We start from the raw sequence: 43,725 nt of genomic DNA, 5'->3' as shown, positions 1-43,725 counted from the left end.
CTTCAGCTAAGGTCCCTAAATCTATACTAAGTTGAACTAAGGCGGTTCAGTTGCTTAGACAGCCAGGATGTTGGCTTGGAAGCAGCCATTCATTTAAAGAGTGCGTAACAGCTCACTGGTCGAGCGACAGAGCATCGATGATGATCGGGCATCAAGTATAGTACCGAAGCTAAGGCAGTATTTAATACTGGGTAGGGGAGCATTCTATCTGCGGAGAAGCAGCCTGGTAATGGGCTGTGGAGCGTATAGAAAAGCAAATGTAGGCATAAGTAACGATAAGGCGGGTGAGAAACCCGCCCACCGATAGACTAAGGTTTCCTGATCAACGCTAATCGGATCAGGGTTAGTCGGGACCTAAGGCGAACCCGAAGGGGGTAGTCGATGGACAATTGGTTAATATTCCAATACTACCGTATACAGCGATGGGGTGACGGAGTAGTGAAAGGCCCGCGAACTGACGGAATAGTTCGTTAAAGGGAGTAGGTATTGGTTTGGTAGGCAAATCCGCCAGACTAGCTGAACCTGATAGTACCACAATGCTTCGGCAGCGTGGATAGTGGCCCTAATCAGACTTCCAAGAAAAACCTCTAAGTAATGTATATGGTACCCGTACCGTAAACCGACACAGGTAGTCAAGGAGAGAATCCTAAGGTGCTCGAGTGATCCGTGGCTAAGGAACTAGGCAAAATGGCCCTGTAACTTCGGGAGAAGGGGCGCCTCCTCATTTTCGGATGAGAGGCCGCAGTGAAAAGGCCCAGGCGACTGTTTAGCAAAAACACATGGCTTTGCGAAATCGAAAGATAAAGTATAAGGCCTGACACCTGCCCGGTGCTGGAAGGTTAAGGGGGGGCGTTATCGTAAGAGAAGCGCTGAACTGAAGCCCCAGTAAACGGCGGCCGTAACTATAACGGTCCTAAGGTAGCGAAATTCCTTGTCGGGTAAGTTCCGACCTGCACGAATGGTGTAACGATCTGGGCACTGTCTCAGCCACGAGCTCGGTGAAATTGTAGTAGCGGTGAAGATGCCGCTTACCCGCAACGGGACGAAAAGACCCCATGAACCTTTACTATAGCTTCACATTGGTATTGGGTAAATGATGTGTAGGATAGGCGGGAGACTATGAAGGCGTGTCGCTAGGCATGTTGGAGTCGTTGGTGAAATACCGCCCTTTATTTATCTGATGCCTAATCCCTGAATTGGGAGACAGTGTGTGGTGGGTAGTTTGACTGGGGTGGTCGCCTCCAAAAGAGTAACGGAGGCTTTCAAAGGTACCCTCAGCACGCTTGGTAACCGTGCGCAGAGTGCAATAGCATAAGGGTGCTTGACTGTGAGGCCTACAAGCCGATCAGGGTCGAAAGACGGATATAGTGATCCGGTGGTTCCGCATGGAAGGGCCATCGCTCAAAGGATAAAAGGTACTCTGGGGATAACAGGCTGATCTCCCCCAAGAGCTCACATCGACGGGGAGGTTTGGCACCTCGATGTCGGCTCGTCACATCCTGGGGCTGGAGAAGGTCCCAAGGGTTGGGCTGTTCGCCCATTAAAGTGGCACGCGAGCTGGGTTCAGAACGTCGTGAGACAGTTCGGTCTCTATCTGTTGTGGGCGTTGGAAGTTTGCGAGGACCTGACTTTAGTACGAGAGGACCGAGTTGGACTAACCGCTGGTGTACCAGTTGTGCCGCCAGGTGCATTGCTGGGTAGCTACGTTAGGAAGAGATAAGCGCTGAAAGCATCTAAGTGCGAAACTCACCTCAAGATGAGACTTCCTTTAAGGGGCGTTATAGATGATGACGTTGATAGGCTGCAGGTGTAAAGGCAGAAATGTCATAGCTGAGCAGTACTAATTACCCGAATACTTTCCGTTAGAGCCCCGGGTTTAATACCTGGGGCCCGTAAACCCTCTTGTGTGATACTCTTACAATTAATATGTCATAAAATATTTAAGATTTTATGGTGATTATAGCGGTGGGGTCCACCTCTTTCCATTCCGAACAGAGAAGTTAAGCCCACTGGCGCTGATGGTACTGCCTTTACCGGTGGGAGAGTAAGTAGTCGCCAACCTTATTTAACCAAAGGTCATCCCTCATAAGATGACCTTTTTGCGTTTATAATGGTTGATATTTCCCAATAGACCTAACTATTTGATAAGCGGAGTAATTTATTCCCTATTAGTGAAAAGAAATTTTTTAGCTTTCGTATTCACTTGGAGAACATATCCATGAGAGCTATTCTGAACATCATCACTTTCGCTAATCCTCAGATTCTATTTGGCCTATTGGCCATTTCAATTCCAGTAATTATTCACCTGTTTAATCTTAGAAGGGTTAAACGTGTTCAGTTCTCTAATACGGCATTGTTGAGGAGAATTAAAGAAGAAAGTTCGGCTAAAAGGAAACCGGTAGAATTGTTGATTCTGGCCTGCCGCATACTGGGAATCTCCCTATTAGTGTTGGCATTCGCCCAACCCCTGTTTAAAGATGAGGATAATAACCTTGAGTTGGGGAGTGAAGTATTGATCTACCTTGATAATTCTGAAAGTCTTTCTGCGCTGAGTGCTAATGGAGCTACTGGTTTTGATCAGTTAGTGAATGATGCCAATTCAATTGTTAACTCATATCCGGATGGCACTGTATTCCACTTTATTGAAAACGCATACTCCAATTCTGTTTCAGCCGATTATACCAAAGCATCTCTTCAGGAGTTACTAACCGAGATACAACAAGTAGGTGTAGACCGTAGTATGGAAGAGATTTCTAGTCGCATTAAAGGAAGTGGCTTTGAAGGTGATATCTACTACCTGTCAGATTTTCAGAATAAACGAGACTTTGGAGCTATCACGTCTGATTCGTTGAGTACACACTATATAGTTCCAGTAACTTCAGAGGATATATCGAATGTTTTTGTCGACACAGTCTATTTAGAGAACACCTTTTTATCAGGCACATTTGCTAACCTTTTAAAGGTCAGACTAAGAAGAAACTTCAGAGATAACGAAGTATTGAACCTCAAATTGATGGTAGACGACCAGCTTTTCTCAACAGCAGAATTGGATTTCGGAAATCAATTGGTGGCTGAACATCAATTTGAACTACAGGCGAATACCCCTGGCTTAGACCGTTTGGAACTTCAATTGGAAGATCCAACTCTGTCATTCGACAACAGTTTTTATGCATCGGTTAACCAACTCGATAGAGTCAGGGTTGTGGAAGTGTTTGAGGCCGGTACACCAACGTTTGTTAGAGCGCTGTTCGATGATAATGAGGTTTTTCAGTTCAATCGATTAGATTCAAGGTTTTTGGACAATGAAGTGATCACTTCGGCTAATTTTCTGGTCATTAACCAGGTGGCAGAACTTTCTAATCAGCTGGTGAATGTAGCCAGGAACCTGCTGGAGTCTGGCGGGACAGTAATGGTTATTCCGAATCAGTCCAGTAGCAATGCCGATTTGGCTAAGTTGGGTATTGTAACATCTTCCGGAGTAAATGAAAGGCTGGAACTGTCTCAGCCGAATTTTGAAAACCCTTTGTTTCAGGGGGTCTTTGAAGATGAAAATGAAAACATAGAAATGCCTGAGGCCACTATCAGTTTTAGATTGCTGAATAGTGAGTTGGATTATCTTCAATTCAGGAATGGGAGAAGCTTTCTTTCCAAAGTCAATACGCCCGGAAACCTGCTGTTTTATTCTTCAGCATTTGATGAAGCTTATACCTCATATACCAACCATGCTCTTTTTGTGCCAGTGATGTACAAACTAGCACTAGGCAGCAAAGCAAACCTGTCAAATCTATATTATTATACAGACAGTGAAACGCTCTTTTACCCCGTTGATAATTTGCAGGCTAATAGTATTTTTAGGTTGAGTGCCCCCTCTGGAGATTTAACACCCGACCAACGAATGGATGCTGATCAGCTGATTCTGGAAATTCCGAAGGATGTTATTCAACAAGGACAATATAGTCTGATGTCTGAAGACCGCGAGTTGGGTACACTATCATTCAATATTCCAAAGGCAGAATCCGATCTGAAACAGCTAGATCAGCAAGTGCTTCAAGACTTAAATAATCTCAACCATGTAGCTGTTATTCAGCCGGAAACCCAGGGTGATGTAGCCAGATTTTTGGAAGCAGGTGTAGCAGGTATCCCACTTTGGAAATATGCTTTGTTGGCGGCACTGTTTTTTCTTTTTGTGGAAATAATTTTAATCCGATATTTGTAGCATGGAGTTTCTAATCCGATCTGCTCAAATCATAGACCAATCATCTCCCCTTCACTTATCAAAAAAAGACATATTAATCTCTAACGGAATCATCGCTAAAATTGATGATCAGATTGATTTTGATGGTGAAGTAGTCAGTGCCAACAACCTGATGGTGTCAGTAGGTTGGTTCGATATGAGAGCCCTTTATCAGGACCCTGGTAATGAACATAAGGAAGATCTTGAGTCAGGTTGTGCAGTGGCCGCTGCAGGTGGATTTACTGATGTGGTTTTACTACCCAATACACAACCAGTAAACAGTACCAAAAATGCTATTTCATATTATCTGAAATGGAATAAGGGATCTACAGTTCAACTGCACCCAATGGCTGCGGTGACTTTGGGCTGTGAAGGAAAGGAACTTACAGAGATGATTGATCTTCATACCGCAGGAGCAGTAGCGTTTGGTGATGGATTAAAGCCTATATGGCATACAGATATTATGCTAAAAGGGCTTCAGTACCTGCAAAAGTTCGATGGCCTGCTAATCAACAAACCCGAAGATGAAATGCTGACGGCCTTTGGTCACATGAATGAAGGAAAGGCCAGTACATTGATGGGCTTAAAGGGTATGCCCACTTTGGCAGAGTCTGTTATGATTGAAAGAGATTTGAAACTGCTGGAATATGCTGGTGGTAAACTCCACTTTTCAATGGTCTCTTCAAAGGAAAGTATTGAACTGATCAGAGCTGCAAAGGAAAGAGGACTGAAGGTTACTTGCGATACAGGAATTAACTACCTCAGGTTTGTAGATGAAGATTTGTCAGACTACGACACTAACCTAAAAGTAAACCCGCCCTACAGAACAGAATCAGATAGAGCTGCTTTAATAGCCGCTGTTGAAGATGGTACGATAGATTGCCTGGTTTCAGACCATATTCCTCACGATGAAGAGAGTAAGAAACTGGAGTTTGATTTGGCTGATTTCGGTTCCAGCAATCAACAAACTTTCTATAGTGTGTTATTTGAAGTGTTTGGAGAGAAAGCAATTGATTATCTGCCATTGGTCACTTCTCATCCAAGAAACTTACTGAAACAAGAAACTCCTGCAATTCAGGAAGGAGCTGAAGCTTGTATCACTATTTTTAATCATGAGGAGTGGACGTTTGGACCAAAAGCGAATTTATCTAAGTCAGTAGCTTCCCCTTTACTGGGTAAAAAACTAAGTGGAAAAGTGATTGGTATTGTAAACCAGGGACAGCTTATTTTAAATCGATATGAAGATTAGGCCTGTTATTCCACGTATTGGGATGCAATACGGTGCAGTAGGAGGCGTCATGCTAATGCTGGCCTTCGTTGTTTTTCATTACATAGGTATCCCCGGATGGAGCTTAATTACGCTGATCATATCTGTAGTTGTTGTTGGCTTCTTTTCGTTTCTTCCAATCAAAGAATTCAAGAAGTATCATAATGGAGGTGAACTGAGATTCTATCATGGTATGTCTATCGCCTTTATGAGCTTTGTAACAATGGCACTGGTATTCACGCTGCTTTATATACTGTTTATCAATGTCATTGAACCATCATATCTTCAGGATAAACTAGAATTCCAGAGAGAGTTGGTCATTTCTCAAAAGCAACAATGGATCGATCAGTTTGGAGAGGAGAGTTACAATTCCCGAATTGAAGGGCTCAAAGAGATTTCTATGTTCGATGATATCTGGAGCGAATTTGTCAAGAGGGTGCTCATTGGGTTCTTTCTGGCCCCTATCTTCTCTATCATTCTTAGAACTCACAAGGGCTGATTTCTACGCTGATCGGCCATATATTTCGCTCAAGTAAAAGTCTGCTGTTTTTGAGGTCGAATAGGTAAACTTGTTAGAAATAAGTATTTTTCAAGTATTCAACCTTAATTAGAAACAATGGAAGAGCAAATAACCACCGGCCAGGTTGCCAAAAAATGGGGCCTCATTTATGGATTAATCACAACAGTAGCAGCTTTAGTACCTCTTTTTCTCGAAAAGCAGTTCAGCTGGATGATGCTTGTATTTATTGCTGTAGCAATTTTCTGTTATGCTATGGCAACAAAGGAATTCAAAACCGCCAATGGAGGCTACATGAGTTTTGGAGAAGGATTTAGAATTTCCATGATTGCTGCACTCATTGCAGGTGTAGTGAGAAATGTAATTAACTATGTATATGTGAAATTCATTGATCCTGAAGTAGTTGATAGAATGCAACAAGCCATGCAGGATACATGGAGGCAACAAGGAATGTCGGAGCAAGAAATAGAACAGGCTCAAAGATTTACTGCAGGTTTTACAAACCCAGAGTTTGGTTTAATAGTTGGGATCATTGTAGTTTTGCTCGGTGGCTTGATCTGGGGATCAATTGTTTCAGCCATCAACAAAAATGAACAAGAAGAATTCTAGTTTGATCAACATTTCAATTGTTATACCACTCTTCAATGAAGAAGAGTCACTTCCGGAATTAATAGAATGGATAAGCCGTGTGAATAACTCACATGGCTTTTCTTATGAAATCATCCTGGTAGATGATGGCAGTACAGATAACTCCTGGAAGGTTATAGAAGAACTACAGGCTCAACACCCCATAAAGGGTATTCGTTTCAGTCGTAACTACGGCAAGTCTGCAGCATTAAATACAGGTTTCAGACATACACAGGGGGAAGTGGTCATTACTATGGATGCCGACTTACAGGATAGCCCTGATGAAATCCCTGAGCTATATCGAATGATTAAAGAGGGGAACCATATGGTATCAGGTTGGAAAAAGACAAGACATGATCCAATTACTAAAACCATCCCATCTAAGTTTTTCAATAGAGTCACACGCATTATTTCCGGAATTAAGCTGCATGATTTCAATTGTGGCTTAAAGGCATATGATCAAAAGCTGGTTAAAACGCTTGAGATTTATGGTGAGATGCATCGGTATATTCCGGTCATAGCCAAAAGAAACGGGTTTACTAAAATTAGTGAAAAGGTAGTGGAGCACAGAGCCAGAAAATATGGCAAGACCAAGTTTGGACTGGAACGCTTCATTTATGGCTTCCTCGATTTACTCTCTATCTCCTTTGTCAGCAAATATAAGAAGCGCCCTATGCACTTCTTTGGCAGCCTCGGCTCACTTTCATTTCTTGCCGGGTTTGTCATGGTACTTTGGATCATCTGGGAAAAGATGAGAGCCATCTATATTCTCAAATCATCAGAGTATAGAGATGTTGTAGAGCAGCCTTTGTTCTTTTTAGCGTTGACGGCTATTATTATCGGAGTTCAATTGTTTTTGGCCGGATTTATCGGGGAGATGATGGTTATGAATAATTCCCGTAAGAATGATTACATCATTGAGCAAACTGTAGGAATTGAATAATGCGGTTCTATTCAGTAGTTGTACCGGTATACAACAGACCTCAGGAAGTAGAAGAGTTACTTCAGTCTCTTACATTACAGACATTTACCGGGTTTGAAGTCATTATTGTTGAAGATGGCTCTACCAATACCTGCGCTGATATTGTAGGCAAATACAAAGCTTTGCTGGACATCAGTTATTATTTCAAGGAGAATTCCGGGCAGGGATTTACCCGTAACTATGGATTTGAAAGGGCGAAGGGCGACTATATACTGGTCTTCGATTCCGATTGTATTATACCATCACATTACTTTCAAAGTGTAGATGATTTTTTAAAGGAGCATACTGTAGATGCTTTTGGAGGTCCGGATAGGGCACACCCCGATTTTAATTCCTTACAAAAGGCCATCAGCTATTCCATGACCTCACCACTAACTACCGGTGGTATTAGGGGGAATAAAAAGCACGTGGGTAAGTTTCACCCCAGGAGTTTCAATATGGGGATATCAAAAAAGGTATTTGAGCAAACGAAAGGTTACAAGATTACCCGCATGGGAGAAGATATCGAATTCAGTATACGGATACTGAAGGAAGGTTTTAAAACAGCTCTTATTCCTGATGCCTTTGTTTATCATAAAAGGCGAACGAGCCTCAGCCAACTCTACAAACAGCTGCACTTTTTTGGACGTGCCCGTATCAATGTGAACAGATTTTGGCCGGGAGAAATCAAGTTAGTGCATTTACTTCCCCTCTTTTTCGTTTTAGGCCTGGTTGTTTGGTTTGCTTTCTATTGGTTATACCTACCCGTTTTCAAACTGGGAGCAGTTCTTCTGATTGCCTATTTTGTCAGCATACTCTTTCACAGTACAGTAAAGAATAAAAGCCTGAGAGTAGGTGTGTTAAGCATTGTCAGCTCTTTTATGCAGCTTTTTGGCTACGGTGTAGGAATGATTGCTGAAGTGATTAAACCACGTGGGAATCAGTTTTTCGCACAGAAATAAATGATCTCATTAGCCGGTAAGGCATAGCGCTTTACCGTAGCTTCCGGTAACTCCATTACATAACGATCTTCAGTCACTGTAAAACCAGCCTTTTCCAAGCGCTTGCCATAGTCCATACCAAACAATCGAACATGGTCCGACTGCCAGTAAACCCTTTCCCTTTCTTTGGGGTCGGTAATGCTTGGGTCTTCTAAAGTTTCCTCACGGCTGTAATCCTGCGGAGATTGAATGATAGCCCATCCGCCAGGTTTAAGTACTCTGTGAATCTCCGACATGGCCTTAATGTCATTATCTACATGTTCCATTACATGATTGCAGAAAACCACATCGAAAGTCTCGTCCTCAAAGGGAATTTCATGCACGTCCATTTTTACATCAGCCAGAGGAGATTCGAGGTCAGCTGTGGTATAGTCGAGATTCTCCATAGACTTGAACTTCTTAATGAAGCATAGTTCAGGGGCAATGTGTAACAGCTTGTGTGGCTCAGTGAAGAAATTGGTCTTATCCTTAAGGTACAGCCACATCAGTCTGTGTCTCTCCAGTGATAGTGAATCAGGACAAAGCGCATTAGGCCTTGGGTTCAGGCGACCATAGGGTAGGAACTTCCTGTAGCTGATTTCACAGATAGGGCACTCCACATTGTTGCCTCTCATGAAAATGCTGATAACCCGCAAAAAATAATGGCTTACATACTGTAAATATTTACGGGGAACGTACCGAAGTGCTAAACTTATGATTCTCTTCATTGTCTAAGTTTCGACAAAGATAGAAATCAATATAGATCAGGGAGTGCCATCCAAACAGAGATGAACCGAATTATGAGGAATATTTACCGCTCTTATAAATGGAAACTTTTTCATTAAACCATTAAACCCTCTCAATCATCTAAAAAACAAAGGTTTAAGACACCAGGGCTTACGAACAAATAATATCCAGACAGGTTAAAAGATAAGTCCGTTAAACAGATAAAAACCTCATTAACTAATTATTTCAGAGGTACTAAAGTTTTTTAGGTGGATTAAATCGAACTAAGAATAAACATAATTTCGCGAACGAATTTAGAATAGGCAAAAAGTCATGAAGAAAAAATTGATCATTTTCGGTGTTGTTGTCACCGTTGTTATTGTAGCGGCCATGTTCCTGAATCCTTCAACTGTTGAAGAAGGCCCTGCATTGTTTACCACTGCAGAGCGTGGTGAGTTTACCGTAGAGGTTACTACTACCGGTGAGCTTTCAGCAGAAAGGTCTACAAAAATTATGGGACCGGTTAACGCCAGAGAATATGGTATCAGACAAATTACTGTTCAGAGACTGGTAGAAGAAGGTACTCAGGTAAAAGAAGGTGATTTCGTAGCCCAGCTAGACCCAAGTGAGCTTTATGATAAGATCCAGCAGGAAAAAGATCAGTTGGATGCTCAGATCGCTGAATATGAGAACGCTAAGATTGATACAGCGCTTACCTTAAGAGGAGAAAGAGATAAACTAATCAACCTCGATTATCAGATTGAAGAAAAGAACCTTCAATTGGAGCAGTCTCAGTATGAGCCACCAGCCACCATCAAGAAATACCAGAATGAACTTGAGAAGCTGAAGAGAGATAAGGAAAGAGCTATTGAAGAATATCAGCTGAAAATCGAGCAGGCTAAAGCTAAAATGATCGAAGAGACTTCTGATTTAAGAAGAAGACAAAGCAGATATGACAACATGCAGGAAGTTTTAGAAGACTTCACGATCATGGCACCCCAGGCGGGAATGGTAATTTACACCAAGTCTGGAAGCGAGAGAATCGTTGAAGGTTCTCAGATTCAGGTTTGGATGCCGGAAGTAGCCGAGTTACCAGACCTTTCAAGCATGATTTCTACTACCTACATCAACGAGGTAGATATCAGAAAAGTAAAAGTAGGTCAGCCTGTAGAAATCGGTTTGGATGCTTTCCCTGAGAAAAAATTAACTGGTAGAGTTACGCGTGTAGCTCGCGTAGGTCAGCAGAACCCGAACTCAGATGCTAAGGTATTCGAAGTAATTGCCAGAGTAAATGAAAGAGATGGTGATTTAAGACCTGCGATGACAACCAGTAACGTAATCATCACTCAAAAGCTGGAAGACGTAGTTTATGTTCCATTGGAGTGTTTGAATGTTTACAACGATTCAATCAACTATGTCATCAAGAAGAACGGAACACTTCAGGAAGTACTGGTAGGTATGACTAACAGTAATGAAGCCGTAATTGAATCTGGTGTTGAAGAAGGAGATATTTTGTATCTGTCAAGACCTGAGAGTGCTGAAGGAAAAGAGCCTAAATTGTTGCCTGAACTGGATGGTAAGAGAAATCAGAAATACGAGATAGCACCAGAAACTCCATTGAATGATGATTCTAAGTGGGTTTTACCTAATGGAGAGCCAATGTCGCCAGAAATGATTCAAAGACTGAAAGACAGAGGTATCACTGATCCTTCTCAGCTTCAGAATATGATGAATGGCCGTGGTGGCAGAAGTGGTGGTCAGAGACCTTCAACTGAAAGAAGTGGAGCCGAAAGGTCAGGTCAACCAAGCAGCAAATAATCGTAAGAACCTCTGATTATGAAAATCAATAAGAAGAGCTTAATGTCCAATTTCTATATTGCCCTGGAGGCGGTATTGGCGAATCAGGTGAGATCATTGCTCACTGCGCTCGGTATCATCTTCGGTGTGGCGGCTGTAATCGCCATGTTGGCCATAGGAAATGGGGCGCAGAATGAAATTCTGGAGCAGATCGAGCTGGTTGGTGTGAACAATATCATTGTTCAGCCTAACATTGAGCAGGTGGAGCAAACAATTGGAGGCGATAGCGAGGAAGAGGAAGGTAAAAAATTCTCTCCCGGGCTGAAGCTTCTCGATGTTGAGAATATCAAAAGTACTATTCCAGGCGTTCAGCGTATCAGTCCTGAGATTTTGCTTGAGACCTATATCATCAAAAATGGTATCAGAAGAAGTTCCAAGCTGGTTGGTGTTGAACCTGCCTATTTCGAAGTAGCCAACTTTGAATTGTTAGATGGCGAAATGTTCAACGATAAGCAGCTTGAGCTGGGAATGCCGGTTTGTATCATTGGAAAAGGTATTGCCTCTAAATTTTTCCCTCGTGAAAACCCGATTGGTCAGAAAATTAAAGTAGGTAACCAGTGGTTGGAAGTAATTGGTGTCTTGAAAGAAAGGTATATCTCAGAGAAAGCAATTTCTAACCTGGGAATCCGTGACTATAACATGGATGTTTACACACCAATCCAATCAGTACTTATTCGCTATGTAAACCGGGATTTGGTAACTGGTTCTGGTTTGAGAAAGAGCTTTGGTGGTGGTATCAGCATCTTTGGTGGCTTTAGAGGTATGATTTCTTTCTCTGGTGCTCAGCAGGAAGAAAGTAAACCAACAAACTACCACCAGATTGACCGGTTGGTGGTTCAGGTGGCAGAGTCTGATAAATTGAGCCCCACAGCAGATGTGATGGCCAGAATGCTGGAAAGAAGACACTATGGAGTGGTAGACTTCGAGATTACCATTCCGGAACTACTTTTGAAACAACAACAAAGAACTCAGAATATATTCAATATAGTACTTGCCGCTATCGCAGCCATCTCTCTATTGGTTGGTGGCATTGGTATCATGAATATTATGCTGGCTTCGGTAATGGAACGTATCAAAGAGATTGGTCTAAGACTATCAATTGGTGCAAAATCTTCAGATATTGTTATGCAATTTTTGTTTGAAGCTGTAATGATTTCAATTACCGGAGGTATAGTAGGTGTAATATTGGGAATAGGACTCGCCTATGCTGTCTCTAGTCTTGCTGATTTCCCTACATCCATTAGCCCGGTGTCTATCGTGATATCATTTGGAGTAGCTGCAACAGTAGGATTAATCTTTGGAATTACACCGGCAAGAAGAGCAGCCAGTCAGGATCCTATTACCTCATTAAGACACGAATAAACAACTTTTAAGATATGAAGAAGGTCATCTATTTAATTCTAGCACTTTGTTGCTTAACGGGAGTGTCATTATCCCAAGAAGTAAAAGTACTTACGCTGGAAGAAACTATCCGTTTGGCTAAAGCCAACTCAAGAAGTGCCAAGAGAGCCGAAACCTTTAGAACATTGGGGTACTGGAGTTATCAGGTATACAAGTCGCAGCTGAGGCCTCAATTGTTGCTAGATGGTACATTACCAGATTACTTTGACAGGTCGACTCCCATTACTCAGCCTGATGGTACGGTACAATTTAGAAATGTAAACCAGAATTCGGCTCAGTTGAGCTTGGGTTTACAACAGGTATTACCATGGACTAATACCACGGTCTCATTCCAGACAAATCTTGCACGTTTTGATAATTATGCCATACCGAAGGATGATCTTGATAGAACATTATATCAAGGAGACCCGGTTAGCATTTCCTTAAGACAACCTTTGTTCAATGTAAACCCTTTCAAATGGGATAGACAGACCCAACCGATAGAGTATGAGCAGTCTAAAAGAAACTATGTTCAAAACATGGAGCAGACTGCTCAAACAGCATCAAGACTTTTCTTTGAACTACTTGTACAGCAGAAGAACCTTGAGATTGAATTGCAAAACGAGCAGTCAAACGATACAATCTACAGAATTGAGCAAGGTCGTTACAATATTGGAACCTCTACCGAAGACCAGTTACTTCAAACTGAATTAAACCTTTTGACTGCAACAAGTAATGCTCAACAGGCCAGACTTGATGTTCAATCAAAATCACTTGAATTAAGAACTTTTATCGGTTTAACTGACGATGTAACTCTGGAACTGGTTCCTCCATCTGAAGTACCCAATTTCAATATTGAGGCAAGTGAGGCACTGAGGTATGCAAAGGAGAACAGAGCCGAGTACCTTGACTTTCAGTTGGATAGATTAAATGCCGAAAGACAAGTAGCAGAGGCAAGGGCCAGAAGATTTAGTGCTGACTTAATAGCAACATTTGGTTACAATAGTGCTCAGGTTACGGATATCGGAGGTATTTATGATAACAACAATGTGGCAGCAGGTTCAAGGGTTAACCTTAGTTTTACTCTTCCAATTCTGGATGGTAGTAGAAACAAGGCACGTATGAACCAGGCAAGAGAAAACCTGAAATTAACTCAGTTCCAGATAGATCAGGATATGGTGAATTTTGAGCAGGAAATATCTAACGCTGTAAGGAATTTCGATCAGATCAGAAGCCAGATTGATATTGCAGCGAAGAGACAGGAGATTGCGCTCAAGGGTTTTGAAATTACCAATGGTAGATACCTGGCAGGTAAAGTGGGTATTCTTGAGTTGAACAACGCTCGTGAAACAAAGGATGCTGCCGTGAGAAACTACATCAGTGCGCTGCAGCAGTATTGGGTAGCATACTATGAATTAAGAACATTGACATTGTATGACTTTGAGAACAGAGAGTTACTTTACAATCCATTGTTGGAGTATGATCCGAAAACCGACTCTGTTATAGAAGTTCAGCAAAAATAACTCGCGAAGTAGACTTATGTCTATTCAAAAGCCTCTCGGTTTATCCGGGAGGCTTTTTCATTACATGCCTGTATAGTTGAATGGAGTGATCTGGCTTAACTCTGCTTTGATCTCATCACTTACATTAAGAGTTTGAATAAACTCTCTGATCGTATCTTCAGTAATCTTGGAATTGGTTCTGGTAAGACCTTTCAGTGCCTCATAAGGCTTTGGATAGGCTTCTCTTCTCAAGATAGTCTGAATGGCTTCAGCCACTACTGCCCAGTTATCTTCCAGGTCCGCATTAATAGCTTGTTGGTTAAGCTCTAACTTATTGATTCCCTTGATAAGAGACTTAAGACCAATTAAAGTATGTCCCAATGGTACACCAATGTTTCTTAATACTGTTGAATCAGTTAGGTCTCTTTGAAGTCTTGAGATGGGTAGTTTAGCAGAAAGGTGCTCAAAGATAGCATTAGCAATTCCAAAGTTACCTTCAGCATTTTCGAAATCTATCGGGTTCACTTTGTGAGGCATCGCTGATGATCCTACTTCTCCGTCTTTTATTTTCTGCTTGAAATAATTCATGGACACATACTGCCAGATGTCTCTTGAGAAGTCTATAAGTATGGTATTGATCCTCTTTAATGCATCGAATAAAGCGGCAAGATGATCATAGTGCTCTATCTGAGTAGTGGGGTGACTACGGTGAAGTCCCAGATAGTCTTTCACGAAATCATTACCGAACTCTATCCAGTCATTGTCAGGATAGGCTACGTGGTGAGCATTGAAGTTACCTGTGGCACCACCAAATTTGGCAGCGAATGGAATATCTCCTAAATAGACCAATTGCTCATCTACCCGTGTGGAGAATACTTCCATCTCTTTACCCAGACGGGTAGGAGAGGCGGGTTGCCCATGTGTTTTGGCTAACATGGAAATGTCTTTCCATTGATCCGCCATTTGCTTGATGAGGTTGTTTACCTCAAGAAAAGCAGGCTCAATCACTTCATGAAGTCCTCTTTTCAGTGAAAGTGGTACAGAGGTATTGTTAATATCCTGAGAAGTCAGTCCAAAGTGGATGAACTCTTTTACATCTTCTAAGCCCAACTGATCAAACTTTTCTTTCAAAAAGTACTCAACTGCCTTCACATCATGGTTGGTCGTTTTTTCGATTTCCTTGATGCCCTGAGCATCTTCCAGAGAAAAATTGCGATAGATATCTCTCAGACCTTCGAAAACAGATGTCTCTACTGAGCTTAATTGCGGCAATGGCATTTCGCACAATGCTATAAAGTATTCTACCTCTACTTCTACTCTGTATTTGATCAGGGCAAACTCAGAATAGTAGGCTGCTAAATCAGCGGTTACTCTTCTGTATCTGCCGTCTACCGGTGAAATGCCTGTTAAGCTGCTTAATTCCATGAAAAGCGATTGTTTTTTGGGAAAGCGCAAAGATAAGAAATCCCGATTCCACCACCTCAACATTCATGGTCAATGTGTTGGTAATTACTTCGTTTCTAAGACGATTGTCCTTACTTTTGCCTGCTCTGATGAAACCCTTTCTAAATCATTTGGTTGGAAAGAAGAAATAAAGAAAGTTATGGCATTTGGGTTATTCAAAAAGAAGAAAAAGGTAGAGAAGCAGAATACAGGCATAATAAGCCTTAAAGTGAAGGAGGTAGTGAGGGAAACCACAGACGCTGTGTCTATTCATTTTGAGCATCCTGAATCAGAAAGGATTGAATATAAAGCAGGTCAATTCTTTACCTTGATAGTGAACGTTGATGGAAAGGAAGAAAGAAGGGCTTATTCCGTTTGTTCATCCCCATTTACAGATTCCAATCCTACAGTCGCTGTGAAGCGGGTTGAAGGGGGGAAAGTTTCCAACTATCTCAATAATCAGTTGAAGGCAGGTGATGAAATCAAAGTCATTCCACCACTGGGTAATTTTACCACAGAGTTTTCATCAGCCAATGCAAGAAACATAGTTCTGATTGGTGGAGGTAGTGGTATTACACCTATGATGTCTATCGCTAAATCAGCATTGGACCAGGAGCCAGACTCTAAGGTGACCTTGCTATATGCCAACAGAGATGCTGACTCGATTATCTTCAAGAAGCAGTTAGAGATGCTGGCATCAGAGTATAGCAATTTTGAGATAGTTCATGTGCTGGAAAATAATAACCAAAGCTATGGCCAGTTCGAAGGATACCTGACTCAATCAATTGTTCAGCAGGTTAAGGAAAAGATCAACGATGCCTCGGCTGAGTACTTTATCTGTGGTCCGGGCCCTATGATGGATATCGCTATTAATTCCCTTAAAAATCTTGGGGTAGCTGAAAATCTGATCAGAAAGGAAAGCTTTACTACTGACTCAGCCGCTTCTGCTCCTGCAGAGGGAGAGGAAGAAATTATTACCAGAGAAGTAACTGTGATTCTCGATGGTGAAGAACATAAGTATGAGGTAGAGCCCAATGAGAGCATTCTTGAAAAAGGGCTTGATCAAATGATTGATTTACCATTTTCTTGTCAAAGTGGGCTTTGTACAGCATGTCGGGGAAAGTGTCTGTCAGGAAAAGTGAAGATGGATGAGAGCGAAGGACTTTCTCAGGCTGAGCTCGATGAAGGCTATGTTTTGCCATGTGTTAGTCACCCGTTGACTGATGATGTGGTGATTGAGATTGGCTAATGTCAGCTGGATTTCCAAAGCCTAAGTCTTCGGAATAATTTGAGAAAAGGCGAAACTATTGATTTTGCGATTGTGTTGAACATTCGTTAAATCACATTATGGATATTTCCACGGTCGCCATCAATCAATCCCAGCAAAAACTCATTGAGCGGTTTACAGAAGTAAGAAATCTCACCCTCGAGATCTGCGAACCCCTTCAGCCAGAAGACTTTGTAGTGCAGCCGGTGGTTGATGTGAGCCCACCCAAATGGCACCTGGCCCATACCACCTGGTTTTTCGAAACTTTTATTCTTAAGCAGGATGTGGCAGACTACCGTCTCTTCGATGATGACTATCCATTTCTTTTCAATAGCTATTATGAAAATGAAGGGGAAAGATGGATCAGGGCCGAGAGAGGAGTGTTGAGTCGTCCATGGGTGAAAGAAATTATGGCTTATCGGAATTATGTGGATGAACACATGATTCAGTTCCTCAAAAACAATGAGCTCTCGGAAGAGCAACTTAATGTATTTGAAATTGGCCTTAATCATGAACAGCAGCATCAGGAGCTGTTGGTTTATGATATTAAGCACATTCTGGGCATCAATCCACTTTATCCGGTTTATAAGAGCGCTAAGGTTATGGATTATCAGCCTGATTTGGAAACAAGGTGGCTTGATGTAAAAGCCGGTCTTTATGAGGTAGGCTTTAGAGGACCTGAGTTTCACTTCGATAATGAAGAAGGTCAGCATAAGGTATATGTGGAGGCTTTTCAGATTCAGGACAGAATGGTGACTAATGGTGAGTTTCTGGAGTTTGTTGAAGATGGAGGATACCAAAACTTTAACCACTGGCTGATGGAAGGCCATGAATGGGTAAAGAAGGAAAATATCAGAGCACCGTTTTACTGGATTAAGGAACAAGGAGAGTGGTATTACTTTACACTGGCAGGAAAGGAGAAGTTGAATCCGGACGAACCTGTTACGCATATTAGTTTCTATGAGGCCGATGCTTTTGCCAAGTGGAAAGGCATGAGACTACCCACTGAGTTTGAATGGGAAGTGGCTTGCAAACAATTCGTGCCAGAGATTCCGTTGTCTGCCAACCTGATGGACAAGCGAAATTTCAGAACCATGCCACGTCAGGAAGGTAATCTTCAGTTTTATGGTGATGGATGGGAATGGACCAATTCTGCTTATTTGCCTTATCCTCATTATCAGAAGGTAGATGGTGCCTTAGGCGAATACAATGGGAAGTTCATGATTAACCAGATGGTGTTGCGGGGAGGGTCGTTCGCAACTATGTCGGACCATATCAGGCCTACTTACAGGAATTTTTTCCACCCGAATTTGCGTTGGCACTTTACGGGTTTCAGATTAGCACAATTCACCTAACATGACACAACAACTTTTGGAAGTCCAGAAAGACTTTGCCAGAGAAATATTAAAAGGATTGGAGAGAACACCCAAGTGCCTCCCTTCCAAATACTTTTACAATGCTGAGGGAGATGCACTCTTTCAGAAAATTATGGAGCTCGATGAGTATTATCTCACAAGAGCTGAGCACCAGATTATTAGTGAGCATAAGGCAGAGATTTTAAAATCCTTTCTGGGTACTGATAACAATTTCAGATTGGTAGAACTTGGCGCTGGAGATGGCACAAAAACCAGAACATTACTTGAGCATTTTGTTCAGGTGGGTGCTGACTTTGTCTATAGTCCCATCGATATATCGGAAAATGTACTTCAGCAGCTCGAAGAGCGCATGGTGGAGGCTATTCCCGATTTACAGATTGAATATATACAGGGAGAATACTTCAATGCATTGTCAGAACTAAATGAAAATCATCTGACAAAAGAAGTGGTACTGTTCCTGGGATCAACCATCGGTAATTTTGGAATTGAACCAGGTACAGCTTTCCTTAAAAAGCTTTCGGAGAACCTTAGTCCAGGAGATCTGTTGTTTATCGGTTTCGATCTGATGAAAGACCCCAGAACCGTATTGTCGGCTTATGATGACAAATCGGGAGTCACCAGAGACTTTAACTTTAATCTGCTGAATCGCATTAATGATGAGCTTGGTGCCGACTTTGACATCGACAAATTTCAGCATTACCCTACTTACGATCCAGTGAGTGGAGAGACCCGCAGCTATCTCATTAGTAGAGAAAAGCAACAGGTGAAATTTGAAGCATTGGATTATGTGCTTGAGTTAAATCAATGGGAAGCTATACATACTGAAGTATCTCAGAAGTATTCTTATCAGATGATTGAGAAGCTGGCCAAAGAATCAGGCTTCAGAATCAAGCAACACTTTACAGATGAACAAGAGCTATTCGTAGATAGCTTGTGGGAGAAAATATAGGCTTACTTCTTAAGGCCGTTCAGGATCAGGTTAGCGAGTTTCTTGCCAATTTCTTCAGGTCTGAGGTTACCTGTAGGCTTGTACCAGTTATGAGTCCAGTTGAGAGAAGAGAGTATGGTGAGCATCATAAACTTTTCATCGGCCTTATGGAATTCTCCATTGTCCATTCCTTCTTTCAGAATTTTGATGAACCTGCCTTCATAGTCATCCTTCATAGAGAGGAATTTAGAGAGATGAGGTTCACTTAAGTGTCTCCACTCATTAAAGAATACGGCCGATGCATCTGTATCTTTGGTAATGACTTTAATGTAGGCTATAGCGGCCTTTTCCATACGCGCAGCCTGACTTCCTTTTTCCTGTTCTACCTCTTTCCATCCTTCGAAAAATTCATCTGCCATACGAAAGCATATTTTTTGAAGGATTTCTTCTTTAGATTTGATGTGTGAATAGAGACTGGCGGCTTCTATGCCCAATACCTGAGCAAGGTCACGCATAGATGTAGCGGCATAGCCTTTTTGGCGAAACAGTTTGGTAGCTTTTTCTTCGATCTGTTGCTTGCGCGATTTCTTCACCATTACTTCCATTCACTCCTAATTTATGTAGGCTAACGTTCGTTAGCAAATTGTTGAATTTTACAAATATATGGACACAGTGCATTTAAGCGACCCCGAATTCGATAAAAACAGTTATTTCAAGCGTTTAGAGTCTACCGTTTACCTTTTTCTGGCGCTACCCATGCTTGCTTTTGGCTGGGTGTTTCTGGAAAAGGAAAAGGCGGGAGAGCTCAGGTCAGTCTTCTATGAGAACCCTGACCTGATGTTTCATGGGGTAATGGCTATTGGTGCGGCTTACATTATCATGAGAACTACGGCCACCTGGGCAAGAGATATGCGAAAGGCAACAGAGCCATTCAAAGAATTAGACATCAAGTTGAAAATGCTAAGGAAGCCTATTATTTACAGGAATATTCTCTGGGCCATCGGAGCAGGTATTGGTGCCTATGGTCTTTATGAAAAAGGAGATATGATGTATGCTCTTGTTTTCTCTATCTTCCTTATTCTCATGACTGCTAATAGACCTTCAGGCCGCTATTTCGCCAGGCTACTCAAGCTTAAAGGTGAGGAAAGAAAGTGGATGGAAGCGAGATAAAAAAAGGCTGTCCAAAACACTAAGTTCTGAGACAGCCTTCTGATATTTTGAGTTGTAATTTCTCTTAGAAGGAGATACCGACAGTGATTGGGTTTAATGCAGGACCTTTTCCTTCTTCAAACAATTCATTGAAGTCGTAGGTCATGAACATGTCGAAACCATTGATTCCGATTTGAGCCCTGAGCCCGTATCTGAAGTCATTCACAAAGAAGCCACCTTTCTCTTTGTCTTTCTGACGTCCATCATCGTTGCGATAGATGTATTTAGCCTTGTTGTTAAGTCTGAGGCCTACATATGGACCAACACCAATTCTGAAACCTCTTCTGGAGCTAAAGCCTACGCGAACATCGTCTTCAACAAACCTTCTGACAATACGTTTTCCACGACCAAAGTCGAACATAGGGATGGCCTGAAAAGTGAGGTAGGTCACCTTCAGCTTGCTCTTGAGTACACTGTTAAGCCCCTGGGCTTCGATAAAGTTTAACTGACCTCCGTTTGGGTCGAGTCTTGTGGCGGCATTTTCGAACTTGTAATTGTACCAGCTGAAACCAGCTCCCCAGTCCAGGTAAAGTGGACCTGAAACGTATGTCGTATGATTCCATACTAAGCCAACATACGTTGAGGTAAGTGGCTTCACCTGATAAAGATCACTTGATGAAGGGAATTCACCGTCTTGCAGGAAGTTGTTGAAACCAAACTCAAAGTTGAGTCCTCTGAGCGTACCATGATCATGCTGTTCGAAATACTCTATGGTGGTAGGACGTCTTCTGTTTCTCCAGTTTCTGTCATCGTCCCAATCCCATCCCCAGCGGTCTTCCACTTCAAGGTCGAGGCCAAGGAAGCCAATTCTCAGGTAGAAGTCATCGTCAGATATGTAAAGTTTATTGCTGTCGTGCTTAGGAATGCTCACTACGGTGTCTAGCCTTTCAAAGTCTCCGTAACGAGTCCAGCGCCATTGTGCCTGTGCTACTTGCGAAGACATGACCAGTGTCAGCGCGAGCAGGGTTAGTCTGTATAGATTTTTCATGTTGTTTTAAGTTTTGAGTTAAGATTTAGAATATCACACCGAAAGTGACAGGTGTCAAACGTGGAGCATTGATGTCTTCATCGAAGAACTCAGTGAGGTCATAGTTGAAGAACATGTCAAAGAAGTCCCAGCCAATCTGAGCTCTGAAGCCATACTTAAATGGATTGATATGGAAGCTGTCGTTGACTTTGTCTTTTTGCTTGTCACCACTGGCATCATCATACTTCATTTTGGTGTTGCTGCTGATGCGGTATCCACCATAGACACCAAAGCCTACTCTGAAGTCACGGTATCTGCCGAAAGAGAAGGTAGGAACAAAGTGAACGTTCAGGTAGCTTACATTGATTTTGCTTTTTCTTCCGGTAATATCTGCCAGTTCCTGGAATTGGATAGCATCATCCTGCTTAATGACTTCTACTCTGGTATTCTCAAAAGCATAGTCCTGCATGCTGGCACCAATACCCCAATCAAGGAATAGCGGTCCGAGTACATGAGTCACATTGTCAAAGTTCAATCCCAGGTACCATGAGTTGATAGGGATCAGACTGTACAGCTCATCACTGTTTGGTAAGTCGCCATCTTCCAGCCAGTTATTCAGACCAACGTAGACGTTCACAAAGTTTTCTGTTCCTCTTCTCGGGTAGTATTTGTCAATTCCGAAGTTGGTGTTCCAGCTATTTCTTCTTCTCTTAGAGATAGATGTTGACAAGCCTTCGTCTTCAATCCTCAGTGAATGAGAAGGTTCATAAGTTGAAAGAGATGCTGAAGGAGTCAGGCCCTTTTGCAAAACGTTGGATTGAACAAGCAGTTCATTCGAGAAACCGTCTTGCTGAGCAAATCCCTTTGTGCTCACTAAGCATGCGACCAACACAATCAGTGAGAGAGTTTTTAAGGTAGTTTTCATTACTGATTTATTTTGAGTTATTGACTATTGTTTGAATTGTAGTTCATCTTCGTCTTCACTGCCCTCTGTAGTAGCATCTGTTTTAGTGCCATACTTCAGATCATTGGTGACGAATTCGTTTTTAGATTTTCTGATTTCTGAAAGGGCCTTCGTTCCGTTGTTTACACCACGAGCTACTGACACGATACTGTTGATAAAGCCGAATTTCTTTCTTCCTTCTGTTTCCAAAGCATTGAACTCTTCTTCGGTCAATACCAGGTTTTGCATAAAGGCTTCGGTATTGATCATCGCTTTGTGAGATCGAATGTCAGTTATTAAAAGCCGTGGTTTTAAGGAAAGGGGGCTGATTGTCTCAATTTTTAACTGAGCTCTATCTTCAGAACTGTAGGTTAAAGCTTCTTTAACCTCTTGATTGATATCATCGTAAGCCTCATTCTTCTCTTCAGCCACAAGTGATGGTAAGTCCACTTTCAGATCTTCTACCGGTTGAATGATATCTACCTGTTCCTCTTTCTTCTCTTCGGGAGTAGATGCCTGAAGGTTAGTATCTGCTTTTGGACTTACAGACTCAACAGGTTCTGATTTGTTTTCTGACAAGACATTAGGCTGTACAGGGCTTTCGGACTGCTGATTGCTGAAAGCTAGCCAGCCAAGTGTAGCCAATAAGATCATGGAAGCAGCGATGCTTAACCAGAAATAGACCCCTTTCTTATTTTTCTGCGGAAGACTTTCCTCAATTTTAGACCAGGCACCTGCCGGTACTTCTGATTTATGCGATTCCAGTCCATTGCGGAAGAGTTCATCTATTCTATTACCCTTCATTGGTCATCAGTTTATCATTCATATAATTCTCTGCCTCCACCAGTAGCTTTTGTAAATGAGCTCTGGCTCTGCTCAATTGAGATTTCGAAGTGTTTTCGCTTATTCCCAGTTGATCGGCAATTTCCTTGTGCGAAAAGCCTTCTATGGCGTAGAGGTTGAAAACGGTTCTGTAACCTGCCGGAAGCTTTTTGATCATTTTCATTAAATCTTCGGCCTCCAGATGATCCTGAATCTGCGTATAGTCAGGTTCACGTTCTGCTTTTTCAATCTCCACCTGCATATACAGGCTTTTGTTCTTCCGGATGTATGAGAGTGATTCGTTCACCATTATTCTTCGAATCCAGCCCTCAAAGCTGCCTTCGTTTTTGAACTGGTCTATTTTACTGAACACTTTCATAAACCCGCATACCAAAACATCCTCAGCGGCTTCGGCTTCATTGATGTACCTTCGACAAACAGAATACATCAGGCCCGAGTACTTTTCGTACAAGTCCCTTTGTGCTTTTCTGTCGCCTTTGCGGCAATCTTCTAGAAGCCTCTCTTCAGTTTTTGACCTTTTGATTTGAAGCATGTTTTGGTTGACTACACAAGGTAGATGCAAGAATGATAAACAACGTTGCACGCACGTTGTCAAAAAATATTATTCGACAGACATGCGTGCAACGCAAAGGTAATAAATGTGTTGTTATTCAGTGAGTTATAAGCCTAATATTGGCTAATAACGGCTGAGTTAGATTTGTCTTTGATGTCTACTTTCGGAGAACCTTTATATCTGACAGATGAAAAACCTGTGGCTTCTACACCCAGATAGTCCGTAACATTGAGTCGCACTCTGGCTTCAGAGTTGGCGATCATCGTGCAGTCTTTGATTCTGCCATCATAGCCATAAAACCTGCTTTGGTCCATTACCTCCATTGTGAGGTTGTCAATGATGGCTTCAGAATCTACGCGGCTGTCGTTGATAATGCGCAGGTTAAGGCTGCTCAGACTTCCTGTCAATTGTAGTCGTCCATTGTTGCGAACCACTATTCTGGTGTCTTCCAGATTAGAGCCATTGAGATTGACATCAGCATCTTCAATAACATTCAGGTTCGAAATCTCAGGTAGCTGAATTTCCAATGAATTTCCGCTCCAATTGTTCACACTCGATGAGATAATGAGGTTGCTGCCCTGCTTTCTGATGTTCAGGTCATCAAACTTATTCTCTGATCCGGTGATTTTCACCTCATAGCTTTCACCATACTTGATGTTCACAGGGATGCTGGCTTCTATCGTTACTTCCTGGAAGTCATCGAAATTATAAGATTGGCTATCCGTCCGGTCATCATAAGAGCTTTCGCGTTCATCTTCTTCACAAGTAAGACAGATCAGGCTGCCATCTTCATCGAAGGCCCAGGTGTTTCTGTAAACCTCCCACCAGGTATATCGATAACTGAAGTAGTTCATTAATCTGCTCATATCACGGTTTACCTTAAATGGCTGGTTCACCGGGATGTAAAGTGTCATGGCCAGATCCTGGAACCTAAATACAGCATCGTCTGGCAAAGACAGTCCACTGTCGAAGACGATTTCATCTCCATTCACGCGATAGTTGTAGCTAATCTCTTCTGCGTTTCTATCGGCATCATCGATGTTGCGACCGCGGGCAGTGGCTCTTTTCTCCAATCTCCAGCTGTTGTCTCTGCTGGCTCTGATGTCCAGATCAGTAAACTCAGACTCTATTGAACTATAGTTTCTTTCATATCTGTCGTAGCGGTCTCTGAAACGGAAAGTGCTACGAGTGCTTTCACTATACTCTCTGAGAGAAAGCGTAACTGTGTCCGCTTCAACGGTGAGAACTTCAGAAACATCGTGATAACCTTCTTCCCTAAAATCTCTGATTACATTCGGAACAGTGGCGAATGTACCCAACACAGAGATCATCCAGATACCTAAAATACTCCAGCCTACAGAGCTGCTCATTACCTTTCTTTTAGCGATAATGGTAATCCCCGCTATGAATACATATAGGAAAGGGATGAATACTGCTGCGAAAGCAAAGAGAATTCCAATCTCAGGGACTGTATTATAGAATATATGGATAGGGAAATCGCCATCTCCAAAGTTGAACCACTCTCCATCGTGAATACCCAGTAGAACCCCGGCAGTTACCAGAAGACTGAACATCACAGAAATACCGACCAGTGAAATGATACTACCAATGAAAACTCTAAAGGCAGCAGCAATAAAGAGTAAAAGAGGAGCTATGGCACTACCTAATGCTCTGAATACTCTGCCGATCAATCGGAAAGGGAAGAGTAAAATCTTAGTGAATGCTCCCTCACCTTTAGGATTAAGGTCTTCTTCCTTATTGCGTTTAATGTTCGAGTCGATATTAGACAGGGTTACTTTTTCACCCTTCATTTGCATCTTATCTGTAAGCGACTTAGCCTGTGGAGCAATGATCCACAGGACTATGTACGCTAGAAAACCAGTTCCGAATCCGAAAAATAAAACGATGAAAATGATCCGGAATACAATGGTGTCTGTTTTGAAATAATTAGCCAGACCCGATGCTACACCACCGAGAACCCGGTCGTCAGGGTCCCGATAGAATTTCTTAATGGAGTCATCTTCTTTCAATTCTGTAGAGCCCGGTATGACAATCCACAAAACGATGTAAACGATAAGACCAAAGCCACCTAAGAAACTCAATACGAAAGCAATTCTAATCCATAATGGATCGATGCTGAAGTAGCGGGCTAAGCCTGAAGATACACCTCCTAATATCTGATTGTTAAGATCTCGGTAAAGCTTTCTCGGACGATAGTCATCTTGCTGAGCTTTGGTTGAGCTTTTACTTTTAGACTTGGTCTTTTCAGAGCTTTTCTTTTGTTCTCCTGCCGCTGCAAAATCATCTTCTTCTTCCATGGCCTCAAAGTCAGAGATGACACCCATGGTGCTGATCAGCTGATCGATATCGGTATTGGAGATTACCTGCTTGCCTTCTTCATCGAGTTTCTCCAGGAAAATCTCAGCAATACGACTTTCAATGTCTGCAATGATCTCTTCGCTATCATCGTAGCTGCTGAAATATTTATTAATAGAGTCCAGATAGTCCTTCAGTTTCTTGTAACCATCTTCTTCTATGTGGAAAATGATGCCACTTATATTGATACTTATGTTCTTCTTCATGACCATTACTTAGATTTTTTTGTGATGATTTGTGAGGTGGAATTGACCAGTTCCTGCCAGGTGTTGTCCAGACTTGAAACAAACTCCTGACCTTTTGATGTGATAGTGTAGTACTTGCGTGGTGGTCCGGAATTGGATTCCACCCATTTGTACTCCACCAGACCAGCTTTGCGTAGCCTGGTCAGTAGGGGGTAGAGCGTACCTTCTACTACCATGATTTTAGCAGAAGTCAACTCCTCTAGCATATCGGAGGCGTAGACCTCCCCTCGCGAAATGATGTGCAGTATGCAGAATTCCAAAATTCCCTTCCGCATCTGCACCTGTGTATTTTCCAAATTCATCTATTCAAGTTTTAGACCTCATGCAAATATACGAAAGAAGGTACTATGTGTTGCATAGTACTATATAAAAAATATTACCTTGTTGTCTAGGTGTAGCTAAAAACCTGCTTTTTCTATCTAAAAAGGGGGATTTGAATAATAAAAAATCTTTCTTGCGGTTGAATGTTAAAAATGCTGCATTTCCAGTAGGTATAATTAATTTTGGGTTGTAGTACTTACAATGAGCGTGAAGCACATCGCGGAATACATATTTAAAGGGGTGTTACTCATCCCTATTATTTTGTCCTCACATGGAGTGCTGGCACAGAGTACTCCTAAGTACAGTAATGAATTCCTATCCATAGGTGTAGGTGCCCGCGCACTGGCCATGTCAAATGCCATGACTTCGGTATCAGACGATGTTACTTCTGTCTACTGGAATCCTGCCGCTCTTACCGATATTGAATACCGTTATCAGTTCTCATTTCAGCATGCTGCCTATTTTGCCGGAGTAGCTAATTACGATTACCTGGGAGCGGCTTTGGCCATAGATACCGATAGCCACATGGGGCTGGCAATTATTCGCCTGGGGATTGATGATATTCCGGATACGCGTCTCTTGTTCGATGATCAGGGAAGAATAGACTACTCCCGAATCAACTTCTTTTCGGCCTCGGATGTGGCCTTTGTTTTTTCTTATGCCCGTGGAGTTAGCTTTATTTCAGGCGATAGCTTCGTAGAGGGAGGAGGATTAACCTTCGGAGTGAATGCCAAAATCATCAAGAGGAAAATCGGGGAATTTGCCGATGCCTGGGGCTTTGGAATGGACGCTTCAGCCAAGTACCGCTATAATGACTGGAACTTTGGATTGATGCTGCGTGACATCACTACCACATTCAATACCTGGACGATTAACAGAGAACAACTTCAACCCATTTTCTCTCAAACCAACAACCAGATTCCCGGTAACTCTACTGAGATTACTTTACCTAAAGCCATTTTTGGTGCATCACGATCTTTCAGAATTTCAGAAAAGGTGGATGTTCTTGCCTCAGCCGACCTGGTCTTTACTTTTGACGGCCGCAGAAATGTACTGGTCAAATCAGGATTCAGTTCAATTGATCCACAGGTAGGAGCGGAGTTCGATTATGAAGATAAGTTCTTCTTCAGAATGGGCATCGGGAATTTTCAGCGAGTCAAAGATTTTAGCCGTGGAGATAATCTGAATGAAAGCACCTTCTGGTCTTTTCAGCCTAACGTAGGCATGGGTTTGAAGCTGGAAGACTTCACTATTGATTATGCACTGACCGACATAGGCAATGTTGCCGAATCGCCTTATTCTCATGTTTTCTCTATCCTGTATTCATTAGAGAAGCTACCAGGCAACTATTCCAGAAACAAACGAAGAATTGTAAAGAAGGGGGATAAAGGTGAAAAGTAAACTGATCATTCTTTTTCTTTTGATTGGGCCAATGGCATGGGCTCAACGAATTGGTAACGAGTGGATCAACTACGGCCAGTCTTATTATAAGATCAATACCGGAAAAGATGATGTCCATCGGGTCACTTACCAGGCTTTGGTGAATGCCGGATTTGATTTCACCAACCTTAACCCAGACCTTATTCAGCTGTTTCACCGGGGTGAAGAAGTGGCCATCAGAATGGTGGGTACTGATGATGACTCCTTCGATGCAGGTGATTACATAGAGTTCTGGGGCAGGCAGAATGACGGAACCCAGGATACTGAGCTCTTCTACAGATCCCGCGATCAGATCCATAAGTATTATAATATGTTCTCGGACACTACGGCTTTCTTCCTTACCGTAGGAGAAGTGCCCGGTCGAAGAATGCAGGTGGAGAATATTGATCCAACGAGTCTCACCAACATAGACTACCATAAGGAAAATATACTCCAGGTAAGGTCAGAGGTATTCAGCTTTGGTCAGTATTACCCGGTGGGTAACCCTTCCGGGGAAGTGAAGAAGAGTCTTTACGATGTAGGACAGATGTTCATGAGTAATGTCATCACCAAGTCGAGCAAAACACTGAACGATGGTACTAATTTCAGAGACTTTGTTTTTGATGGCATCAGCGGGCAAAGAACAGATATTTCCAAACCAGAGCTTACTTTCCAGATCATTGGGTTCAACAATATTGCCCTGCACAGAGCCAATACGTATGTGGGCCCTGCCAGAGAAGAACTTCAACCCCTGGTTCAGGATATCACCCTTTCATTTAACAATTTCGGTACCCGCGAAAATCTTCAGATCAACTGGGATCGCGTGAGTGATGATGGCAGACTGATTTTCAGAGTGGAGACTGTTGGCTATGACGAATACCCTGTGGATCATATGGCCATTGGCTATATGAGGCTGAGGTATCCGCGCGCTATTGATGCTTTTAGCGCAGACAAGTATTTCTACATTCTGCCAGGCAACAACAACCGGAGACTCAGTATTGCTAATCCGCCTGCTAATGCAACTTTATATGATGTAACTGACTATCAGAATCCTAAAGTCGTTTCAGGAAATTTAAACGGAGGAGCCTATGTGGCAGGTTTGTCCGGTTCTGCCAATGAGACCAAACTATTTATCAAAGATACTGACGATGTGGTGATGGCTAGCGTAGAGCCGGTTCAGTTCAGGTACAATGATGTATCTGATTTCAACTACATCCTCATTTCACATTCCTTTTTGAAACAACCTGTAGATGGCTCTTATGATGATCCGGTTCAGGCATATGTAGACTACAGAGAATCTATTGAGGGTGGTGCATGGAAGGTCCTTTATGCTGATGTTCGTGATCTTTTCAATGAATTCTCCTACGGTGAATATTCTCCACTGGCTATCAGAAGGCTGATGCGAAAGGCCTATCAGGAGGGTAATCCTGAATACCTGTTTATTGTGGGTAAATCGAGGAGGGTAGACAACCGTACGCAAAGACTACCCGACCCATTAGCGATCAATTCCCGTGAATTGGTGCCGACTATGGGGGCTCCCGGCTCCGATATGGTTTATACCGTTGGTCTGGATGGAAGGGAGCACTACCCGGCATTTCCAGTAGGTCGCCTGTCTGTGACAACGGCCGAAGGAGTAGCCAATTACCTGGATAAGGTCAAAGAGAAAGAAGCAAGCCTCAAGGATTCTCCATGGACCAAGAACTTCCTTCAGTTAAGTGGGGGCTTAACGACTGATCAGCTTTTCAGATTCAGAGAGTTTATTGAGGGCTTTGGTGATATAGCTGAAGAGGATTACCTCGGAGCAGCAGTGACCAATATCTCCAAAACCAATAACAACGCTGTTCAGAACCTCAATATCTCTGAGGAAGTGAATAATGGAGTTGGTGTCTTGACCTTCTTCGGTCACTCTTCAACAGAGTACACCGATATTGACGTAGGCTTTGTGACCGACCCTGCCAATGGTTATGAAAACCAGGGGCGTTATCCGTTTATGATTGTGAATGGCTGTCGTGGAGGAGAAATATTCTTCTATAACTCATTTGGTGAAAACTGGATGGGTGCGAAAGACAAAGGCGCTATCAACTTCCTGGCTCATAGTGATGTGGGAATCCCGAATGTGCTGCAGGAGTTTACTGAAAATATCTACGAAGTACTGTCTGATACCCTGTGGATGACGGCCTCAGTGGGTCACATCCAGCAGCAAGCCATACTCAAACAACTCAATGGTTTCTCTCCTGACGAGTTCGATTTTGCCGTGGTTGAGCAATCCAACATGCAGGGAGACCCTGCCATTCCGGTATTTGGTCACGATAAGGTGGACTACATTGTAAGAGAAGAAGATATTACTGTTCAGTCTATCAACGGACTGCCTGTAACGGCTGCCACACCATTCTTCGATCTGGCGGTGGTAGTAAACAATGCCGGAAGAACCACTGATAAACCGGTGAAGGTTTTGGTGAGAAGAACATTGCCGAATGGTACAGTAATAGAACTTCCGCAAATAGAAGTCCCTCCGGTGAGGAATCGCGATACTGTCTTTTATGAAATCAGTAATCAGGGTTTAGATGTTTTCGGAGACAATAAGTTTGAGGTATTTCTGGACCTTGATAATGAAGTAGATGAAGGAAGCGAACTGAATAACTCAGCAGAAGCAACCATCTTCCTGGGAGCATCGGGCACCTTCAATACAGCACCAGCCAATTTCAGTACGCTGGATGCGGAGACTGTTGACCTGGTAGCCCAGTCGGCTAACCTGAAAGCCAATGATGAAACCTTTGTCATAGAAATTGACACGGTAGATACATTCGATAGCCCGTGGAAGCAAACCAATACCCTGAGTGGAAAAGGATTGGTGAGCTGGACAGTTGATTTGCTGCCTACCACAGTCAATGATACCATTCAATATTATTGGAGATCAATCTTTGAAGAGAGTCAATTAGAAGATCCACAGCCCTGGGTGGTCACTACCTTCACCCGAATTGCCAATGGTGTAGAAGGCTGGGCACAAACCGAATTCGATCAGTTCAGAGACCTGAGCCTGAGTTCAATTGCTAAAGAGGAAAGCCCTGATCGCTGGATATTTGCTGGTAATGAGACACCTATTCAGATTGTCACTTATGGAAGCCAGCACCCACGGGGAGGACAACCATTAGAAATGACAGTTCTTGTAGATGAACAATCCCTTTTTGCCCCCGGAGTAAACAGAGCTTGTGATCCTCAGTCATTGAACTTGTTGGCATTCGATAAAGACAGTGGAAGGCCTTATCTGGTGTTGAGAACCCCGGATATAGAGTTTGACACACAGGACCCGTTGAGTTGTGGTGTCACTCCGCAAATTATTAACCGTATACCGGCAGCTGAATTGAATGATGCTACTATTGCCCGAGATGATCTACTCATTAAACAGTACTTTGACGGGGTGAATGTTGGAGACTTTGTGCTTATTTTCTCTAATGGAGAAGTGAGCTACGATTGGTCGGACAATGTTAAAGATGAGATTGAAAGAATGGGGGCTTCCAGATTCTTTTTGCAGGATATGACAGCTGGTGATCCGCTGATTCTTTTTGGGAATAAAGGAGCAGGCCTTGGTTCGGCTGAAGTGATTAAAGGAGTACCAGCCGGTTCTCAAACCGATGCCACCAGAACCCAGATATCATTTGAGACCTCCATTTTTGCCAGTACAGATAGTGGTTCAGTTATTTCCCCGGTAATTGGTCCGGTAAGCCAGTGGGGACAGCTTTCCAAGCGATTTACGGTGGATGATTCAGAAGATGAAATAGTATTTGAAGTGCGTGGTCGTTCCATTGACGGAACTGAAACTACCTTGTTCACTCTGGACAATATCGATGAACTCGATATGAGCAGTATCGATCCGGATCAATATCCATATGTCAGACTGTTCCTTAGCGCGAAGGACAGGGTTTCAGCCACTCCACCACAACTTAATAATTGGTTTGTTTCATATCAGGGAGTTCCGGAAGGAGTACTTACCCTGCAAAACGATCAGAATGAGCGCATCGAGCTTCAGAATGGAGAGCCATTTGAAGCATTATTCAAGTTCACCAATATTTCTTCTTACAGCTTCCAGGGGCCGTTAAGTGTAAGGTATACATTGACTAATCAGACATCAGGTAACATCGTTACCAATACCATTCAGATTCCTTTGGTAGCAGCAGGAGAGTCAGTCGACTTTTCTGTACCTATTGCCACGGAAGGTCAATTGGGATTCAATGATTTTGAAATCTTTGTGAATCCGGGTGATGAGATAGAGCAATACTACACCAACAACGTAATCAGGCTGGATGAATTCCTTAATGTCAAAAGAGACGAGGTGAACCCTGCGATGGATGTTACTTTCGATGGGGTTTATATTGTGGATGGAGATATTGTTTCACCAACCCCAATGGTACAGATCGAGCTACGGGACAACAACCCTTATCTCTTTAAGACGGATACTACCGGTATCGATATCTTCCTGGGACAAATATGTGAAGGTTGTAGCCTGGAACGAATCAATTTCTCTGATGGTCGATTGAATTTTACTCCGGCCACAGAGAATGACAACTTTAAGATTGCCTTTCAGCCCGATGAGCTGGAAGATGGTGAATACATGTTGCAGGTGAATGCCACTGATGCTTCCGGCAACCTGGCAGGTGTGGGACCATATGAAATTACTTTCGAGGTAGTGAGTGAGTCAACCATTACGCATTTCTACCCTTATCCAAATCCATTCTCCACCAGTACCCGGTTTGTGTTTACGCTTACCGGAAATCAGATTCCTGACCAGATCAAGATTCAGATATTCACTGTATCAGGCAAGTTGGTGAGGGAGATTACGCAGGACGAAATTGGTCCGGTCCGTGTGGGAAATAACATTACCGAGTATGCCTGGGATGGTCGCGATGAATTTGGAGATATCCTCGCCAATGGCACCTATATCTACAGAGTGCAAGTGAAAGCGAATGGACAAGACCTTGGCCATCGTGGCACGGGTAAAGACCGCGCCTTTAATAATGACTTCGGCAAGATTGTGATTATTAGGTAGAGTCAGGAAAACAAGAGGTTTTCTAATTCTTCAAAAGCGTCAAATAGTGTTATGTTCAACCATTTGTCACCCTTCTCCGGGTGTGCTTTTTGAAGTTCTTGTTTAAACTTTATGGAGGGAGTGATGGTGAAGCTAACTAAGTGAAAGGGTATATTTTTGATTAGTTTGTATTCCAAGATATATCGGGCTACATACCCCGATTTCTTATCTTTATCAAACCACATTCTTTTGCCAGGCCCCCAAAAGGAATTAAAGTACAGAAGAGCTTGTTCGAAGTTTGATAATTGGGCTCTCAGTGTCTTGATATAGACTTTTTTCTCTTCACTTTTAATTGAATCACTAGTGTGTACAAACTTTAATATCTGGTAAATATGTCTGTAGTAGTGTCCTAGATTTGATGACTGTCCTTTTCAAAGATAAGTTGTGTATTGCCATCGTATTGTTGTTCTTTCCAATTGGAATATTTGGAGGTTGCTTGATTCGTGATACCGTAAAAGAATAGATCAAAAGCACGTTCTATCGTATCCTCTTTTTCTGAAAGGTCATTATTACCTTCCCGGATATTCACGATTTCTACTATTGAATGGAGACCATAGAACTCCTTGAGAAAGAATTCAAAACAAGGTCGACCTTTTAACCCAGCAGCAGGAATCTCTATCTCATTAACATTTTCTTTATGTAGCCTAAGTAATTCATAAAATTTGCTTTCAAACCGCTCTTGCTTGATGTCATTTCTTTGTCTTTCATTCGCTTCAAATTGAACCCAGAAGGCAAGGAAAGTTGCAATCACTCCTAAGATTCCTATGAATGGGTTGGCAAGCCCGCCTAATGCATCTCCTATACTTCCTGCTTTCGTTGCAGACTCTTGAGACAGGTTAATGGAAAGGGTTATTATGTAGGTTATGATAAAAAGTGCCCCGATAATGTAAAGGCTTTTGATAACCTTGGAGTAGTTGATGGAAGAGGTTTCTTTCATGTGTTTATTCAAGACTAGAGACAATTTAAGATTTTTTGCAAATCTCGCTCCTCTGGAGCTCTTAGGTATCTCGATGTTGGGCTGTTATAACATTTAGCTCCTCTGGAGCTGCATGGAAGGAGAAACATTAGGCTACAGCGTAGCCTGATGTCATAAACAGAACCTATCGATCAATCTCCCCGGAGCTTCGTAGAAGCGATATCTTGTTTTTCCATTATCACTTTAGTGGAGGGTGCTCAATAATTCACATTAAAGGGTTGGTAGATTCACTGGCAAGCATGGCACAAATAGAAAAAGCCCCGACTGAGTCGAGGCTTTTGTACCTAGGGCCGGAGTCGAACCGGCACGCCCGAAGGCATTGGTGTTTGAGACCAACGCGTCTACCAATTCCGCCACCTAGGCTGATCAATTAATGCTTTCAGTTTTGGTTAGTATTCCTGCTGCCGTAACTCACGCGTTGGAAACGCGCCTGTCTGCCGACAAAGGCAGGTCTACCAATTCCGCCACCTAGGCATTCGGAGAATATTTCCTCCTTGAAATTGGGTGTGCAAAAATGAATAAAGATTTTTTATTAAACAACCTTGAGGTAAAGGAAAATTGATGTAATCGTCACCCTGAACCTGCCTTGGCCGGCAGGCAGGTTTATTTCAGGCTCCGCACCTAAGTACTGCCAATAAAAGGATTCTGAATCGAGTTCAGAATGACGCCCGAAACAGGAATTGAATTAGACCTCAACCATCTTTCTCGAAGAAAAAGCAATGGGCTTATCGGCAAACTTAGCTTTGGTCGCTTTCCACACCTCTTCGAAGAGTGGAGAATGGCGATAAGCATTCAGTCTTTCTTCAGAAGTCCAGTGACTGTAAGTAACAAAGATATTCGGTTGATTATAGTCCTGCATTAACTCCAGGTGCAGACAGCCCTCAAAGCCCCTGATCTTTTCTTTAGTGGCATGAAACAGCTCCAGAAAAGAGGCTGTTTCTTCCGGTTGAAAAGTCATTCGTACAATTCTTACCAGCATTAGTCTTCAAATTGAATGGTGATAGGGCTATCGTATTCCAGCCCCAATAACTGAGTACCGCTTCCCTGATTAATACCGATCATTAGCTTTTCCTCATTGTTGAACATGACGAAAACATCCCCCGGATCGACTTCCGTCATTTGCCGCTGTACTTCATTTTGTTTTTCACGGGCAAAGTAGATCGTGAAGTTCCTGTCTCTGCTCAGGATATCGAAATCCACTTTCTCAATATTGGTAATCAGGTTGCCGAAATGATCGATATGAATAACATGGCCTGAAATCTCTTTCTTCGTAGCCCTCGATTTTCTCTTCAGGTATTGTTTGAATTCAGTGGTAGCTGAACCCAACTGATCAGGACTGTCACCCTTTGCCAGACGGGCAGCGGCCAGGGCTATTTCCCGGTATGCATTCTTCTCAGCCTGTAGTTTGTAAACCTCATGAATCGGTTGATCAGAGATCAGGCTGAGCACCCCATTATCTGGAGCAACAAACAAGTGTCCGTCAATTTGAGCGACCAAATAGTCACTTTGATTGTCATGTCGGGAACTTCCGCCAATTAAATGCACTGTACCTTTAGGGAAGTCGCGAAAGACTGAACCTAAGGTATGAGAAAGGTGGGCGAGGTTGAAGGCCTTTATTTCATGCGAAATATCAACTATTCGGGCCTCTGGATATGCAGTGAAGATTCTCGCCTTAAATTGCGCCACATAATGGTCACTCAGTCCGAAATCTGATGTGAAAGTGATAAGGGTCATAAGTGACTATTGGCGTTAATTCTATAATTTAGTGAAAGCAAAATTATCGAAAATTTAAGCTTAGACAATCATTTAGAAGGATCTGAAATTTGGTAGAAAAACTAATAACTCTAGATAATATTACAATGGTCGATTTCCTCGGTGTAGGAAATGAAAATATCAAGGAAGTAGCCTCGGCTTTTCCTAAAAGTAAGATCGTTTCTCGGGGCAATGAATTACTCATTAAGGGAAGTGCTTCGGAGATTATACAGATTAATGATATTGTTCAGTCGCTGGTTAAGCATTACCATAAGTACGGAAAAATTACGCAGGAAAGTGTAAAGTCTTATGTCCGAAGCGAAATCAGCTATCTCGACAAAGACAATGGCGATGATATACTGGTATATGGCAATCGTGGCAATGTCATTAAACCAAAAACCAGAAACCAGCGGAGTCTGGTAGAAGCAGTACACCATAATGACCTGGTCTTTGCGATTGGTCCGGCAGGATCTGGAAAGACCTATATCTCTGTAGCCATGGCGGTAAGAGCCCTGAAGAACAAGGAAGTACAGAAGATCATTATTACCCGGCCGGCCGTAGAAGCCGGAGAGAACCTCGGGTTTTTACCCGGTGACCTGAAAGAAAAGATAGATCCATACCTCAGACCCATTTATGATGCTCTGGGGGAAATGATTCCATCAGAAAAGTTGAAATTCTATCAGGAAAATAACATTATTGAAATAGCTCCTTTGGCCTACATGAGGGGGAGAACCTTAAATAATGCTTTTGTACTGCTCGATGAGGCTCAGAATACCACTTCTATGCAGATGAAGATGTTTCTGACCAGGATGGGGCCTAACTCGAAGGTGATTGTTACCGGAGATAAATCTCAGGTCGATTTACCGGGACATCAGCATTCGGGACTGGCGCAGGCGGTTCGTTTACTGAGCAAGGTTAAGGGGATTGTTACCGTAGAGCTGGATACAAAGGATGTTGTAAGACATAAACTGGTAAAGGATATTATAAACGCATACGACAAACCAACAAAGAAAAGTGATCAGAGTAAAGAAAATCGAGAATCAGGAGGAGCTTAAGGCTGCTTTCGACATCAGAAGAGAAGTCTTTATCGTAGGGCAGGATTGTCCTGAAGAGGAAGAGTTCGATGAATTTGATGATGAGTCGACTCATTTCATTGCCTATGTAAAGGGAGAGCCTGCAGGAACCAGTCGCTTTAGAGTTACCCCTAAGGGCTACAAGCTTGAGCGCTTTGCCGTGCTCGATCAATTCCGTGGTCTCGGAGTGGGTAAGAGACTGGTGCAAACCGTTCTCGGATACCTCGACAAGGAAAATCTTCCGGAAGGCACGCTCATTTACCTGCACTCACAGGTAGACGCCATGGGGCTTTACTCACGCTTTGGCTTTGAGAAAGTGGGCGAAATATTCGATGAAGTAGGTATTGATCACTTCGAAATGCAGAAGAAGGTCAGACATGATTCGGAGCTTTCCTGATTCATACGGGAAGGCAAATCATCAACTGGATTTTACTCAAAGGTTATCACTGCATTAATCATAATGCATGTATTCTTAAGTTTATGTTAATAGCATCGGCATTGTTAATTTTTAACAAACCCGGCTGATGAGCTCAGGATAGTTTTGGTCCAAATACTATCCTTATGAGACTAGATAATTATCCAAACCAACTACGAACGAGCGTTTTAGCGTTGTTCCTTTTGGTCATTACTGGCTTCTGCCAGAACATAATGGCTCAGGCAACAGACGCTAATATCAGAGGAGTGATTAAAACCAATGACTCTTCTACCTTACCGGGGGCGACTGTACTATTGAAGAATACGGCTACCGGTTTCCAGACAGGAACACTCTCCAATGCAGAAGGCGAATATCGTTTTCAACAAGTGCCATTGGGAGGACCTTATGAAATTACAGTGTCCTTTGTAGGCTACGGAACCCAAAAGAAAGAGGGCTTCTCTATTAGCCAGCGCGATCAGCTGGAAATTAACTTTGAGCTGGTGGAGTCGGTAACCGAGATGCAAACCTTCGTGGTAGAAGCAAATGAATTGAGAACTTCGATCGACCGACAGGGAGAAGGAACCCTGATTGATGCCAGACAGATTCAGAACCTTCCTTCAGAAGGAAGAAACTTTACCAATCTGGTCAGCCTGTCGCCACTTCAGGGTGGTGGAGGAATCAACCTCGGAGGACAGCGTAGAACATCTACCAACATTACTATCGATGGTTTGAATGCCAGAAATACACTGACCGCTGGGGAGATTGGTCGTGGCCCTTATACTATTTCACAAGAAGCAATCAGAACCTTTGAAGTATCTACCAATGACTATGATGTAACTCAGGGACGTCAGGGTGGAGGTTCCATTAAAGCAGTTACAAAGTCAGGAACCAATGAATTTACCGGGAGTGCCTTTGTTTTTCATCGTAATGAAAACCTTCAGAATGAATTGGATATTCGCGAGAACCCAAGAGATGCAGAGTTCAGCAATACTCAGTATGGTCTAAGTGTAGGCGGACCTATTATCAGGGATAAAGTGCATTTCTTTGCTGTGTATGAGCAGCAGGATGCAACCGACCCTTTATTTATTGCTGATATCAGAACTGCTGACGATGAGAACAGGCTGGGAATTACTCAGGCCAATCTCGATCGATTCCTTCAGATTGCCCGTTCAAGCTATGGTCTGTCCAATGAACAACAAGTAGGTCAATTCGAAAGAAGCTCCAAGGCCAACACCTTCTTTGCCAGAATAGACTGGCAGTTGAATGATATACACAGACTGACCATCAGAAACAACTATAACAAATGGTTTAACCCTTTTAATACCAGTGATAACTCAAGCATTGAAGTAAGAGAAAGCTGGTCTGACTTCGAATCACAGGAAAATACCCTGGGAGTTTCTTTGAGATCTGCATTCAATCCGAATTTCACCAATGAATTTAAGATACAGTATCAACATGCTGAGCGAGCTTTCCAGACAAGTCCACTGTTACCTTCTGCCAACATTCCAAGAGCGATTGTGAATGTGAATTCCGTTCTGCCGAATGGCTCTAACAGAACACTTACCGTTCAACTGGGAGGTCAGCGATTTACACCTGAGACCAACCTTGAGAACCAGCTTCAGTTTACCAATACAGCTTACCTGACAAAAGGAAAGGTGAACTTCACAGTGGGCACAGACAATATGATTACCTACCTGGAAACGCTGCTCTCTAATGAGCAAAACGGAAGGTTCTTTTTCGATTCATTGGATGATTTCGAAAACCTAACACCAAGCCGCTATGCCAGGGAAGTGCCTTTGCAAGGTTTACCAATAGTGAAGCAGACGGTTTATGATCTTTCATTATTTGCCCAGGCTGAGTTTAAGGTTCACCCCGATATTGATGTGACTGCAGGAGTGAGATGGGATGCAACTATCTTCAGCGATGCTGCCGAATTCAACCCTGTAGTGTTTAGCGAACTTGGTATCAGAACTGATAATAAGCCTCAGGATTTAGACAATATCCAGCCAAGACTTCAGGCCATATGGAATGTAGGTGGCAAAGATACTGATGTGATCAAAGTTGGGGGAGGTATCTTCAATTCACAGCCTCACTATTATGCTCAGGTGAATAACATCCAGAATTCAGGAACATTACTGGGGGCCATTGATGTCACTGGTGCCAATGTGCCAACACCCGATTTTAATGCTTATAGAAACGATCCGGGTACTGTACCTGGTGTGCCGGCTGGTGAAACACCATTTAGTACAATCAATGCGGTGGGTGATGACTTCGAAGTACCAACCATAGCCAAGTTTAACCTGGACTATACCCACTACTTCAATGATCGCTACTCGATTTCCGTCAACTTTATTGCCAGCAAAACCACTAACAACTATGTCTATCAGGAGGCTAACCTGGTGACACAGCCTTACTTCGTTACTCCGGAGGGAAGAGAGGTATTTGTTCCGGCCAATACCATTACATCAGGTGGAATTACTGACTGGACGAACAGTAGAATTTCTGATCAGGTAGGAAGAACTCTGGTACTGGAATCAGATGGTATTGTTAAGCAGCAGGCCATTATTGTTTCAGGTTCGGCCAGAGTGGGTGAAGATGGTTATGTGAATGCCAGCTTTACATGGAACAGAGCAAGAGACAACTCCTCTTATAACTGTTGTGTGGCTAACACTTCTACTTTCCTACCTGTTGAGGGTGATCCAAGGGATTTGAACTTTGGTTTCTCTGATAATAATTTCAAGCAGAAGCTTGTGGTAAATGCAGCTACTCCTTCATTCTATGGCTTTGTGTTAGGAGCTACTATTACGGGAACAGGTGGAACACCATTCAACTTTGTAGTAGATAATAATAACCGTAGTGCGAATGGTGATTTTAACCTGTCTAATGATCAGGCATATATTTTCGATCCGAATGATCCAAGTACCCCGGAAGCAGTAAGAAATGGCTACATGGAGATATTAAACGATCCGGATGTGCCTCAGCATTTCAAGGACTATCTGCAGGCTAGCTTTGGTAAATTCGCAGAGAGAAATGCGGGTGAAAATCCATTCTTCGCCAATGTGGACCTGAGATTGATCAAGAAGTTCAGTTTGCCATCAGGTCATGGACTGGAATTCTCTGCCGACCTGTTCAACTTTGCCAACTTCCTGAATAAGTCTAAAGGAAATACACATGAATATGGCAGGAACCGTGAGATCATGCGAATCACAGGTTTCGATCCTAATACCAACGCCTATAATTATTCGGTACAAACAGGTTCGGCTAATGAACCTATTGGAGGAACCCCATGGAGACTTCAGTTAGGCCTTAAATATACATTTGGACAATAAACAGTAATCTTCTGCTCATAGTGTTAAGCGGGTAGTCTCTGGTGGCTACCTGCTTTTTACATCAATAAAAACTTATGAAAAAAGCATTCTTAATCGTAATAGTATGCCTCGGGCTGAATGTAGCTCAGGCTCAGGAGAGGTTGACAGATCATGTAGTTCTGGTTTCAATAGATGGCTTCAGACCTGATTTTTATATGGAAACTCAATGGCCTGCTGCTTATCTCAAGTGGATGGCTGAGCATGGGGTAAAAGCCGAAGGCGTCAGAGGTGTTTTCCCTACAGTGACTTATCCATCGCACACCACATTGGTGACGGGAGCAAAACCTGCCCGGCATGGTATCTACTACAATTCTCCTTTTGAAATAAATGGACAAACGGGTGCCTGGTACTGGTATGAGAACCAAATTCAGGTGCCTACGCTTTGGGACGCAGTGAGGGCAAAGGGCTTAAAGTCTGCTTCTTTCATTTGGCCGGTTTCTGTCGATGCACCTATAGACTATAACCTTCCGGAATTCTGGTATCTGGAAGGTGGCTATAATCGAATTCAACCGATGCGGGACAAAGATGTTCCTAATGGATTTCTGGAGGAATTGGAACTGGAAGTAACCGGTAAACTTAATGAAAGCACTTTCAATGGTGACTATATGAACCGTGAAGACAGAACGGGGGAAATGGCTGCCTATGTATTGGAAAAGTATCAGCCCAACTTCATCAGTCTCCACCTTATTGCAACAGATCACTTTCAGCATGAAGGAGGCAGAGAAGGGGAGAAGGTAGCTTTTGCTCTGGCAGCGGCAGACAGGGCTATTGGTAAGATATGGGAGGCAGCCGAACGCGCAGGAATCTCAGAAAGGACAACAATCATCATCACAGGCGACCATGGCTTTGTCGATGTACATACAAGACTCGCCCCTAATGTTTGGTTGGCACAGGCCGGATTAATCACAGCAGATAAGATGAAAGGAGAGTGGAAGGCAGCTTTTCATACATCAGGAGCAGCAGCCTTTTTACACCTGAAAGATCCAAAAGATAAAGCTACTGTATCTAAAGTGCAGGAGGTTTTGGCCAACCTACCAGAGAAGACCAGGAAGCTCTTCAGAGTAGTGAGCCGCGAAGAACTGAAAGAGGTGGGTGCCGACCCTAATGCGGCACTGGCTATAGCTCCTATTCCTGGTGTAGCCATGTCTTCTTCAGCCAGAGGAAATGATGTTGTGTCTGGTGGTGGAGGAACCCACGGATACTTCCCCGACTTTGAACAAATCAAGACAGGGTTTGTGGCCTTCGGTGCCGGAGTACAGACCGGCAAAACTGTACATGTGATGGGGCTTGAAGATGTGGCTCCATTAATTGCTGCGCTATTGGGCCTGGATTTCGAGGCACCTGATGGCGTTTTGTTACCTGGGATTCTTAAACAGGATTAGGTAGAGAAAGAAAGGTAATGGAAGAAAGGGTAAGCATAGAGTGCTATATGGCACGTGCTTTTACCCTTTCTGTTTCAATTTGCTTGAGTTGGGTGCTAACCGTTTGTCTGGTCATACCGGTTAAATCACCAAGGTCTTGCATACTGAGTTCGTCCAGCAAGGTTCGTTGCCGGCCATGCGCATCAACAACTTGTACGTTTAGCTCATTCATGACCGATTTTAGATTCTCCTTTTTATCCAATGCCCTCACTTTGAACAAACGGGTTTCCGCCACACACCATCTTCTGACCACGCTTTTGTTGAACCACTCGGAAGCGAAATGATCTTCCACGATGATCCTCTTGAAAAAATCTCTTTGATAAGCACGAATCTTAGTGGGCATAAGGGATTCAGCAAACTCGAAGAACTGACCATCCAGGTACCGGAGGTTGCCGAAGGTATTCGGAGCTGTCAGTACATCGTAGGTTACTTTCTGTTCATGATGGCCATAACTCCCCAACTTCACTGCTCCATGTACAATCTCATAGATGTAATGAGTGAAAGCACCGGGAGTATAGATCGCGTAACCCTTAGGAAGTGTGTATTCCTTCATCACCGCATCCAGTTTATAAGTAGGATTGCCTGAAAGGTATTCAAAGAGTTCCATCGTTTTTTTGCCTGAATTAAAAACTCTAAATTGATGAAAGCATAAAGCCATCGTTGCCTTTATTTTAAGTGTGACCAGTGGTTAATAAAGGGGCTGAAAAGTTTTTCAATCTGCAAAAGTACAGGCATGATCTTTCAGCGGTATCCCTTCCTTCGTTTTAGCCTTTTCTTTATTCTGGGCATTGTCAGTCGTCATTACCTTGGCGAAACCGTCATGCTGCCGGCTTGGGCTTTAGGTTTTCTGTTTCTGGTTTATCTCTGGCTTATGCGGAAGTATTCACTTCGCAACCAGCGCTATTTGGCCATGTTGGGCTTTCTGCTGTTGTTTAACCTGGGAGCTTATCGGCTTGACTTTTTTCTGATAGAAGATTCTTCGATCGATCATGAAATATTGGCTTATAAGGCGCAGGTAATTTCCGATCCAGAACAAAAGGCCAGGTCCATCAGGGCCGTGATAGAAGTCTATGAGGTATATAGCGATAGTTCCTGGGTTTCAGCGGTCGGCAGGGTCAATGCCTATTTTGCTCAGGAGCTGGCAGAGAGTCTGCGGTACGGAGATTTGATCTGGGTGAAAGGCTCTCCTCAAACCACTGAACCTCCCGCCAACCCCGGAGCTTTCGATTATGCCAATTACCTGGCCTATCAAAATATCCGCTATCAGCAATTTATAGGGGATGAGTTTGAGCCTATCGGAAATGAAGCTCCTAACCAATTGGAGGAAATGGCCATTGATATCAGGGAGAAAGCAGTGAGCCTGATTAAACAGTATGTTCCTGACCCAAGAGCGGGAGCCGTTGTTCTGGCCTTGGTATTGGGAGTGAAGGACGATCTGGATAATGAGCTCATTCAGTCTTTTTCCGCTACCGGAGCAATGCATGTTTTGGCCGTTTCAGGCTTACATGTGGGAATTATCTATGGAATGCTCTTTTGGCTGCTCAAGCGCTTACGTTGGCATAAAAGAAAATACAGGTGGGCCATGTTCTTCATCAGCCTGACGGTTCTCTGGGCCTATGCCTTACTCACCGGACTGGCTCCTTCGGTTCTTAGAGCAGTAACTATGTTCTCTTTTGTGGCCATGGGTAGAGCCTTG

Annotated in this window: 34 protein-coding genes, 1 tRNA gene and 2 rRNA genes (2 of these 37 running past the window's edge); 22 read left to right on the top strand and 15 right to left on the bottom strand. The window is 43.0% G+C overall.

The genetic code is table 11. The features are described from left to right. From ACOOEY_RS07440 to ACOOEY_RS07405, 8 genes are all read left to right on the top strand, one after another. Nucleotides 1-1,864 (top strand): 23S ribosomal RNA (locus ACOOEY_RS07440); it begins 1,017 nt to the left of the window's first position. A gap of 85 nt (nt 1,865-1,949) precedes the next feature. Further along, nucleotides 1,950-2,061 (top strand): 5S ribosomal RNA (gene rrf, locus ACOOEY_RS07435). A gap of 142 nt (nt 2,062-2,203) precedes the next feature. Then, nucleotides 2,204-4,216, top strand: coding sequence for a BatA domain-containing protein (locus tag ACOOEY_RS07430; protein WP_420388039.1), 2,013 nt, complete (start codon nt 2,204-2,206; stop codon nt 4,214-4,216). A gap of 1 nt (nt 4,217) precedes the next feature. Then, complete coding sequence (locus ACOOEY_RS07425) at nt 4,218-5,483, top strand: dihydroorotase (RefSeq protein WP_420388038.1); 1,266 nt, start codon at nt 4,218-4,220, stop codon at nt 5,481-5,483. Further along, nucleotides 5,473-6,000, top strand: coding sequence for a DUF4199 domain-containing protein (locus ACOOEY_RS07420; protein WP_420388037.1), 528 nt, complete (start codon nt 5,473-5,475; stop codon nt 5,998-6,000). Before ACOOEY_RS07425 ends, ACOOEY_RS07420 begins: the two co-directional genes overlap by 11 nt. A gap of 117 nt (nt 6,001-6,117) precedes the next feature. Then, a complete protein-coding gene (locus ACOOEY_RS07415) occupies nt 6,118-6,627 on the top strand; it encodes a DUF4199 domain-containing protein (protein ID WP_420388036.1) in 510 nt (169 codons plus the stop codon). Beyond that, nucleotides 6,608-7,588, top strand: a complete 981-nt coding sequence (locus ACOOEY_RS07410) for a glycosyltransferase family 2 protein (protein ID WP_420388035.1) — start codon at nt 6,608-6,610, stop codon at nt 7,586-7,588. The genes ACOOEY_RS07415 and ACOOEY_RS07410 overlap by 20 nt, the downstream gene beginning before the upstream one ends. After that, nucleotides 7,588-8,568 (top strand): glycosyltransferase, encoded by a 981-nt coding sequence (locus ACOOEY_RS07405; protein ID WP_420388034.1) that lies wholly within the window; start codon nt 7,588-7,590, stop codon nt 8,566-8,568. Before ACOOEY_RS07410 ends, ACOOEY_RS07405 begins: the two co-directional genes overlap by 1 nt. On the opposite strand, the gene ACOOEY_RS07400 is transcribed toward ACOOEY_RS07405, so the two are convergent. Beyond that, on the bottom strand, nt 8,547-9,314 hold the full coding sequence (locus ACOOEY_RS07400) for a methyltransferase domain-containing protein (RefSeq protein WP_420388033.1): 768 nt from the start codon (nt 9,312-9,314) through the stop codon (nt 8,547-8,549). The two genes, ACOOEY_RS07405 and ACOOEY_RS07400, sit on opposite strands and share 22 nt — an antisense overlap. 331 nt (nt 9,315-9,645) lie before the next feature. Here ACOOEY_RS07400 and ACOOEY_RS07395 point away from each other — a divergent pair, with 331 nt between their 5' ends. From ACOOEY_RS07395 to ACOOEY_RS07385, 3 genes are all read left to right on the top strand, one after another. Then, a complete protein-coding gene (locus tag ACOOEY_RS07395) occupies nt 9,646-11,130 on the top strand; it encodes an efflux RND transporter periplasmic adaptor subunit (RefSeq protein ID WP_420388032.1) in 1,485 nt (494 codons plus the stop codon). A gap of 18 nt (nt 11,131-11,148) precedes the next feature. Continuing rightward, complete coding sequence (locus ACOOEY_RS07390; RefSeq protein ID WP_420388031.1) at nt 11,149-12,531, top strand: ABC transporter permease; 1,383 nt, start codon at nt 11,149-11,151, stop codon at nt 12,529-12,531. Between the two features lie 62 nt (nt 12,532-12,593). Then, entirely contained in the window at nt 12,594-14,072 is a 1,479-nt protein-coding gene (locus ACOOEY_RS07385; protein ID WP_420388030.1) for a TolC family protein, read from the top strand. A 60-nt stretch (nt 14,073-14,132) separates the two neighbouring features. Here ACOOEY_RS07385 and purB read toward each other — a convergent pair whose 3' ends face one another. After that, nucleotides 14,133-15,476, bottom strand: a complete 1,344-nt coding sequence (purB, locus tag ACOOEY_RS07380) for an adenylosuccinate lyase (RefSeq protein WP_420388029.1) — start codon at nt 15,474-15,476, stop codon at nt 14,133-14,135. 16 nt (nt 15,477-15,492) lie between these two features. Here purB and ACOOEY_RS07375 point away from each other — a divergent pair, with 16 nt between their 5' ends. The 3 genes from ACOOEY_RS07375 (at nt 15,493) to egtD (ending at nt 19,086) form a co-directional block, all read left to right on the top strand. Next, nucleotides 15,493-16,743, top strand: a complete 1,251-nt coding sequence (locus ACOOEY_RS07375) for an FAD-binding oxidoreductase (RefSeq protein WP_420388028.1) — start codon at nt 15,493-15,495, stop codon at nt 16,741-16,743. Between the two features lie 98 nt (nt 16,744-16,841). Next, the gene (gene egtB, locus ACOOEY_RS07370; RefSeq protein ID WP_420388027.1) at nt 16,842-18,116 is read left to right on the top strand and encodes an ergothioneine biosynthesis protein EgtB; all 1,275 of its coding nucleotides are present in this window, start codon (nt 16,842-16,844) and stop codon (nt 18,114-18,116) included. A 1-nt stretch (nt 18,117) separates the two neighbouring features. Continuing rightward, on the top strand, nt 18,118-19,086 hold the full coding sequence (gene egtD, locus ACOOEY_RS07365; protein WP_420388026.1) for an L-histidine N(alpha)-methyltransferase: 969 nt from the start codon (nt 18,118-18,120) through the stop codon (nt 19,084-19,086). Nucleotides 19,087-19,088: 2 nt separating this feature from the next. On the opposite strand, the gene ACOOEY_RS07360 is transcribed toward egtD, so the two are convergent. Then, nucleotides 19,089-19,670 (bottom strand): TetR/AcrR family transcriptional regulator, encoded by a 582-nt coding sequence (locus ACOOEY_RS07360; RefSeq protein ID WP_420388025.1) that lies wholly within the window; start codon nt 19,668-19,670, stop codon nt 19,089-19,091. Nucleotides 19,671-19,728: 58 nt separating this feature from the next. Between ACOOEY_RS07360 and ACOOEY_RS07355 the strand changes: the two genes are divergently transcribed. Further along, complete coding sequence (locus ACOOEY_RS07355) at nt 19,729-20,235, top strand: hypothetical protein (RefSeq protein WP_420388024.1); 507 nt, start codon at nt 19,729-19,731, stop codon at nt 20,233-20,235. Nucleotides 20,236-20,299: 64 nt separating this feature from the next. Here the strand turns inward: ACOOEY_RS07355 and ACOOEY_RS07350 are convergent, their stop codons facing one another. The 6 genes from ACOOEY_RS07350 to ACOOEY_RS07325 all read right to left on the bottom strand — a co-directional run bounded on the left by ACOOEY_RS07350 (nt 20,300) and on the right by ACOOEY_RS07325 (nt 26,503). Further along, entirely contained in the window at nt 20,300-21,262 is a 963-nt protein-coding gene (locus ACOOEY_RS07350; protein WP_420388023.1) for a hypothetical protein, read from the bottom strand. 25 nt (nt 21,263-21,287) lie between these two features. Next, a complete protein-coding gene (locus ACOOEY_RS07345; RefSeq protein ID WP_420388022.1) occupies nt 21,288-22,166 on the bottom strand; it encodes an outer membrane beta-barrel protein in 879 nt (292 codons plus the stop codon). Between the two features lie 24 nt (nt 22,167-22,190). Continuing rightward, a complete protein-coding gene (locus ACOOEY_RS07340) occupies nt 22,191-22,988 on the bottom strand; it encodes a hypothetical protein (protein ID WP_420388021.1) in 798 nt (265 codons plus the stop codon). Beyond that, on the bottom strand, nt 22,978-23,559 hold the full coding sequence (locus ACOOEY_RS07335) for an RNA polymerase sigma factor (RefSeq protein ID WP_420388020.1): 582 nt from the start codon (nt 23,557-23,559) through the stop codon (nt 22,978-22,980). The genes ACOOEY_RS07340 and ACOOEY_RS07335 overlap by 11 nt, the downstream gene beginning before the upstream one ends. Before the next feature lie 134 nt (nt 23,560-23,693). Beyond that, on the bottom strand, nt 23,694-26,162 hold the full coding sequence (locus ACOOEY_RS07330; RefSeq protein WP_420388019.1) for a PspC domain-containing protein: 2,469 nt from the start codon (nt 26,160-26,162) through the stop codon (nt 23,694-23,696). 5 nt (nt 26,163-26,167) lie between these two features. Next, entirely contained in the window at nt 26,168-26,503 is a 336-nt protein-coding gene (locus ACOOEY_RS07325; RefSeq protein ID WP_420388018.1) for a PadR family transcriptional regulator, read from the bottom strand. A gap of 220 nt (nt 26,504-26,723) precedes the next feature. Here ACOOEY_RS07325 and ACOOEY_RS07320 point away from each other — a divergent pair, with 220 nt between their 5' ends. Both ACOOEY_RS07320 and ACOOEY_RS07315 read left to right on the top strand, forming a co-directional pair. Next, nucleotides 26,724-27,923 carry a hypothetical protein gene (locus tag ACOOEY_RS07320; protein WP_420388017.1) on the top strand — a complete coding sequence of 400 codons (1,200 nt, stop codon included), beginning with the start codon at nt 26,724-26,726 and terminating at the stop codon, nt 27,921-27,923. Further along, entirely contained in the window at nt 27,913-32,985 is a 5,073-nt protein-coding gene (locus ACOOEY_RS07315; RefSeq protein WP_420388016.1) for a C25 family cysteine peptidase, read from the top strand. Before ACOOEY_RS07320 ends, ACOOEY_RS07315 begins: the two co-directional genes overlap by 11 nt. A 2-nt stretch (nt 32,986-32,987) precedes the next feature. Here ACOOEY_RS07315 and ACOOEY_RS07310 read toward each other — a convergent pair whose 3' ends face one another. The 5 genes from ACOOEY_RS07310 to ACOOEY_RS07290 form a co-directional block, all read right to left on the bottom strand. Continuing rightward, a complete protein-coding gene (locus ACOOEY_RS07310; protein WP_420388644.1) occupies nt 32,988-33,347 on the bottom strand; it encodes a putative phage abortive infection protein in 360 nt (119 codons plus the stop codon). 26 nt (nt 33,348-33,373) lie between these two features. Continuing rightward, the gene (locus ACOOEY_RS07305; RefSeq protein ID WP_420388015.1) at nt 33,374-33,961 is read right to left on the bottom strand and encodes a hypothetical protein; all 588 of its coding nucleotides are present in this window, start codon (nt 33,959-33,961) and stop codon (nt 33,374-33,376) included. A 320-nt stretch (nt 33,962-34,281) separates the two neighbouring features. Next, a tRNA-Leu gene (locus tag ACOOEY_RS07300) sits at nt 34,282-34,363 on the bottom strand. Between the two features lie 322 nt (nt 34,364-34,685). Further along, the gene (locus ACOOEY_RS07295; RefSeq protein ID WP_420388014.1) at nt 34,686-34,979 is read right to left on the bottom strand and encodes a putative quinol monooxygenase; all 294 of its coding nucleotides are present in this window, start codon (nt 34,977-34,979) and stop codon (nt 34,686-34,688) included. Next, the gene (locus ACOOEY_RS07290) at nt 34,979-35,734 is read right to left on the bottom strand and encodes an SAM hydrolase/SAM-dependent halogenase family protein (RefSeq protein WP_420388013.1); all 756 of its coding nucleotides are present in this window, start codon (nt 35,732-35,734) and stop codon (nt 34,979-34,981) included. The genes ACOOEY_RS07295 and ACOOEY_RS07290 overlap by 1 nt, the downstream gene beginning before the upstream one ends. 89 nt (nt 35,735-35,823) lie before the next feature. Here ACOOEY_RS07290 and ACOOEY_RS07285 point away from each other — a divergent pair, with 89 nt between their 5' ends. The 4 genes from ACOOEY_RS07285 (at nt 35,824) to ACOOEY_RS07270 (ending at nt 41,990) form a co-directional block, all read left to right on the top strand. After that, the gene (locus tag ACOOEY_RS07285) at nt 35,824-36,807 is read left to right on the top strand and encodes a PhoH family protein (protein WP_420388012.1); all 984 of its coding nucleotides are present in this window, start codon (nt 35,824-35,826) and stop codon (nt 36,805-36,807) included. Beyond that, on the top strand, nt 36,767-37,222 hold the full coding sequence (locus tag ACOOEY_RS07280; protein WP_420388011.1) for a GNAT family N-acetyltransferase: 456 nt from the start codon (nt 36,767-36,769) through the stop codon (nt 37,220-37,222). Before ACOOEY_RS07285 ends, ACOOEY_RS07280 begins: the two co-directional genes overlap by 41 nt. Nucleotides 37,223-37,386: 164 nt before the next feature. Next, entirely contained in the window at nt 37,387-40,569 is a 3,183-nt protein-coding gene (locus tag ACOOEY_RS07275; protein ID WP_420388010.1) for a carboxypeptidase regulatory-like domain-containing protein, read from the top strand. 74 nt (nt 40,570-40,643) lie between these two features. Then, nucleotides 40,644-41,990: an alkaline phosphatase family protein gene (locus ACOOEY_RS07270; RefSeq protein ID WP_420388009.1), complete on the top strand. Its 1,347-nt coding sequence runs from the start codon at nt 40,644-40,646 to the stop codon at nt 41,988-41,990. Between the two features lie 43 nt (nt 41,991-42,033). On the opposite strand, the gene ACOOEY_RS07265 is transcribed toward ACOOEY_RS07270, so the two are convergent. Further along, nucleotides 42,034-42,636, bottom strand: a complete 603-nt coding sequence (locus ACOOEY_RS07265) for a Crp/Fnr family transcriptional regulator (RefSeq protein ID WP_420388008.1) — start codon at nt 42,634-42,636, stop codon at nt 42,034-42,036. A gap of 126 nt (nt 42,637-42,762) precedes the next feature. Between ACOOEY_RS07265 and ACOOEY_RS07260 the strand changes: the two genes are divergently transcribed. Further along, nucleotides 42,763-43,725: the 5' portion of a ComEC/Rec2 family competence protein gene (locus ACOOEY_RS07260; protein ID WP_420388007.1), read on the top strand. The gene runs 1,098 nt beyond the window's last position; only the first 963 of its 2,061 coding nucleotides appear in the window; the start codon lies at nt 42,763-42,765; the stop codon falls past the right edge of the window.

Source organism: Roseivirga sp., from assembly GCF_965216855.1.
In the GTDB taxonomy this organism is placed as follows: domain Bacteria; phylum Bacteroidota; class Bacteroidia; order Cytophagales; family Cyclobacteriaceae; genus Roseivirga.
Note: the sequence above shows the minus strand (reverse complement) of the source record. Positions and strands in the feature narration are given on the sequence as shown.

What these genes read in the sequence shown, in the direction of transcription:
- ACOOEY_RS07270 (WP_420388009.1), top strand. Translation starts at nt 40,644, where the DNA reads ATGAAAAAAGCATTCTTAATCGTAATAGTATGCCTCGGGCTGAATGTA.
- ACOOEY_RS07320 (WP_420388017.1), top strand. Translation starts at nt 26,724, where the DNA reads ATGAGCGTGAAGCACATCGCGGAATACATATTTAAAGGGGTGTTACTC.
- ACOOEY_RS07425 (WP_420388038.1), top strand. Translation starts at nt 4,218, where the DNA reads ATGGAGTTTCTAATCCGATCTGCTCAAATCATAGACCAATCATCTCCC.
- ACOOEY_RS07355 (WP_420388024.1), top strand. Translation starts at nt 19,729, where the DNA reads ATGGACACAGTGCATTTAAGCGACCCCGAATTCGATAAAAACAGTTAT.
- ACOOEY_RS07265 (WP_420388008.1), bottom strand. Translation starts at nt 42,636, where the DNA reads ATGGAACTCTTTGAATACCTTTCAGGCAATCCTACTTATAAACTGGAT.
- ACOOEY_RS07415 (WP_420388036.1), top strand. Translation starts at nt 6,118, where the DNA reads ATGGAAGAGCAAATAACCACCGGCCAGGTTGCCAAAAAATGGGGCCTC.
- ACOOEY_RS07325 (WP_420388018.1), bottom strand. Translation starts at nt 26,503, where the DNA reads ATGAATTTGGAAAATACACAGGTGCAGATGCGGAAGGGAATTTTGGAA.
- ACOOEY_RS07330 (WP_420388019.1), bottom strand. Translation starts at nt 26,162, where the DNA reads ATGAAGAAGAACATAAGTATCAATATAAGTGGCATCATTTTCCACATA.
- ACOOEY_RS07340 (WP_420388021.1), bottom strand. Translation starts at nt 22,988, where the DNA reads ATGAAGGGTAATAGAATAGATGAACTCTTCCGCAATGGACTGGAATCG.
- ACOOEY_RS07395 (WP_420388032.1), top strand. Translation starts at nt 9,646, where the DNA reads ATGAAGAAAAAATTGATCATTTTCGGTGTTGTTGTCACCGTTGTTATT.
- ACOOEY_RS07350 (WP_420388023.1), bottom strand. Translation starts at nt 21,262, where the DNA reads ATGAAAAATCTATACAGACTAACCCTGCTCGCGCTGACACTGGTCATG.
- ACOOEY_RS07295 (WP_420388014.1), bottom strand. Translation starts at nt 34,979, where the DNA reads ATGCTGGTAAGAATTGTACGAATGACTTTTCAACCGGAAGAAACAGCC.
- ACOOEY_RS07400 (WP_420388033.1), bottom strand. Translation starts at nt 9,314, where the DNA reads ATGAAGAGAATCATAAGTTTAGCACTTCGGTACGTTCCCCGTAAATAT.
- ACOOEY_RS07410 (WP_420388035.1), top strand. Translation starts at nt 6,608, where the DNA reads ATGAACAAGAAGAATTCTAGTTTGATCAACATTTCAATTGTTATACCA.
- ACOOEY_RS07345 (WP_420388022.1), bottom strand. Translation starts at nt 22,166, where the DNA reads ATGAAAACTACCTTAAAAACTCTCTCACTGATTGTGTTGGTCGCATGC.
- egtD (WP_420388026.1), top strand. Translation starts at nt 18,118, where the DNA reads ATGACACAACAACTTTTGGAAGTCCAGAAAGACTTTGCCAGAGAAATA.
- purB (WP_420388029.1), bottom strand. Translation starts at nt 15,476, where the DNA reads ATGGAATTAAGCAGCTTAACAGGCATTTCACCGGTAGACGGCAGATAC.
- ACOOEY_RS07360 (WP_420388025.1), bottom strand. Translation starts at nt 19,670, where the DNA reads ATGGAAGTAATGGTGAAGAAATCGCGCAAGCAACAGATCGAAGAAAAA.
- ACOOEY_RS07390 (WP_420388031.1), top strand. Translation starts at nt 11,149, where the DNA reads ATGAAAATCAATAAGAAGAGCTTAATGTCCAATTTCTATATTGCCCTG.
- ACOOEY_RS07305 (WP_420388015.1), bottom strand. Translation starts at nt 33,961, where the DNA reads ATGAAAGAAACCTCTTCCATCAACTACTCCAAGGTTATCAAAAGCCTT.
- ACOOEY_RS07420 (WP_420388037.1), top strand. Translation starts at nt 5,473, where the DNA reads ATGAAGATTAGGCCTGTTATTCCACGTATTGGGATGCAATACGGTGCA.
- ACOOEY_RS07275 (WP_420388010.1), top strand. Translation starts at nt 37,387, where the DNA reads ATGAGACTAGATAATTATCCAAACCAACTACGAACGAGCGTTTTAGCG.
- ACOOEY_RS07290 (WP_420388013.1), bottom strand. Translation starts at nt 35,734, where the DNA reads ATGACCCTTATCACTTTCACATCAGATTTCGGACTGAGTGACCATTAT.
- egtB (WP_420388027.1), top strand. Translation starts at nt 16,842, where the DNA reads ATGGATATTTCCACGGTCGCCATCAATCAATCCCAGCAAAAACTCATT.
- ACOOEY_RS07335 (WP_420388020.1), bottom strand. Translation starts at nt 23,559, where the DNA reads ATGCTTCAAATCAAAAGGTCAAAAACTGAAGAGAGGCTTCTAGAAGAT.
- ACOOEY_RS07405 (WP_420388034.1), top strand. Translation starts at nt 7,588, where the DNA reads ATGCGGTTCTATTCAGTAGTTGTACCGGTATACAACAGACCTCAGGAA.